Genomic DNA, 57,395 nt, shown 5'->3' with positions numbered 1-57,395 from the left:
CGCCCGTTTCACCGCCACCATGCTCTCGGCGGTCCGACGCCGGGGATGGGCCCAGTCGGTCGGAGAGCGCGAGCCCGGGGTCGCCTCGGTCTCGGCGCCGGTGCGCGGGCCGGGGGGCAAGGTCGTCGCCGCCATCTCGATCTCCGGGCCCATCGAGCGGATGGGCCGCCAGCCCGGCCGTGTCCACGGCCATGTGGTCATGGCGGCGGCGCGCCGCCTGTCCGAGGTGCTCAGCGACGCCAGCATCGGCTGAAGGCCTCCCGGCACTTCCCGACCCGGAGTCTCTCAGGCCTCGACCGCGGCTAGCGCGCGCTCCTCAGATCGATGGCGCGCCGGTAGGCTTCCACGTTCATCTGGACCACCGTGCCCCACTCGGGAAGCGGGTCGACCTCGTAGTTGTGTTCCTTGATGCGTTCGAGCAGCTCGTCGTCACCCAGAAGCGCCGCGAGTTCGCGAGCCAGGCCGGCGTCGTCGTCGGCTAGGAGACCGTCGACGCCATCGGTGACGAAGTCGCTGACCCCGCTGGAGCGCAGGGCGATCACCGCCAGTCCCGCGCTGCGGGCCTCGAGGGTGGAGATGCCGAAGGAGTCCGCGGGCGAGGTCTGCAGGTAAATGTCGGCGCAAGTGAAGGCCCGGGCGAGCTCACTGCGCTCAACGCGCCCCACGAGGGTGATGCGGTCGGCCAGGCCGGAGTCGGCGACTTCCTGGGCGAGCCTGTCGCGCAGCGGGCCGTCCCCGTAAATCTTGAGGACGGCGTCGCATCCCGGGGTGTCCCTGACCGCATGGGCGAAGGCGCGCACGACCTGCAGGGGGCGCTTGCGCTCGATCCATCGCAGGGAGGCGACCACCGTGACCGGCCGGCGGGGCCTGCGCCCTTCGGGTCCGGGGCGCTCCAGACGCCAGTCGTCGATGGTGATGCCATTGGGCAGGACGGTCACCGGCTCGCGGGCACCGGCGCGCCGCACCTCGGCGGCGAGCATGGAGGACACGGCCGTCAGGTCGGCGCCGCCGCGCTGCCACAGCCGCACCGGGCTGATGGGGCCCAGCGCCCCGGCCATCGGCGCCCAGGGCCCCAGCACGCAATGGAAGGTGAGGGACAACGGGAGTCCCGCCCTCTGGGCGGCGGCGATACCGGACCAGGCGAAGGGGGAGACGATGCCGACATGGGCGTGGACGACGTCGGGGCGCAGCCGGGACATGAGGTCGTCCAGCTCGCGCCGGGCTCGCGGGTGAACGGGCAACTCGCTAGGCAGGTGCACGGTGGTGCGGTAGACCGGGAAGCCGTCGCCCCGCTCGACGCTGCGGCCGCGCCGGTCGCCGACCGGCGTCGCAGTGACGACGGCGGGCTCGTGACCGGCCATCCTTAGGTTGCGGGCGAGGTCCCGCACCTGGGTCTCGATGCCGCCCAGTCGCGGCGCGTAGCAGTCGGAGACGATGAGGACGCGCATGCTCTCCAGTCTGCCACGCCTCTTCCTCGCAGGATCCCGCCGCAGCGGGGACGCGTCTGACGCTAGGAGACAACTTCGGCGCGGCGCAGCTCGGCGATGGCGTTCTCGAAGTCCTCCAGGGAGTCGAAGGAGGAGTAGACCGAGGCGAAGCGCAGGTAGGCGATCTGGTCGAGATTGCGCAGGGGGCCGAGGATCGCCAGACCGACGTCGTGGGAGTCCACGAGGGCCTGGCCGCCCGCGCGTATGGCCTCCTCGACCTTGTGGGCGAGGAGCGCGAGCTGGTCGTCGGAAACGGGCCGCCCCTGACAGGCGCGCCTGACCCCGACCATCACCTTGTCCCGACTGAAGGGCTCAACGACGCCGGAGCGTTTGCGGACCGACAGGCTGGCGGTCTCCAGGGTGGTAAAGCGGCGCCCGCACTGCTGGCACTCACGACGGCGACGGATCGAAGTGCCGTCCTCCGCGGTCCGGGAGTCGACGACGCGTGAGCCGTCATGACGGCAGAAGGGGCAGTGCACGCCTCCGTCCTCCGATCTCAATGGATTACCTGTCGGTCCATCGGAGACTAAACGTCGGGCGGACCGCCCCGCAAGCCCGCCTCGCAGTGAAATCCGTGCACAGGTCCTCAGGAGACTGGGACTTCAAGGCTCTGCCCGGCGCGGACGGTGGTGCTCTGAAGGTCGTTGAGCTCGACGATGCGCGCCACGGTCGCCGAGACGTCCGTGGTCCCGCTCGCCGCTGCAATCTCCCACAGGGACTGACCGGGACGGACCACGGTGGTCACGGTGGCGGCCGCCCCCACCGGCGGTTGAGCGGCCGCGGAGGTCGGGGAGGCTAGACCCGCAAGACCGCCGAGTGCGAATCCGCAGCAGGCGAGCGCGATCGCCGCGATAACGGCGAGGGAGCCGCGGCGAAGGAAACGCGGCTCCGTCTGGAAACGGATCGTCCGCCCCTGCCGATCCTGCCGGTTCCCAGACGGAGCGGCCGCGTCCTGCCGGACAGCCTGCCGGCCACGGTCGCGCTGAGCCCGGTCGCGTCGCCTGGCGGCCCGCACCGCCGGGTGCTCAGGAGCGAGTCTCTCCAGCTCCTGCCGGCGACCGCGCAGGGCCACCGGTGCGGAGGGACGCCGCATCGGCAGCTCCGTCGAGTCGGTGGCGGGCGCCGCCATGGGACGGCGGGTCGCGTCATCAGCCGCACCATGCGTCGGGGCCATGGGAACGAAGTCGTCGGTCACCAGCAGGAGCCGAGGTCGGGAGGAGGCCCGCGCAACGGCTCGCCCACCGAGATGTCCGGTGACGCCCCCACGAGTCCGAACCCGAGACGCCGGGCGGGGCGAGGGCGGGATGGCGATGGCGCTCATAACTACCTCCTGAACGCATGTTCGACGAACGCTTGTTCGATACACTAACGCCGGAAGGAGCGACACGTCCAGTACTTCTTCGAACGTGTGTTTGAAGCGTGGTCGTCTTGACGTTAGGCTTGTCGCATCCAAGACGATCACGGACCACCGACATCTATTCCGCGCCCTTGACGCCTGCGGGCCCGAGGGCCGTCCGGTAGAGAGGGCCAGAACCATGAGCACCACAGCAGACCGGGGCACCTCACCGGCGTCGGCCCTGCGCACCGGCGCAGACGTCTCCGAAGCAGTCACCGACACGAGCGCGGTCGCAGACACCGTCGCCGAGACCATCGACGGTCTCGACAGGCGCGCCCGGGCGGTCTATGAGGCGGTCCGTGAGGCCGTCGCCGCCCACGGCTACCCGCCCTCGCTGCGGGAGATCGGCGAGCAGGTGGGTCTGACCAGTCCCTCCTCCGTCAAGCACCAGTTGGACAAGCTCGAGCGCCTGGGGCTGATACGTCGGGATCCCAAGCGCCCGCGGGCGATGGAGGTCATCGCCGCCGTCCGCGGCGCCGGCGCCCACGCAGACGCGCCCGTCGGCTCAGCCCGGACCGCCCCGCTCGAATTCCCTCGCATCCCGCGTATCCCGGGTATCGAGGATGGGGACGCGGTCGCCGTGCCGCTGGTGGGACGGATCGCCGCTGGAACCCCGATCCTGGCGGAGCAGGACGTGAGCGACGTTATGGCTCTGCCCCGCCGTCTGACCGGTGAGGGCGAGCTCTTCATGCTGGAGGTGCACGGGGACTCGATGATCGAGGCCGCCATCTGCGACGGCGACTGGGTGGTGGTTCGTTCTCAGCCCGACGCGGCTAATGGCGAGATCGTGGCGGCTATGGTCGAGGACGTCGACGGCGCCTCGGCGACGGTCAAGGTGCTCTCCCGTCGCGACGGTCACCAGTGGCTACTCCCCCGCAACTCCAGCTACGCCCCGATCGATGGCGACCACGCCACGATCATGGGCAAGGTGGTCACGGTACTGCGTTCCCTATAGCCGCTCTCAGCTGATTGAGAGGACCGCTCAAGACGAGCCGGGCTCGCAGCCCTATGACTGAAGGCCCGCCCCGGTGACCGGGGCGGGCCTTCGGCGACTCGGATCAGCGGCTCAGTAGCCCAGACCGCGAGCGACCTCGCGCAGGTGGTCGGCGGAGGCGGTCAGGCGCTCCTTCTCGTTCCCGGTCAGGGGCAGCTCGAGACGGCGCCCGGCGCCCTCGCGGCCCACGATCGTGGGGACGGCCATGCACACGTCGGAGATGCCGTGCCAGTTGTCCAGCAGCGGGGAGATAGTGAGCACCCGCTGCTCGTCGTTGAGGACGGCGCCGATGATGCGCTGGACGGCCAGGCCGACCGCGTAGTTGGTCGCGCCCTTGCCCTCGATGATGCGGTAGGCGGAGCGAACGACGTCGTGGGCGATGCGCTCGCGCTTGGCCTCGTCGAACACGCCGCCGTCGAGGGTGGTGCCCCACTGGGTGATCGGCACGCCGCCGATCTCGGTGGAGGACCACAGGGGCACCTCGGAGTCGCCATGCTCGCCGGCGATGTAGCCGTGGATGTTCTGGACGGCCGTTCCAGTCTCCAGGGAGATGAGGTAACGCATCCGGGCCGTGTCCAGAACGGTGCCGGAGCCGAAGACCTGGTTCTCGGGCAGGCCGGTGATCTTCTTGGCGCAGTAGGTCACCACATCCACCGGGTTCGCCACGAGGACGAAGATGGCGTTGGGGGCCACCTCCACGAGCTTGGGGAGGATCTTCTCCATGATGCCGACGGTGGCGCCGGCGAGCTCGAGGCGGGACTGGCCGGGCTTCTGCTTGGCGCCTGCGGTGATGGCGATGACGTCCGCATCGCGGCAGATCTCGGGGTCGTCGGAGCCCGAGACGGAGCCGGCGGAAGTGAACTGGATTCCCTGGGCGATGTCGAGGGCCTCGGCCTCGACCTTCTCCTTGACGATGTCCTGCAGAACGACCTCGCGGGCAACGCCCTTGGTCACGCAGGCGTAGGCGAGGGTGGAGCCGACGGCCCCGGCGCCGATGACGGCGACCTTGGAGGGACGGCCGGAACGGTTGGTGGGGTAGGAGCCTTCAGCGGTAGTGGTGATGTGGTCTGACACGTTCTTCTCCTCAGTGGGATCTGCTGGGCAGGACCGCAGGAGCGCGAGCACCCGCTCGCGCCAAGCCTACGTGCAGATCCTACTGAGGGGCGCGTACCTAAGGGCCCACCCGGCGGGTTCACTCCCCTCCCGGCGCGTCGGGGCGGGCGGACAGGCGCCTCAGGGCGGCACGGACCACGTCGGGCTTCGTCGTCGGCCACAGGGCGGGCATGGAGCGGGTGAGGAAGCCCGCATAGCGGGCGGTGCGCAGGCGCGAGTCCAGGACGGCGACGACGCCGCGGTCCTGGCCGCGTCGGATGAGACGGCCCGCGCCCTGCGCCAGGAGCAGGGCGGCGTGGGTGGCGGCCACGCTCATGAAGCCATTGCCTCCGGCGGCCACAACGGCATCGCTGCGAGCCTGGGCGACCGGGTCGTCGGGACGGGGGAAGGGGATGCGGTCGATGACGACGAGCCGACAGGTGCGCCCGGGCACATCCACGCCCTGCCACAGCGAGAGGCTGCCCACCAGGCAGGCGGCCTCGTCGTCGGCGAAGGCCCGTACCAGGGTGGGCAGCTGATCCTCTCCCTGGGCGTAGACGGGCAGGTCGGTGGCTCCGCGCAACACCTCAGCGGCCTCCTGGGCGGCGCGCCGGGAGGAGAACAGACCCAGCATGCCGCCGCCGGAGGCCTCGACCAGGGCGAGCATCTCGTCCAGGGCGGCCTCGGAGATGCCGGCGCCGGGGCGGGGCAGGTGGGCGGCCACGTAGAGGATTCCCTGGCGGGGGTAGTCGAAGGGGGAGCCCACGTCGACGCCCTTCCAGGGCTGCTCGGCCAGGGGCAGTCCCAGGGCCCGGGCCATGGGGTCGAAGCTGTCCCCCAGGGCGAGGGTCGCCGACGTCATGACGCTTGAGCGCCCGCCCAGCAGGTGGCCGGCCACAGAGCCTGCGACCTCGATGGGGGCCAGGAGGAGGCGCGGGGGATCGGCGCCCAAGCGGGGCCGTTCGATCCAGGCGACGTCGCGCCCCTGGACCACCGAGTCCGAGGTCATGCGGTCCAGGGCGTCGACCAGATCGCCGACGGAGGTGCGGGCGATCGCCAGTCCCCCGGACGCCTCGCCGGTTCGGGCACGGACCCGGTCGCGCACATCGGAGGCGACCTGGCGGGAGGCGCCGTCCAGGACGAGGAGTGCGTCGTGCAGGGCGGCCGGAAGGGGCGCCTCCAGCCGACCGTCGGGCAGCTCGGCCAGGACAAGCTGGAGGGCCTGCCCGGCGGCCTCCAAGTCGCCGACCGTGACGGAGGCGTGCTTGCGGGCGGTGGCGGCGGTGCGCGCCACGGTGGTCGCCGACAGGGCGATGGTCCCCTGGGAGCGGACACGGTCGGCCAGCTCGTGGGCCTCATCGACGACGAGGACCTGGTGGTCGGGCAGGACTCCGGGGTTACCCGCGACAACCACGCCGAGCATGGCGTGGTTGGTGATCACGAGGTCGGCCCGGGAGGCCGCGGCGCGGGCCAGCTCTGGGAAGCACTCGGTCTTGAGGGGGCAGGCCTGTCCCAGGCACTCGGCCCGGGAGACCGAGACCTGGGCCCAGGCTCGCGGGGAGACGCCGGGGACGAGATCATCGCGGTCGCCGGTGTCGGTGTCGGCCGCCCATTCGCGCAGACGCACCACCTGCTCCCCCAGACTCGCCTCGGCTCCGTGGCCCGCAACCGGCTGGGCGACGGCGTCGCCGACGTCGAAGAGGGCAACATCGTCATCATCCTGCGGATAGCCGCCGGCCAGACGATGGCGGCACAGGTAGTTCTGCCAGCCCTTGAGCAGGGCGACCTCGGGGCGGGTGCCGGTGACCTGCTCGACGGCATCGGCAGCCAGGGGGGCGTCCTTGGAGAGGATCTGCCGTTGGAGCGCCAGGGTGGCGGTGGAGACCACGACCCGGTCGCCGGTCTCCACCGCGTGGACCATGGCGGGCACCAGGTACCCGAGAGACTTTCCCGTTCCGGTGCCGGCCTGCACCAGGAGGTGGGTGCCATCGGCCACGGAGCGGGCGACCTCCCGGGTCATGGTGATCTGGCCCTGGCGGGGGCTTCCGCCCATGGCGCGCACCGCAGCATCCAGGACGTCCAGGACCCTCTGGTCACTGGGGTTGTCGGTGTCGAGCCGGTCCGACTGGTCCGGCGAGGTTCGGGTCACGGCGGCTCTCAGCCGACTGCGGCGCCTGTGGCGACGCCCTCGATCTCGGCTGCCAGGGCGGCGCCGACGCGCGCCACGATGCGGGTCCCGGTCTCGACGTAGTCGACCGTGTCGATCTCTCCCTCGGCGTGCACACGGGAGACGAGGTCGCCGCGCGAGTAGGGCACGACGACGTCGATGCCCACCTGCGGGTGGGGCAGCATCTGCTCGATGCGGGCGTGCAGCTCCTCGATCCCCTCCCCCGTGCGGGCCGAGACCGTCACCGCATCGGGCAGACCGGTGCGCAGCGCCGCCAGGGTAACGGCGTCGGCGAGGTCGACCTTGTTGAGGACGATGAGCTCGGGCACGTCCAGGGCGCCGGGGATCTCGGACAGGACGGTGCGCACGGCCGCCACCTGACTGAGGGGGTCGGGGTGGGCGGCGTCGACCACATGGAGCACGAGGTCGGCGCCGGCCACCTCCTCCAGGGTGGAGCGGAAGGCCTCGATGAGCTCGTGGGGCAGGTTGCGCACGAAGCCGACGGTGTCGGTGAGGGTGTAGGTGCGACCTTCGGAGGTCTCGGCCCGCCGCACGGTGGGGTCGAGGGTGGCGAACAGGGCGTCCTCGACCATGAGACCGGCCCCGGTGAGCCGGTTCATGAGGGAGGACTTGCCGGCGTTGGTGTACCCGGTGATCGCAACCGACGGGATGGCGCCGCGGCGGCGTGAGCCGCGCTTGGTCTCACGGGAGGGCGCCATGGCCCGGATCTCGCGGCGCAGGCGAGCCATGCGCTGACGGATGCGACGCCGGTCGAGCTCGATCTTGGTCTCGCCGGGGCCGCGCGAACCGATGCCCTGGCCGGCGGCCACACGGCCTCCGGCCTGCCGGGACATGGACTCGCCCCATCCGCGCAGGCGCGGCAGGAGGTACTCGAGCTGGGCGAGCTCGACCTGGGCCTTGCCCTCACGGGACTTGGCGTGCTGGGCGAAGATGTCCAGAATGAGGGCAGTGCGGTCGACGACCTTGACGCCGACGACGTCCTCCAGTGCGCGGCGCTGGGAGGGGGCGAGCTCGCCGTCGACGATGACCGTGTCGGCTCCGGCGGCGGCCACGACGTCGGCCAGCTCGTGAGCCTTGCCGCTGCCCAGGTAGGTGGCGGGATCGGGGTGGTCGCGCCTCTGGATGAGGGCGTCGAGGACCTCGCTGCCGGCGGTCTCGGCCAGGGCGGCCAGCTCGCGCAGAGAGGTTCCGGCGTCCTGGGAGTCATGCGGCTGCGGGCCGCTGGCACCCGGTGCGCCGCCCGAGGGGGCGAGCGACCGGGGCAGCTCCAGGCCGACCAGGACCACCTTCTCCAGACGGACCTGGCGGTACTCGACCTCGCTGACGTCCTCCAGTTCGGTGGACAGCCCGGCCACGCGGCGGCGGGCGGCGCGGGCCTCGCGTTCGAGGGCACCGTCGTCGGCTCCCTGTCCATAACCGGTCTCCCGCTCGTGCTGGGCGGCGGTGGAGGCCAGGGCAGTTCCGGTGCGGGAGAGGACTCGGGCGACGACGTCATGGACGTCGGCGTCGTCGGGGGTGGCAGAAGTGTTGGAGTGGTGCTGGGTCACAAGAAGTCCTTCGTCGTATGCCTGCGTCCCCTCGGCGGGGCGCGATGGTTCTTCCGGGAGCGGCGGCTGCCGCCGGTTCAGCGCATACGAAGGATCCACATGGGGGCGATGCTACTGCCCACGGGCCTGTGAGGCCACCCGCGTGTTCAGGCGGCGCGCCGGGCCAGCAGCGGGGTGAGGAGGAGCCCTCCGGCGAGCAGGGCGAGCGTCGGCCACAGCCGGGCGGCCTCGACGCCGGATGCGGTGGGGGCGACGAAGGCCGTCGCGGCCGTCCCCAGGACGGCGCCACCGGCGGCTCCGGCGATCGTCACGGCGGTGGCGGCCCGGGCATGGGTGATGCCGTCGGGCTCGGCGGGATCGGTGACGATGCGGTTCATGGTGTCCAGGTGGGTCAGGCCCATGCCGATGCTCGCCACGCCGTAGCCCACGGGCAGCCCCCACCAGCCAGGTCGGCCGAGAACCGTGGTGGTCATGAGCGCGGCGCCGAGGACGAAGAAGGCCGCGGCCAGCGCGGTGCGGCGGCGGTAGGCCTCCGGCTCTCGCGCCGGGCGGGCCCCGCAGACGATCGCGACGACCGACCATCCGATGCCGCCTGCGGTGAGCGCCCAGCCGGTCTGGGTCGGGGTCATGTCCAGGACGTCGTGGGCGCTGGGAGCCACCAGGTAGTCCAGGGTCAGGAAGAAGGCGCACACCCACATCAGGGTGGCGATGCCCGCGCGCCGGCCGGTCGCCAGGCACAGGGTCCCTGCGGGCAGGACGCGCGAACAGGACCAGAGCACCAGTGCGGTCCCGCCGGCGACTCCGGGCCAGAACCAGGGGCTGGAGGAGCGCAGCGCCCCGATGATCGCCACGCCTGCGGCCATGGCCCCGGAGGGCAGCCATGGCACCGCCTCTTCGCCTTCTTCCCCCTCATCCAGGCTGAGGTCGCCGATCCGCCCGGCCATGACGGCGCGTGCCGCGATGAGCAGCGGCAGGTAGGCCACGAGGGCCCACCGCCAGCCCCAGGAGGTGCTGATGCCGGAGGCGTAGACGGGGCCGACCAGAGCCGCCACGACCCACATGCCCGAGCCCGCAGCCAGGCACAACCGCCTCCAGGCGTCGGGCAGACCTGCGACCATGACTCCCATGGTCACTGTTGCCAGCGCTCCGGCGGCCAGGCCCCGCAGGATCTCCCCGAGGACGTAGACCTCGATGGTCGGGGCGAGGGCTCCGACTACGGCGCCGACCACCAGCAGGACTGTCAGTGCGGTCATGAGGCGGGCCGGCCGCCAGCGGGTGAGCATGGCCCCGCCCAGTGGCATCGTCAGGAAGGCGGGGACCTGGGCGGCGGCCGTCACCAGTCCGTAGGCGTTGCGGGCGCCCATTTCGGTGGCCAGCAGCGGCAGGACCGTCTGGTTGAGGTAGACCTGCATGCCCGCCAGTAGTTCGACGATGAGCACCGCCAGCGCCAGATGTCCCGCCCGTGAGCCGAGGAGCGCTCCGAGCGACGGGCTGATCGGGGACTCGGGAGGGGCGCTCATGCCCGTCAGCGTACGCGGGTAGCCTGGTGGGCGTGAGCGAGCACTACTTCACCGCATCCCCCGCCGTCGAGGCCGAGGAGCGTACCCATCGCTTCGCGATCCGCGGCGTCGAGCACACGGTGGTCACGGCCTCGGGCGTCTTCAGCGCCGACCGCCTCGATAAGGGCACCCAGGTCCTCCTCGACCGTGTACCCGATCCTCCGCAGACCGGTACCCTACTCGACCTGGGCTGCGGCTGGGGCCCGATCGCGCTGGCCCTGGCCGACGCCGCCCCTGGGGCCACGGTCCTGGCGACCGACGTCAATGAGCGCTCACTGACCCTGACCGCCCGCAACGCCGAGGCCGCAGGCCTGGGCAATGTGCGCACCCGCCCGGCCGAGGAGCTGCTGGCCGAGCTGCGTCAGACCTCGACTCCGGTGGACCTCATCTGGTCAAACCCGCCGGTGCGCATCGGCAAGGGGGCTTTGCACGACCTCCTGCTGGCATGGTTGCCGCTGCTGTCCGACGACGGTGAGGCCTGGCTGGTGGTGCTCAAGAACCTGGGAGCCGACTCACTGGCGACGTGGCTGACCGACCAGGGTTGGGACGTGAGCCGACAGGCATCGTCCAAGGGCTTCCGCGTGCTGCGGGTGCGTCGCCGGCAGGACGGGTCCACAGGTGGCTGAACGATCCGCTCGCGACCTGGGCGGCTATCGGCGTCGTCGGGCCGCCAGGCGCAGGTCGTAGGCGGCGACCGCGGCGGCCACGGCGATGGCGGCCACAACGGCCAGCAGTCCCGCCTGGGCGGCTGCGTCCCACCCCGAGGTGTGCGAAACGCGGAAGGTCAGGCCCGTGATGGCGGCGATGCCGATGGAGGTGCCGATGCGTTCACCGGTCTGGAGGATGCCGCCGGCGGCGCCTGCGTACTCCAGGGGGACATCGGCCAGCGAGAGGGTCTGGTTAGGGGAGACCACGAGCCCCTGGCCCGCCCCGAGCACGAGGAGCGTGAGGGTGAGCCACCAGGGGCTCCAGCCCGCGCTTGCGCGCATATGGATGACGCCGATGCTCGCCAGCAGACCGGCCATCCCCAGAGCCATGCCGCCGAGCACCATGGCGCGGCCGACCCTGATGACGCGGCGGCCGGCGACGGCGGCCGCGACCGATCCCGCTAGGGCGGCGGGGACCCCGATGATTCCGCTGGCCAGGGCGGTGGAGCCCAGGCCGGCCTGGACGTACTGGGCCACAATGATCCACACGGAGGTGTAGCCCAGGAAGTACACGGCGATGGCCAGGCTCCCGAATGCGAAGGACGGGATGGCCAGAAGATCGAGGTCCACCATGGGGGCGCCGCCCCGGGCACGGTAGTGCTTCTCCCAGGCCACCCAGGTGCCGATGACGCCGATGCCCGCCGCCTCCAGGCACCAGACCCAGGCGCCGGCCGAGGCCTCCATGAAGGGGATCATGATCAGGAGCGTGCCCGCGGCCAGTAGGCCCATGCCGATGGGGTCGAGGTCGACCTTGCTCCGGCGGGATGCCCCGTTCTTCGCGTCGTGGTCGGCAAGGCGCGTATGGTCCCGTGGGCTCTGGCGAAGCCAGGCGGATGCGGGCAGGTAACGGCGCGCCGCCCAGACGCCGAGCAGGGTGAAGGGGACGTTGATGAGGAAGGAGGCGCGCCAGCCCCAGTCGCCGCCGAGCCAGCCGATGAGCCCGCCGCTGAGCACCGGCCCCACCGCCACCGAGACCCCGATGACAGCGCCGAAGGCTCCGAAGGCACGGCCTCTGGCCTCACCGGTGTAGTACTGCTGGATCATGCCGGCCACCTGCGGGTTGAGCAGTCCGGAGCCGATTCCCATGACCGCTCGGGCCAGGTTGAGGGTGACGACGTCGGGGGCGAGCCCCGAGGCCAGCGACCCGGCCCCGAACAGGATCATGCCGATGACGAAGATCCGGCCTCTGCCCATGACGTCGCCGGCGCGGCCGGCGGGGACGAGGACGACTCCGAAGACGAGGGCGTAGCCGGAGACGACGAGTTGGAGCCCGGCGGTGCCTGCATTCAGGTCCTGGGAGACTGCCGGGAGGATGACGTTGACCGAGGAGACAGCCAGCAGCGTGACGAAGGCGGGGATGAGCAGTGTCGGCAGGAGTCGCCGGTGGTCGGACTCAGTCGCATCGGGGTCCGGGGGTTGTGAGCTGGGCACCCCAAGAGGCTACCGCGTCCCCGGTCGTTCAGAGCCGCTCAGGCCGCCCAGGGCTCCTCAGAGCTGTGAGGCCGCCGCGTGCTCGACGTCGTGCTGGACCTGGCTGGGCGGTTCCCCAGGCACAGGCGTGGACCACGCGCCTGAGCGCACGTCGAGGACGATCCCAATGCCCAGGGCGATGAATGCCGGCAGGATCCAGCCGGTGGAGTCGCTCCACAGGCCGGTGCGCGCGAGCAGCCTGCTGGGGCCGTTCCAGCCGGCGGCGGTGATCGCGGAGACCGAGCCAAAGATCCCGGCTGTGATGACGCACCACCGGTAGGCGGCCCTGAGCCGTCCCGGGGCCAGGGCGTCCACCAGCGTCACCGCGACCAGGGCGATGGCGAAGGGGTAGAGGAGGTTCAGCAGTGGCCCCGCGATCTTGAGGATGGCGCTCAGTCCCAGGTTGGCCAGGGTGAAGGAGACGATGGCGCAGGCTGCGAGCTGCCGGTTGAAGGAGACCGCGGGCCAGGCCGTGTAGGCGTAGCCGGCCCAGGAGGCCAGCAGACCCACCGCGGTGGTCAGGCAGGCCAGAATGACGATGGCGGCGAAGATGACGACGCCGGAGGTCCCCAGGGTGGAGGAGGCGGCGTTGCGCAGCAGTTCGGTTCCGTCCTTGGTGTCGGGGGTGATCTCACCGCGGGTGTGGGTGCCCAGCACGGCCAGACCGACGTAGACCAGGCCCAGCAGCGCTGCGGCGATGCCTCCAGACAGGATGGTGCCGCGTACCAGTCTCTTGGGGGAGGTCAGCCCTCGTTCGCGCAGGGAGGTGATGACCACGATGCCGAAGACGCTGGCCGCCAGAACGTCCATGGTGAGGTAGCCCTGGGTCAGCCCGGTGGTCAGGGGCGCGCCCGCATAGGGCTCGATGGCCTCGCGCTCCACCCCGGGGGCCATCAGCACGGTGACCCCGCACAGCAGGGCCAGCAGGGCCAGCAGGGCGGGTGTCAGCCAACGGCCGACGCGGTCCGCCAGGCGGCTAGGGCTGCGGGCGATGCCGAAGGCGATGGCCATGAACACCGTCACGTGCACCAGCAACGCCGGGCGGGAGTCGGGCAGGCCCCACAGCTCGAGAACGGGACGGGTCGCCAACTCGTAGGCGACCGTGGTGACGCGGGCGATGGCGTAGAGCGGGCCGATGGCGAGATAGACGGCCAGCGGCATGACCAGGCCGAATCGGGGCCCCACCCTGCGGGCCAGGCCGAGGATGCCCTCACCGGAGGTGGAAACGGCTACCACGGTGATGAGGGGCATGAGCACCCCCGTGGCGATGAAGCCCGTCATCACCGGGATGAAGGATCCTCCCGAGGCGGCTCCCAGCAGGGGCGGGAAGATGAGGTTGCCGGCCCCGAAGAACAGGGCGAAGAGCATCAGGCCGGTCGGCACAATGGTGCCGACGGCGGTGCGGCTAGATGGCTGGGTCATGGTGCTGGTTGGTTTCTCTTCTCGGATGCGGCGTCAGTGCGACGTCCGGGAACTGTTCGGGCGGCGGGGCGTCAGGCTGTCAGGCGATGGCGACCCGTCCGGTGATGATGGCCGGCCCGGTCAGCAGCACGGTGCTGTCCTCTGCCAGGGGGTCGTCGCCCACGTGCACCCCGATCTCTCCGCCGGGCACGAGGAGCCGGTAGTCCTCGGGGGCGCCCGGGCCGGTCCAGGTGTGTAGGGCGACCGCGACGGCGCAGCAGCCGGTCGCGCAGGAGAGCGTCTCCCCCACCCCGCGCTCCAGGACGCGCATGCGCGCGATGCCGATCGGTGCGCCGGTAGCGGGGTCGGTCTCCTCCCCCAGCGGTACGACCAGCTCGAGGTTGGTGCCGGCCTGGGGAGAAGGGTCGTAGACGACCGGGGCGGCGGAGTCGGTCAGCCCTGCGAAGGCGGCCGCCTCGAGTTCATTCTCCTCCCCCAGCGCGACGACGGTGTGAGAGTTGGGCATTTCAATACTCAGGGCGGCGCGCTCGCCCTTCAGGCCGGGGACGACGACGGTGGTGTCCCAACCATCATCCTGCGCCTGACGGGGGCGCGGGAGGCGGGCCGGTCCCATGTCCACGGTCCACAGGTCTCCCAGGCGGGTGACGGTGTGCGCCCCGCCGCGCGTGCCGATGGTGACGGACTCGCCGTCGGCGATGGGATGCAGCCCCTCACTGCCCAGGACGAGGGCGAACAGGCGGATGGCGTTGCCGCACATCTCGGCTACGGAGCCGTCGGCGTTGTAGTAGTCCATGAACCACTCGGCCTCGGGCACAGCCGCGGCGAAGGCGCCTGCGCCGGGCAGGGCGGTGGTCCGTACGACGCGCACGAATCCGCCGGCGCCGATGCCGCCGTGGCGGTCGCAGACCGCTGCGATGTCGGCGCCGCTGACGGCAACCTCGCAGCCTGGGTCAACCAGCATGAGGAAGTCGTTGAGGGTCGCGTGGCCCTTGACGAGCTCACGACCACGAAGACCTGTCGAGTGCGGCATGGTTCCTAGCCTAGGCGACGCCGTGAGATGCGAGAACGTGCTCCCATGCCTGCCTGGTCACCCGGGAGCGCTCGGCGTCGGTGCAGCACCCGTCCTCGGCGAGATCGACGTCGATCCAGCGCACTCGCGGATCGCGGCGGAACCACTTGATCTGGCGGGAGGCGAGCTGGCGGGTGGCCAGGGCGGTGGCGGCGATGGCCTCGGGCACGCTCATGGTCCCGTCGATGACCGCGAGCGCCTGGGCGTAGCCGATGGCGCGCGGCGCCGTCTCACCCCGCCTGAGCCCCTGGTCGATGAGGGTCTCTACTTCCTCCACTAGGCCGCATTCGAACATGGCCCGGGCGCGGGCGTTGATGCGCGCGTCCAGGAGACGGCGCTCGCAGCGCAGGGCGATGTGGACGGTGGGGGCTACGTCCTCGTAGCGGGGCAGCGAGGCGGAGAAGGGACGCCCGGTGATCTCGATGACTTCCAGGGCCCGCACGATCCGGCGGGTGTTGGAGGCCTCGATGCGTTCGGCGGCCACCGGGTCGAGACCGGCGAGCTCGGCATAGAGGGCGGGGGCGCCCTCCTGCTCGGCACGTTCGCTCAGGCGGGTGCGCACGGCGGGGTCCGTGCCGGGGAAATCGAGGCCGTCGGTGAGGGCGCGCACGTACAGGCCTGAGCCGCCGACGATGATCGGCAGGCCGCCCCGCGACTCGGCGGCGTCGATGTCACTGCGGGCGCTGCGCTGGAACGCGGCCACGCTGGCTCGCTCCGTGACGGCGAGAACGTCGATCTGGTGGTGGGGGACGCGGTCCCGCTCGGCCGGGGAGGGCTTGGCGGTGCCGATGTCCATGCCCCGGTAGAGCAGGGAGGCGTCGGCGTTGATGATCTCGGCCCGGCAGGTCGGATCATCGGCCCGGGCCCGGTCGGCGAGGTCGAGGGCGAGGTCGGATTTGCCGGTGGCAGTGGGTCCTACCACGGCGACTCGCGGGAGCCGGGAGTTGTTCGAGTCCGTTGGGCCCACGGTGTTCAGATCTCCGGCAGGAGGGGGCCCACCAGGCTGAGCGCCTGGGTGCAGGCCGACAGCGCCGTGTCCAGATGGAGGCGCAGTTGGGCGTCGGTGACCCCGGCGGACAGGTCGGTGAGGTAGGTGGCCCGCACCAGCGGCCCAATGGGCGTGTCGACGACGCCGACGGTGGGGAAGAACTTATCCCGGTTCCAGTCGTTGACGCTGGCGGCGATCTCGTCGCGCTGGGAGGCGGGGGCGGCCTCCTCCCAGTCCCCGGAGACTAGGAGCCAGCCGTCGTGGCCCTCGGGGATCTCGATGACGAAGGGGAAGGAGTCCCAGGTGCCCAGGAGGCAGGGGTGCTCGCGGTCGTCGGCCAGCTGCACGTTGTACTCCATGGGGCCGGTGAGCATGGACTCGATCCTCGCCAAGGTCAGGGCCGCGGTCACCTCCTTGGTCCTGCCTGTGTCCATCGGGGTGAAGGAGCCCGAGTCGACCGACACGGAGTCCCGCAGGCGGCTGATGCCGTCCAGCTGCCCTGATGGGTGCTTGTCCGGCGCATCGACCGGCCCCGTCGAGGCCGACGACGCGGCGGCCGGGGGCCCGGAGGCGCCCGTCTCTCGTGGTGCCGTGTCAGGGGCGGCGCCTCCTGCTCCGTCGAAGGCGACCGGCGGCTCGTGCCGACCGTCCTGCCGGCTCCCCGGTTGGTCTGCCTGTCGGTTGCTTCTCTGGTCCAGCGCGCGCACGTCCCACTCCTTGCCCAGGAGCCGTGCGATGAAGTCGGTGAGGCGTTGCAGTCGTGGCATCAGGGCTCCAGGCTTCCGCGCAGCTCGTCTGGGAACTGCTCCTCGGCCTCGTGCATAAGCGCGACAATGAGCCGGCAGCCGCCGAAGACGAAGTCTTCGAGCTGTCGGTCCGTCATCCCGGCCTCCAGGGGGTAGGTGTACTCGCCGTGGAGGCGCACCACGCCGCCGTCGGCGACGGTGAGGTAGGCCTTGGGCCCGATGCGGCTGGTGTTCCAGTCCTCGACCAGGGCGCGCAGCTGGGTCAGGTGCTCGGTGTCGGCGATGCGGTGCCAGATCCCGCGCATCTGGACCGCCCGGGTGTCCTGGAAGATGGCATGGACAGTGACGTATCGCCACGGGATACCGATGTCGCCCTCGTCATCGATGAAGTAGCGCAGGCCCAGGCGCTTGACGCACTCGTGGATACGGTCGACGTCCACGGGCCTGGGGACCGTGGCGGCGGCAGCAGAGCTGGCGTCGGAGCTGGGCATGCTTCCCAGCCTAGCGGGGCGGGCGGTCCGCTCCCCACCGCATGTCGGTCCGCTCCACCGTCAGCGCAATAAGGACCGGTTGGATATGCTCCCGGCGCCCCTTTGGCTGCGCTCAGGACATCGACTGCGCCGCCGATGCCCGGGACTGCGCGACGATGGCGTCGACGGCGTCGTTGAAGGCGTTGGAGGTCTTGGAGGCTCCGGCCAGGGCCTGGACATGGGCGTCCTCGATGCTGTGGCCGACGACGGCCGCGTCGATGGAGCCGACGAAGTTCTGGATGTGCTCCTTGGAGGTTCCGGTCGAGGCGTGACCGGAAACCTTCACGTCCGTAATCACCCCGCCGGACAGGGTGAGACTGACGTCGAGGGAATCGTCTTCGATCAGGTCGTCGACCGGACCGTAGGCCTCGGAGGCGGAGAAGGTGCCGTCGGCGTAGGGACCGGCCGTCGGCGAGGCGATGGGGGCGGACGCGGAGGCCGGGCTGGTGGGCTTTCCGGCGGGACCGGCGGTCTGCGCGCGCCCAGCGTAGTCCCCCTGGGAGGGTGTCACCTCCCCTCCCCCGCAGCCGGTCAACGGACCCGCTGAGGCTAGAAGCACTCCGGCAACGGCCAGTGCCCGGGAGCCGGCTAGGCCGCCGCCGTCCGGATTCCTGGGTTGACTCCGCCGGCGGGTCGGCGAGGTCTGCTCTGGGTCGCGCGGACGGTTTGGGATCTCGGGGCTCACCGCTGCTCCTTCGGCTCGGGCTCGCCGAGGGGATCGGCCTCGTCCGCGCTCTTGATCTCGGCTCCGGTCGTGCCACCGCCGTCAGCGCCCGGCGGCTTGTCGTCGAAGTCGAGCATGGTGCTGGTACGTCGTCCTTCGTCGCCTTCGGAGAGCTTCTCCCCGACGAGGCGGCCGTGGTTGAGCAGGATCTGGCGCTGCCCGCAGGAGGCGACGTGGGAGTCGTGGGTGACGACGATGAGTGTCGTCCCCTGCTCGTGCAGGCGGGAGAAGATGTCCAGGACCAGCTGCTCGTTGGTCTCGTCCAGGTTCCCGGTGGGCTCGTCCGCCAGGACGATCTCGGGGTGGTTGATGAGTGCGCGGGCGATGCATACGCGCTGCTGCTCGCCCCCGGAGAGCTGAGAGGGCAGGTGGTCGGCGCGGTCGGCCAGTCCCACGTTCTCCAGTGCCTCGAGCGCTTCCTTCTCATCGGTCATCGAGTGGTAGTACTGGGCCACCATGACGTTCTCCACCGCGGTGAGGTGGCCGATGAGGTGGAACTGCTGGAAGACCAGGCCGATGACGTTCTTGCGGATGTCGGTGAGCTGGGCGGCGTTGAGGCTGCCCAGCTCCCGGCCGTCGAGCCTGACCGAGCCCTTCGTCGGGGTGTCCATGCAGCCGACGATGTTCATGAGCGTGGTCTTGCCCGAGCCCGAGGAACCGACCACGGAGAGCCACTGGCCGCGCGGCACCTCCAGGCTGAGGTCGTCCAGTGCGTGCAGGTCGCCGTAGATCTTGGACACGTGTGACAGCTCGAGCAGCATGTCATTCCTCCCTGAGGACGAGTGCGGGATCGATGCGCGAGGCCCGGCGCACCGGGGAGTAGGAGGCGGCGACGGCCACGGCCGAGGTCAGCACCACCGAGACGATCGCGAGCGGCCAGTTGAACACCAGGGTCGTTTCGAACACGCTGCGGCACACGGCGACGGCCAGACCGTACCCGACGGCGGTGCCTAGGATGCCGCCGATGGCTCCCAGGACGGCGACCTCGGAGTAGAACTCGGTGGCGATGGAGCGTCCCGAGGCCCCCAGGGCCTTGCGCAGGCCGATCTCGTTGCGCCTCTCGGAGACGATGACGGTCATGGTGGTGGACACCCCGACCAGTGTCAGTCCCAGAACCACGGCGGAGACCACCCAGAACAGGGTGTTGAGCATCGTGATGATCCGGGTGTCGCCGGAGGTGATCTTGGATACCGGCTGGGCCTGGAGCCGGCCGCCGCCGGCGGACTCCACGGCGGCGACGACGTCGTCCATGGTCGTCGACGAGGTGTCGACGGACATCTCGACGACGTCGTATCCCGCCGACGATGTTCCGGTGAGCCGGTCGACGTCGGCGGAGGTCGCGTAGACGATATCGTCCTCCTGGCCACCGGTGTCAACGATTCCGGCGACCTGCCACTGCGCGGTGCCCTGGGCGCTTTCGGTGACGGCGGGTTCACCGGCCGCGCCACCATCCGAGGAACCGCTGTGGCCACCGTGACCGCCATGTCCGGAATGGCCGTCATGTCCGGAATGGCCACCGTGACCGGAATGGCCGGTGCTCCCGGAGGCGGCATCGGTAGTGGCGCCGGAAGCAGAGCTCTGGTGGGAATTGTCCAAGGAGAGGTTGTCACTGGAGAGGTACTCGGCGGTGATGGTCGAGCCCACCTTGAGGGAGGCTGCCTCGGCAACGTCCTTGCCCACGAGGACCTGGCCGCCAGAGGGCCATGAGCCCTCCAGGGACCAGTGCCCGTTGAGGCGCCGCACGTCGTCGACGTCGATGCCCGCCAGCAAGTAGGGGGAGCGGTTGATGCGGACCGTCTCGTAGCGGTAGTCGGCCTGCCTGATGCGGTCTGTCTCGGTGCCGGTGGTCGATGCTGCGGCCCGAACGGCGGCCCGGGCCGACTGCTCGGTGATACGGGGAGTGGTCGCCTCGGCGGAGACGGGTACGACGATGAGATTCGCCCCGAACTGGCGCATCTGGGCGGTCATCTGGGCCGGTACTGCTAGGCAGACCGCGGCCAGGCAGAACAGCGTCGCGGCTCCCACGGCGGAGGAGAGCAGGGCGGCCAGGGCACGGCTACGGCGTCGGAGCGTGGCGCCGACCAGCATCGTGAGGAACATGCGGCGGTTCGACATGGGGCGGCCACCGCGGCGCGAGGATTCTCCGGGCACCTGCGTCACCTCCTGTGCAGGGCAATGGCAGGCTGGATCCGCAGGATCGAGCGCATGGACGAAGCGGTGGCGGCCAGCAGGACCACGGTTACCAGGACTGCAACCAGCACATAGACCATGGGGCGCATGGTGATGCCCGAGTGGAAGACGACTCGGCCAATGAGCTGGGCAAGCCCGGAACCCACCGCGGCCCCGATCGTCAGCCCGATCGCCCCGATGACTGCGCTCTCGGCCAGGATGAGCCGGTTGATGGAGGCCGACGAGGCCCCCACCGCCTTGAGCAGGGCGAACTCCCCGGTGCGCTCCACCAAGGAGGCGGTGGTCAGGGAGGCGACGGCCAACGCTGCGGCAACCAAGCTCAGAGCGGTCATGAGGATCATAAGCACCTGCGTCTTGGAAAGCACGTTGCCCTCCACCGCGGCGACCTGACGGACGGGTTTGGCAACGGCGCCGGTGACGACCTCCTCGATCTGGTAGGAGATGGACGAGGCGTAGGCCGTGCAGTACCAGGTCTCCCACTCCGCGGTGGACAGGGCGGCTGGATTGGCGGCGGCCTTGCGAGACAAGTCGTTCTCGGGGGTGGTCAAGGCCTTGACCTCGATCTCATCGACCTGGCCGTCGTGCCCGGTGACCTTCTGAATGCCGGCCAGGGGGGCGTAGAACGTCTGGTCGTCCTTGTCCCCGGCGGTGTAGATCCCGGTGACGGTGAGGCTCTCCTCGCCCTGGGGCCCGGTGACCGTGATGGTATCCCCCTGGGAGACGCCTATGCGCTGCGCGAGCTTGGTGCCGACGACGGCCTGGGAGGCGTCGTCGGCGGGCCAGGTGCCATCCATCTTCCACCACGAGCGCATGGTGGACACTCCCAGGGTGGTGGACTCCCCAGTGGAGAGCTTGACGTCCTTGTTGAACCAGGCTCCCGCAGCCAGGACCTCGGTCCCCTCGGAGTCCTCCTTGCCGACCCCCGAGCCCGTGACCTTGACGGAGCCCGACAGCCTGGGTGTGAGGTCCACGATGTTGTAGGCCCAGAAGATCGTCTTGATATTGGTGACCTCCTTCTCATCCAGGAAGGAGGCCGCCTCCTTGTCCTTGTTCGTCTCGTAGAGGTTGTCGACTACCGCACCCGCGCGGGGCTGGACCACGATGTTGGAGCCGTAGTTGGTCAGCTCGGCGTTGAGCTTGTCGCCCACGTCGAGGACGACGCCGAGCATGGCCACCGAGATAGACGCGCACAGGGCCACGGTCAGGGCGATCAGCGAGCGACGGCGCAGCTGGCGGACGAAGGAACGGCGAAGCAACCGGATGAAGAACATCTCAGGACTCCTTTCCCAGCGCGAGACAGACGGGTCGCGGGCTGAGGGGGCTCATCGTTTGAACACCTTCGCGGAGTCCTCCAACACAGCGGTGGCGATGGTTAGGTCCCCACCATCGACCTCGAAGTCCACCGGAATGGGGTTGCATCCTCCCTTGAATCCGATGGTGGCGGGGTTGATGGCGACGTCGCAGCGTTTGCAGATCACCTTGCCGTCCTTCTCGAAGTAGCCCGAAGGCCCGCAGTTCTCACAGGCGTCTAGCCCGACCCCGTAGGCCCCTCCGTTCTTGAGAATCGCGATGAAGCGGACCTCGATGCCCCCGGAGGCGGCGTAGGCGTAGCGGTGGAGGTGCCCGTCGGCCAAGCCGGACAGTGAGACGCGGGCGAGCCCAGCGGCCTGGTCGAGGTTGTAGGGCTCGGGATCGGAAAGCTGAGGAACCTCATTGACCTTAGCCAAGGCAACGGTGCGGGTCAGGACCAGAGCACCGAAGCCAAACGCGGAGGCCAATACCCATCGACGGCTGCGGCGGCGCTCGGCCCGACGCGAGCGCCGTACGGCCGGGTTGGGCTGCTCCGGCAGACGCCGCAAACTGGTGACGAACAGGCCTGTCAGGGGAATGAGGAAAACCGCGGCGGCCAGGAACAGGATCATGGTCTGCATGTTGTTGCTCGCCCAGACAACGAGCCGAAACGCCTCCAGGGACAGCGTGATGCGGTGCGCGGCGTGCAGCAGGCGCATGAGAGTCAGGGCGTCGGCTCCGGTCATGATGACGGTGAAGCCGAGCACGGCCAGGTTCGTGATGCGCCGCGGAAGTCCTTTACAGGCACGCACATAGATGAAGGCCAGTACCGCCACAGCGCACCATCCTCCCAGGAAGCCGAGCACGCGCAGGAGCATCTCAGAGGAGAAGGTGGCCTCCCCGGGGGCGATGAAGGCCGACAGTTGCAGAATGACGTCCGGGGTCGCTCGAAAGAAAGCCAGAGCCAGAACCAGGCATGCCACGGCGTTGGCGACCGGCGAGAATCGCCCCGTATAACCCCAGGCGGGTCTGGCGACCAGCATGATCAGCACCGCGATCAGCAGGACGTCGGTGATCACCAGGGCGCTCGCCGCGGGCAGATTGACGGCGGTGCGAGACGCGAGAATGGCGGTGGCCCGAAGCGCGGCGAAGATACCCGCACCGGCCAGTCCAACGACTGTTGCGGCGAATCTGGCGCGGCTGGCCCTGGGCCACCCGTTGACGATATCAGGGGCCAGGCTCACTGCCAGCGCGGCCAGGAGCAGGAAAGGCATAGCCATGCCACCGACGACGGATACAAACCGTTCCAACATGCCTGTGAGCACCTTCTTCCTTGAGTTGGCTCAGAGGCCGACGACGGCCGGCCGCCTCGCGCACGCCGGAGCGGTCGGGATTCACTTCCTCACCCGATCCTCCAGACGAGCACCGAGGAACACAGCCGGTCACGTCATCGGCCCCGCGTGTTCTTAGCCGTCACCACTCGTGCGGAGTGTATTGCCAGTCCCAGCTGAGCTCGATGGGGGTTGTCCAGAAGCGCCCTTCGACGCCGGTCTCCTTGTCGACGTGGAGCATCCAGCCGTTCTCGGCAGGGCTGTGGATCTTCAGCGTGAGCTGATAGGTGCCAGCGTCCGGCAGGGCGATATTGGCGCCGTAGTGGGGGCCGTCGGAGGCGTTCATCTGCATGAAGGTCCCACTGGTGGCTTCCTGCCCGGTGTCCTTGTTGGTGATGGAGTAGTCAATGGTCAGTCCCGGGACGAAATCGCCCTTGCCGTAGCCCAGGGTGTTGCCCTCCAGCCCGGTGACGTCGGCCTCCAGGTGGAAGGAAGCGTCAGCGGCCTTGAGCCCCATCCCCTGGGGCTCCATGTCGATAGGCTGGAAGTAGACGACGGAGACGTTGATCTGCTTCTCGGCCTCCTTGTCGCTACCGACAGGATATTCCTCGAAGCCCTTGCCCTTGGCGTCGTCGGCGGCCGAGGCGGAGCTGGAGGCGTTGGATTTGTCACCGGAGGAGCAGGCGGTCAGCCCCAGGGTGCCCGCTAGGACGATTGCTCCGATGGCGCTGACGATCTTGAGTGTACGCATGGGATTCCTTTGCTGTGTTGCGGCTGCTTGGCAGCGATGTGGTTGGGTGATGTGCGGTGGTGAGCCGTGACGCCGGCCCGGGTTGTTAGCACGGGCGTCGCAGCAGCCGCGGATCAGTGGGTCTGGGTGCGGGATTCGACTGCTAGCCGGAGGGGTCGTATCAGTGGGCACTGGAAACGTCGGCAACCTCCTCGGCCTCCTCGACCTGCTCGACCTGCTCGGCCTCCTCTGCTTCCTCTGCCTCCTCGGCCGCATCCTTCGAGGAACGGCCGGCCTCACCGGACCGCCGAGTCGACAGACCGCGCTCGTCATTCGCCCGATGCGTGCGCTCGGCCTGACGCCTCTTGATGGTGGAGACGATTCCGAGAACGACGACAACGATGGCGATGAGGGCCTGGAACACGAGAGTCTCGTGGTAGGGGTAGATGCCCAGGAAGTCGTAGGTGGGCCAACCCGTCACGTAGGTGCCTGAGACGATGTCACCCTCGATGAGGGCATGGAGGCCACCGCCGGCGAAGATGACCACCAGGATGGCCATGAGCGCGCTGGTGATCGCGAAGAAGGGGCGCAGCGGGATCTTGACGCTGGTGTAGCGGATGACCAGGAAAACGGCCACGAGGACAACCATCCCGGCGGCGAATCCCTGCCAGATGGAAGCTCCGCCGGAGCGATCCATGGTGAGCAGGGCCTGGTAGAACATGACCGTCTCGGCGCCTTCCCGGAAGACCGCTAGGAAAGACAAGGAGGCCAGTGCCCACACGCCCCCGGTGGACACGGAGGCCTCCGTCTTGTCCTTGATGTAGGCGTTCCAGGAGCTGACCGAGGATTTCGAGAGCATCCAGTTGGAGGTGAACAGGAGCATGACCATGGCTATGAGCGCCACGGCGCCCTCGAGGATCTCCTGGTGGGAGGAGGCAGAGTTGTAGAGCACGGCGAACAGGACCGCAACGATTCCGGAGGCGACCAGGCCCAGAATCAGACCCAGGTAGACCAGCCGGACCCGGTCCTTGAGCCCCGCCTTGATGAGGTAGGCGATGACGGCGGCGACCACGAGGATCGCCTCGAGCCCCTCACGAAGCAGGATGAGGAAGGCCTGTCCGAAGGAGCCGGTGAAGAAGGCTCGTACGGGGTTCACCTTGCCTCCGCTCGCATCGAGCGTGCCAGCGTCCTGAGTGATCATGTCCTTGAGGCGCTCGGACTGCGCCGTCGCATTCGAGTCCCCCGCAATCATGGCCTTGCGAACCACCTTGAACTGATTCTCGACCTCGGAGACGCGGTCTCCGGAGATGACGGCCATGACGGTCTTCTCAAAACCGAGCTTCTCGTAGTAGCCGTAGTAGGCCTTGTTGACCAGTTCCGCCCCGCCCTGTCCGTCGCCGGACCGCGTCTTCTCGACCGCCTGGTCGATGAGGCCGCTCATCTCGGAGGCGACCTGCGCCCAGCTGCGCTCCCCACGCCCCTCGTTGACGTTGGTCTTCTTGGCGTCGAGCTGGGCGCGTTCGGTGGCTGTGGTCGCCGCTTGCTGAGCGGCGTAGTCGCGGGGGCCAGCAAGATCGGCCATGCCGTCAAGCTGCGTGGCATCGGCGGCGATGTCAGCCGACAGCGCCGCGGCCTGGCTGGATAGGGCCTCTCCATTGCCCGCGGAGTACGCCGACTGCCTCAGGGAGTCGAACGTGGTCTTGTGGTCTGCGGCTCTCTGGACACCGATACGGTCGGTAGTGACGCGCGAGAGGTTGGAGGCCACGTAGGCCGTGTTGTAGGCGCGTTGTATACCTGCTGCGGCACCGGAGGTGTTTCCGCTGTTGTACTGGGCGACGGCTGCCTGAAGCTCGGTGTCGACAGTGGTCGCAGCAGCAGTCCACGTGTCGTAGTCGGTAGCGGACTCGGCGGCATCGGCCCGCAGCGCTGGGTAGGACAGGAGGGGGGTGATGAACAGGGCCATGGCCATCAGCGCGAATGCGGCACAGGCGGCGAACGAGCCGTCACGCCGGTGCGGGAGCGCTGCCTGTGAATGGCGCATACGGGTTGTCCTTTGCACAGCTGGGAACTGTCGGTCGAGCCTTCTTGCGAATCTGTCGATGACATTCATGAATATCGACATCCTCACACTGAAGCTTAGGCTTCCCTAACCTTCATCGTCAAAGGTCAGACGGCATTCATGACAAAACGTCAGTTCGTTTCCTGGGAAGACGCCGATATCCTCGCGTACATCGCCACGGGAACACGCAGTATGTTCACGTCGAGGTCAACCCTCTCGATCGGCGGAAAGGAGAGCAGCAGGCGATGACCTCATCTCACTGGATGGCCCCTTCCACGCTGGCCTCACTCGATGGCGGGTCTTTTTCTTTTCCCGCAACAGGCACCATCTGGACGGTTCGCACCCCGTCCCGGCTCCCACCGAGGACGGGAGCAGCTGTCATCGAGCATGCGGAGACCTTCGAAGCCGTATGGTCCAGGTTCCGCCCGTCGTCCCTGGTGCGTCGTATCGCAGACGGCGCACTGGGCGAGGGTCCGATCACGGTGGAGCTGCCCGCAGGCTCGTCCATCATGCTCGACCTCTACGACCGGCTGCACGCCGCGTCACACGGACGCATCGATCCTCTGTGCGGGGCCGACCTGGTGGAGCTGGGGTACGACCCTCAACTGAGCTTCACGGTCAGGAGCGGTGCGGCCGAGCGCATCGGCGCGTTCCACGGCCGGGGCACGTGGACGGACGTCGTGAGGCACGACGGCGACCGGCTCACCATGTCGCATCCGGCACTGTTGGATGTGGGCGCCGTCGGCAAGGGATTCCTGGCCGATGACATGGGCGAGATCCTCCTGGCCCACGGCATCGAGGAATTCGTCATCGACGGCTCGGGCGACCTGCTCATCCACAGTCGGAAGCCGGTTCGCGTGGGACTGGAGCAGCCGGGCAGGGAGGGCATCGTCGTCGGGACCGTGGAGGTAACCCGCGGCGCCGTATGCGGATCAAGCCCGCACCGGCGCTCCTGGGGCACGGGTCTGCACCATATTCTCGACGCGCTCACCGGGCTACCCGCCAAGAACATAACGGCCACCTGGGTGGTGGCCGAGTCCTGCGCAGCCGCCGACGGCTTGGCCACCGCCCTGTTCTGCGCGGATCCGGAGCAGTTGGCTCAAGCTTTCCGCTTCGAGTGCGTCATCCTCTCCAGCCATGGGCGGGCCTCGGTATCCCGGGGATTCTGCGACCTGCCCGGCCAGATCTTCACGGCGTGAGCGGACGGCCAGGGCCCTCAGGGCCGACGGCGGTGCCGCCAGACATCACCGCCGTCGGACCCGAGAGACAGGTTCTTAAAGCCGCTCACCAACTTTCTGAGAGAACTCCACGAGCCGGTTGGAGAAGCCCCACTCGTTGTCATACCAGCCGAAGACCTTGACCTGGCCGCCACTCACCTCGGTCAGGGGTGCGTCGAAGATCGAGGAGTGCGGGTTTCCGACAATGTCATGGGAGACGATCGGGGCCTGGGAGTACTGCAGGTATCCGGCAAGTGGCCCATGATCGGCAGCCTCGCGGAAGGCTGCGTTGACTTCCTCGACCGTTGCCGGACGGGAGGTGACCACGGTGAGGTCGGTGATCGAGCCGACCGGAACCGGCACTCGCAGGGCCGCGCCGGTCAGGCGCCCGTCGAGCTCGGGGATGACCAGACCGATAGCCTTGGCGGCGCCAGAGGAGGTCGGGATGATGGAGGCGGCGGCCGCACGCGCCCGACGCAGGTCCTTGTGGGGCGCATCGTGGAGCCGCTGGTCACCGGTGTAGGCGTGGACCGTCGTCATGAGCCCGCTCTCGATCCCGAAGGTGTCGTTGAGCACCTTGGCCAGCGGTGCCAGGGAGTTGGTGGTGCACGACCCGTTGGAGAACACGTCGGCGGCTGAGACGTCCAACCGGTCGTCATTCACGCCCAGAACGAAGGTGGGGACATCGCCCTTTGCGGGAGCGGAGACGATAACCTTCTTGGCGCCGCCCTTGAGGTGCTCGGCGGCCTTGTTCCGATCGACGAAGAACCCGGTCGACTCGATGACGACGTCAGCCCCGACCTCGCCCCAGGGGATCTTGGCCGGAGCCGGTTCGGAGAAGACCTTGATTGTCCGCCCGGCGACCTCGAGGTCCTTGCCGTCGGCGGTAACGCCGTCGAGATGTCCTGCCACTGAGTCCCACTCCAAGAGCGTGGCCAGCGTGCCCGCGTCGGTCAGGTCGTTGACGGCGACGACCTCGACGTCCGCCCCGCCGGCCAGCGCGGCACGCAGGTACGTGCGTCCGATACGCCCGAAGCCGTTGATACCGATACGAATAGTCATGATCCTTCTCCTTCGGTGAATGGTGGCGTCAGAGGACACCGACGCCGACTTGTCAGGATCAGGAGGAGGCGGGCCCGTCGCCACCGGGAGCCGCGCCAGCGGCCCCGGCCGCTACACGGAGCAGCTCGAGGGCGCCTTGACAGGCCGCGTCATACGGGGCTCTGTCCTGCTCGGCCATGGCCAGGACGTAACCGCCCTGAACAACGGCGACCATCGTGCGAGCCAGATGGTCCGGCTCAAGGTCTGCCGGTAGGCGCCCCTGCGACCTGGCCGCGCCAATGACGACAACCAGCATCTCGCGAAGCCGAGCGAAGGCCTCGGCGACCGGCTCACGGAGACCGTCGTCGGCCACCACCGCCTTGTCCTGGGCCATCCGACCGACTCGACAGCCTTTAAGCGGATCACGCGGAAGGGTGAGGTAGGCATTGAGGATCTCGAGCGGATCCTCAAGATCCTTGAGCGCGGCCTTCCAGGAATCCAGCTGGACCTGGCAGTTGTGATTCAGGGCCGCCAGCCCGAGATCCCGCTTGGTGGGGAAATAGTGATACATGCTCCCCTGACCAACGCCGGAGAGCTCGCGAACCGCTCGCGGGCTCGTGGCGCTGTAGCCACGCTCCCACATCAGCTCAGCCATCGCCTCAACCAGCTTGTCTCTCGAGTCCACGCCAGAACTGTACATACCTCACCATGACGTACCCCCGGGAGGCACGGCGGCCACCCGATTCCACTCCTTCCTGAACCTGATGCCATAACTGTACATACCTCTAGGTACAAACCACAAGGGCACTCCTTCCCCGAAGATCACCTCACGTGGGATTCAGTCAGACCGGCGCGCCCACGCGCAAGGTGGGCAGCCCCAGGCTCACCGGGGCGGTGTCGGGCTCGGGTGCGGCGCAGGCCTCGGCCCGACGGCGCTCCCAGGCATCTCCGGCGCGAGTGCGCCGTACCTGGAACAGGGCAGGTCCGTCGTCGAACCAGAGGCGGTCACCGGGCTTGAGCGCCTCATTGGCGGCCGCGGCTACCGGGTCCAGCTTTCGCCCGCAGCGGGCGGAGTCGGCGATGAGGTTGTGGGGGGCGCCGTGAGTAACGCGTACGCTCACCATGTCGCCGGGGCGAGGCGCTCCGGCGGTGTAGTCGTCCTCGGCCAGTCCCTCGGGCAGGGCCACGTGGACCAGCCGGTTGTCGGCGGCGCGCCCGGAGATGCGGGCGGTGGCCGAGTCGCGGCGCCCCTCACCCTCGGCGACGAGCACCTCGACGACTCGCTCCTCCTGGCGCTCATTCTCCTCTCGGGCGATGCGGCGTACCAGTGCGTCGAGCCGCCGGTAGCGGTCCTTGACGACCTCGAGCGGAACCTGGTCGTCGCGGTCGGCGGCGGGGGTGCCGGGGCGCGGGGAGTATTCGAAGGTGTAGGCCGAGGCGAAGCGGGCCCGCTCGACGACGTCGAGCGTGGCCTGGAAATCCTCCTCGGTCTCGCCGGGGAAGCCGACGATGATGTCGGTGGTGATGGCGGCCTCGGGCATGACGTCGCGGACCTTGTCCAGGATGCCCAGGAAGCGCTTGGTGCGGTAGGAGCGGCGCATGGCGCGCAGCACCCGGTCGGATCCCGATTGCAGGGGCATGTGGAGGCTGGGCATGACGGCCTCGGTGGTGGCCATCGCCTCGATGACGTCGTCGGTGAAGGCGGCCGGGTGGGGGCTGGTGAAGCGCACGCGCTCGATACCCTCGACCGAGCCGGCTGCCCGCAGCAGTTTGGCGAAGGCGCCGCGATCGCCGAAACCCACGCCGTAGGAGTTGACGTTCTGGCCCAGAAGGGTCACCTCGATGGCGCCCTGGGCGGCGACGGCCTCAACCTCGGCCAGGACCTCGCCGGGGCGGCGGTCGCGCTGCTTGCCGCGCAGGGAGGGCACGATGCAGAAGGTGCAGGTGTTGTTGCAGCCCACCGCGATGGAGACCCAGGCGGCGTAAGCCGACTCCCGGCGCGTGGGCAGGGTGGAGGGGAAGACCTTGAGGGATTCCTCGAGCTCGACGGCGGCCGCCGAGTTGTGACGGGCCCTCTCGAGCAGGGCGGGCAGGACGTCGAGGTTGTGGGTGCCGAAGACGACGTCGACCCAGGGGGCACGCTCCACGATCCCCTCCCCCATCTGCTGGGCCAGGCAACCGGCCACGGCGATCTGCATGCCGGGGCGCTCGCGCTTGACCGCGGCGAGCTGGCCCAGGTTGCCGAAGAGCCGGGTGGCGGCGTTCTCGCGCACGGAGCAGGTGTTGATGATGACGACGTCGGCGCCGCCGTCACCGGCATCGGTGGCGCGGGCGGCGGCTTCGGGCACGTCCTCGACGCGCAGGTAGCCGGCCCCCTCCAGCAGTCCCGCCATGTGCTCGGAGTCGTGGACGTTCATCTGGCAGCCGAGGGTGCGCACGTGGTAGGTGCGCGGCAGGGCGCCGCGGGCGTCGAGAGCGGGGGCGGTGGTGGCGAGCGTGGTCATCGCCGAGCAGTGTAGGGCGCGGCAGGGCCCCGCCCCAGTCCTGACGGACCGTCGTGACCAGACGCACGCCTGACGGGGCTCGCAGCGGAGAGGCATCCGGAGAGGACCCGCCTCAGGGCTTCTTGCGCGAGGCGATTCTGGCGTCGTTGCGGGCGGCCTGGGCGAAGGCGGCGCCCGGAGCCGCCACCGAGCCGAAGGAGGCCAGGTCGCGGCGGAAGATGACGGCGGCTGTTGTGGGTCACGGGGATCGTCTACCGGTCGCCCGCCACCACCGTCCACTGCTCCAGCGCCAGGGCCGCGGCGCCGCGCGCCCACTCGTCGAACTCGAAGGGGCGCAGCAGGACCGGCACTGGGGCGGCCGCCCAGTGCCGCAGGGCGTCCACCTCCTTCTCGAAGGTCTCGCGGTAGGTCTCCACCACGGCGATCCCCTCGCCGGAGACGACGACGAGCTCGGGATCGACGTAGGCGATGAGAGTCCCCACGACCCTCCCGGCCGCCAGCGCAGCACGGCGCAGGACGCCGTCGACGCCCGCCTGTCGACGAAGCTCTGGATCCAGAAGCCGCTCGAGGTCCAGCCCCTTCTCCTCACACCCCAGGTGCTCGGCGGCCGCCCGCACGATCCCGGTGGTCGAAGCCAGGGCGCGGGCGCACCCGGGGTGCCCGATCTCGCAGCTCGGTCCGGACGGATCCACCGGAAGGTGCCCGACGCTGCCGGCCGCCCCCCTTGCCCCAGAGATGGCCTGGCCGCCCATCACGATGCCGCACCCGATCCCGGCGCCGAGGGTGACCAGGGCGAAGGGATCCTTGCCGCGCCCCGCCCCGAACCAGGCCTCGGCGTAGGCGAAGGCGCGCACGTCGTTGGCCACGGCGCAGGGCAACCCGGTGGCCTCGGCGACCCTGGCGGCCAGGGGGACATCGCGCCAGCCCAGGAAGCTGGCCACGACCACGGTCCGCCTCCCGACGACGGCCGCCCCCAGGGAAATCCCGATCGCGTCCGGCCGGCGACCGCTGCGCTCGGCCAGGCCGGCCACGACGGAGGCGATCAGGGCGGTCACGGAGTCGGGGTCGGTCTCGGTCAGCGGCAGGGATTCCCCGACCAGGACCTCGCCCAGTGGATCGGTCAGGACGGCGTAGAGGCGGTCGGCGGTGAGCTTGACGCCCGCGACGGTGGCGGAGCCCGCAACGACGGCCAGGAGGCGGGTGGGCCGCCCCGGCCCACTGGCCTCCACCGGGGGCCGCTCCTCGATGAGGCCGGCCTCGATGAGCGGACGCACCGTGCGCGTCGTCGTGGCCGGAGACAGTCCCAAGCGCCCGCCGAGCTCGCCGCGGCTCATGGGACCCACTGAGATCAGGGAGAGCAGTGTCTGAGCGCCGAGGCTGCGTCCTCCACCGTCCATGTCCTGTTCCCGCTCCCGCCGTCGCCGACTGCTAGATGGACCATTGGGCCCATGACCTGGGACGACGCCGACCGCCGCCCGATTCGTACCGACACTGTAGGTCAAATCCCTTGCGGAAACTGGCGCCATCAATTATTTTCATCTCACAAGGAATCGTTCCTGGTTCCCGCCCCCTCCCCCGGAAGGACGATGATGACCCTCCATCTGCGCCGCGCCGACACCTCCGTGGTCCTCGACCTGCCCGACGACCGTTTCCCGGTGGTGCGCCACTGGGGCCCCGACCTCGGCGACGTCAGCGGCGAGGACCTGGCCGACGCGACCCCCGCCCAGGCCACCTCCCTGGGCACCAACACCGCCTGGATCACCAATGACCTGCCGATCCTGCCCCTGGCCCACCTGGGTTGGAGCGCGCGTCCCGCCGTGGCGCTCTCGCGCACCGACGGCACGGCCTTCTCCCCCCACCCCACCGCCTTCAGCCACGAGGAGAGTTCCGAGGACACCCCCGCCGGCACCGCCCACGTAGTCCGCTCCGCCGGTACCGACCCGGTCCATCGGCTCAGCCTGGGAACGGAGCTGCGTCTGGAGCCCTGTGGCCTGGTACGCCTGCGCGCCTGGGTCCGCGACGACCGCCCCGAGTCTGATGGCGAGCGGGGAGCCGACCTCGTCGTCGGCGAGCTCACCCCGGTGCTACCGCTGCCCGACAGCGCCGACGAGCTGCTCGACACCACCGGGCACCACGTTCAGGAGCGCAGGCTCGTGCGCACCCCCTTCACCCCGGGCACCCGCCTGCGCGAGTCCTGGGAGGGGCGCCCCGGGCACGACGCCGTCACTTGGCTGGCCGCCGGCCCCACCGGCTTCGGCTGGCGCAATGGGCGCGTCCACGGCGTTCACGTGGCCTGGTCCGGCAACGTCCGTCACCTGGCGATGAATCCCGCCTCGGGGCGCAAGCTCCTGGGAGCCGGAGAGCTGCTCCTGCCGGGCGAGGTCTCTCTGGCCCCCGGTCAGACCTACACCTCTCCGTGGACCGTCTTCTCCTGGGGCGAGGGCCTGGACACCCTGGCCCACCGCAGCCACGCCTGGCTGCGCTCGCGTCCCGCCCACCCCGACCGCCCCCGCCCGGTACTGCTCAACACCTGGGAGGCCGTCTACTTCGACCACGACCTGGACAAGCTCAAGGCCCTGGCCGACGCCGCGGCCCAGGTCGGCATCGAGCGCTACGTCCTGGACGACGGCTGGTTCGGCTCCCGCCGCGACGACACCTCGGGACTGGGCGACTGGCAGGTCTCCCCCGAGGCCTGGCCGGACGGTCTGGAGCCGCTCGTGGAGCACGTCCACTCCCTGGGAATGGAGTTCGGCCTGTGGTTCGAGCCGGAGATGATCAACGTCGACTCCGAGCTGGCCCGCGCCCACCCGGAGTGGATCCTCTCCGACGGCGCAGGCGGAGCGCCCGAGCACCGCCACCAGCGGGTCCTGGACCTGACCGCCCCAGGCGCCTGGGACTACCTGCTCGACGCCATCTCCGCCCTCGTGGAGCGCCTGGACATCGCCTACCTCAAGTGGGACCACAACTCCCCCCTGCTGGCCGCGGGGCATGAGGTCGCCGACCCCACCGCGGGACGCCAGGGGGCAGCCGCCGTCCACGACCAGACCCTGGCCGTCTACCGGCTCCTGGACGCGCTCCACGAGCGCTTCCCTTCCCTGGAGATCGAGTCCTGCGCCGGCGGCGGCGGCCGCATCGACCTGGGGATCATGGAGCGCACCCAGCGGGTGTGGGCATCGGACTGCATCGACGCCCACGACCGCCAGAACATCCAGCGCGGCACCACGCTGCTGCTTCCCCCGGAGCTGGTGGGCACCCACGTCGGCTCCGGGCGGGCCCACACCACCCTGCGCGACCTCGACCTCGACTTCCGGGCCGGGACCGCCCTATGGGGCCACATGGGCGTGGAGTGGGATCTCACCGAGGCCGATGAGCCAACCCGCGAGCGCTTGGCCTCCATCATCGCGCTGCACAAGGATCTGCGCGGCCTGCTGCACTCGGGCGTGACGGTTCACGCCGACCTGCCCGATGACGACATGCTGCGCATCGAGGGCGTCGTCGCCCCTGACGGCTCCGACGCCCTGTTCGAGATCGCCTCGCTGGGTCAGCTCCTGGTCTGGCCCACGGCGCCGCGACCGTTGCCCGGATTGGACCCCTCGCGCCGCTACCACGTGCGCCTGGCGGCGCCGACCTACCCCGAGCTGAGCCTCGCGGCGGGCTGGATGGCCGAGGGCGTCACCCTGCCCGGTTCCTACCTGACCACCACGGGCCTGGCACTTCCGGTGCTGCACCCCGACCACCTCGTCCTGCTGCGCGTGAGCGCCGTCAACTGACGGCTCGGTGATCCTCTGAGTCGCTGATCCGTTCACCCTTCTTCCACCCGTTCCTACCCCGCCCATCCGCCTTCGACCCGTTTCCCACATCACCGTCGATTTGGAGACCCGATGTCAACTTCGACCCTGCTCGCGCGACAATCGCGTCGGCAGCGCAAGCCACGCTCCGACCTCAAGCTCGGCCTCGCCTTCATCCTCCCGGCGACGATCGGCCTCGTCGCCTTCTACATCTGGCCCCTCATCCGGGGCATCTGGCTGTCCTTCACCGAGTACAACCTCCTCACCCCCGAGGAGTTCACGGGCCTGGACAACTACAAGCGCATGGTCCAGGACGACACCTTCTGGAACGCCGTCGTCGTCACCGTGGAGTACGTGATCATCAACATCGGTCTGCAGACGATCCTGGCGCTCCTCATCGCCGTCCTCATGCAACGCCTGACCCAGTCCACCTTCGTACGATCCATCGTGCTGACGCCCTACCTGGTCTCCAACGTGGTCGCCGCCATGCTGTGGCTGTGGATCCTGGACAACACGCTGGGCATCACCAACCAGCTCCTGGAGCCCCTGACGGGCTCCGCCGTGGACTTCTTCTCCTCGTCGATGGCCATCCCCACCATCGCCATCATCAACGTGTGGCGGCACGTGGGCTACACGGCCCTGCTCATCTTCGCGGGCCTGCAGTCGATCCCGAACACGGTCTACGAGGCGGGCAAGATGGACGGCGCCAGCGAGTGGCGGATGTTCTGGCGGATCACGGTCCCCCTGCTGCGCCCGATCCTGGCGCTTGTGCTCATCATGACGATGATCGGCTCCTTCCAGGTCTTCGACACCGTCTCGGTGGCCACCCAGGGCGGCCCCGTCAACGCCACCCGCGTGCTGCAGTACTACATCTACGACATGGCCTTCGGGCGCTTCCAGTTCGGATACGCCTCTGCCATGGCGGTGGGGCTGCTGCTCGTCCTGGCGGCGATCACGATCCTGCAGTACCGCATGACCCGTGCGGGCGAGACGGACCTGGACTGAAGGAGGACCACCCATGACAACGACAACCGCATCCGTGTCCTCCGCAAAGTCCCCCAAGGCAGCCGCTGCGGCATCTTCCGAAACCCCCGGCCGCCGGTTCACCGTTGGCAAGGCCCTGGCCTGGGCGGCGATGATCCTCATCATGCTGTTCACGCTCCTGCCCTTCTACTGGGTGCTGCGTACGGCGCTGTCCTCCAACGCGGGCATCACGGCCCACCCCACCAGCCTGCTGCCGGTGGACATCAACCTGCGCGGCTTCGCCCGCGTCTTCGGCATGCAGTCCACCGAGGAGGCGCTGGCCGACGGCGGCAGCGGCGCAGCCATCAACTTCTGGCTCTACCTGCGCAACTCGGTCATCATCTCCACGCTGGTCACCGTTGGACAGGTCTTCTTCTCGGCGATGGCCGCCTACTCCTTCTCCCGCCTGCGTTGGAAGGGACGCGACACGGTCTTCGCCGTGTTCCTGGGCGCCCTCATGGTCCCCTCGATCTTCACGCTCCTGCCCAACTTCGTGCTGGTCAAGCAACTCCACCTCATCGACACCTTCCTGGGGGTGGCGCTGCCGACCATGTTCATGACGCCCTTCGCGGTGTTCTTCCTCAAACAGTTCTTCATGAATATCCCGCGTGAGCTGGAGGAGGCCGCCCTGCTCGACGGCGCCTCGAAGGTGCGGGTGTTCTTCACCCTCATCCTGCCCATGGCCAAGGCCCCGATCTCAACGCTGGCGATCCTGACCTACATCACGGCTTGGAATGACTACTTCTGGCCCCTGCTGGTGTCCTACACGGACTCCTCGCGGGTACTCACGGTGGCCCTGGCAGTCTTCCGCTCCCAGGCGCCTCAAACCGGCCCCGACTGGGCCGGGCTCATGGCCGCCACCCTGGTGGCCGCACTCCCGATGCTCCTGCTGTTCATGGCCTTCGCCCGGCGCATCGTCAACTCCATCGGCTTTACCGGAATCAAGTGAGGCACCAGATGACGACTCAACCGATCAGCCCTGTTCACTCGTCGCTGTCGCGCCGCGGCCTCCTGTGCGGTCTCGTCTCCGGGGCGGCCGCTCTGACCCTGGCGGCCTGCTCCTCGGGCTCCAGGAAGTCGGGATCCGGCGCCGTGGAGTACTGGATGTGGGACGCCAGCCAGCTGCCCGCCTATGAAGCCTGCGCCAAGGCCTTCGAGGCCAAGACCGGTATCAAGGTCAATATCACCCAGATCGCCTGGAGCGACTACTGGACCAAGCTGACGGCCGGTTTCATCGCCGGGACCGGACCGGATGCCTTCACCGACCACATCTCCAAGTTCGCCCAGTTCGTGGATCTGGAAGTCCTGGTCCCGTTGGAGAAGCAGACCGCATGGGCGGGCGTCGACGAGTCGGCCTTCCAGGAGGGGCTCATCGACCTGTGGAAGGGGGAGGACGGCCACCAGTACGGCTGCCCCAAGGACTGGGACACCGTGGCGGTCTTCTACAACCGGGACATGCTCACCCAGGCGGGCCTGACCGAGGCCGATCTGGCCGAGTGGTCCTGGAACCCCACCGACGGCGGAACCTTTGAGAAGATCCTCGCCCGCCTCACCGTGGACAAGAACGGCGTGCGCGGTGACGAGCCCGGCTTCGACAAGAACCGTGTGGCCGTCTACGGCCTGGGTATCCAGGACGGCGGCTCGGGGGACGGCCAGACCCAGTGGAGCCCCTTCACCGGCTCGGCCGGCGACTGGTTCTACACGAACAAGGAGACGTGGGGGAATCACTACCGCTACGACGAGAAGGTCTTCCAGAACGCCATGGACTGGTATTTCGGCTTGGTGGACAAGGGCTACATGCCTCCTCGTGGAGCCTTCTCCTCCACGACCAGCACCGACGTCCAGCTCGGCAGCGGCAAGATCGCCATGTGCTTCAACGGTTCGTGGATGTTCAGCACCTACGCCAAGCTTGACGTCAAGGTCGGGATCGCGGCCAATCCGGTGGGCCCCAACGGCAAGTCCGTCTCCCTGTACAACGGGCTGGGCGACTCGATCTCCAAGCAGTCGGCCAATATCGACAACGCCTCCAAGTGGGTGGCTTTCCTGGGAACCGCCGAGGCTCAGGACATCGTGGCCTCCTACGGGATCGTCTTCCCGGCCATCTCCTCCTCCACCGAGAGGGCTGTGCAAGTCTTCGAGCAGATGGGGCTTCCCACCAAGCCCTTCACCCAGCACCTGGAGGACAGGTCCACGTTCTTCTTCCCGCTGACCTACTTCGGCGCGGACGTGGCGGCCATCATGAAGCCGGCAACCGACGATCTGTGGGCCAACCGGGTGCCCGCCTCGACACTGACGAAGTACAACGAGCAGGTCAATCTCCTGTTCGAGACCTCCAAGCACGAGAAGGACTGACAGCGGGGGTGCTCTCAGCTCCCGTGGGCCGGTGGCCGGCATGTTCCGGTCATCGGCCCACCCGCACCCCGGGCGAGCCCGTTGACCTGATCAATCATCGCGCCGACTCGGCCTGGTGCCAGAACGGCTCAAGCACTTGCGTCAGCGGCTCCGCCTCCTGCATCGGCAGGGAGTGGGTGGCGTCCTTCCAAATCTGCACCCGCGCACCCGGCAGCAGCTCCTCAGCGCGCTCGGCGGCATCCCTCCCTCCCGCCAAGGACTCCTTCCCGGCGATCGCGACGTAGACTGGCATAGTCAAGGATTCGGCCTCCTCCTTCGTCAGCGGTGAGGGGGTGGGCAGATTCGCGTCGAAGTGCTCCGACCCGGCCTTGATCATGAGGGCCAGTGGATCCGATCCGGCTGAGTCCTCACCTGCAATCCGCCCCAGCGCCTTGTTCCGCAGGCTCTCGGGAAGCCCCGGTAAGGCGGCAATCGTCACCCAGCCGAGCTTCGCCACAGGCGGGTAGGCGAAGGTGAAGACCGGTTCCAGCAGAGTCAGGGACCTGACCCGCTGGGGGTGGAGCCGTGCATAGGCCGTGGCGGTCGCGCCGCTGAAGGAGTGCCCGACGAGGTGGACTCCCCGGGGCGCGACGGCGGTGACCACCTGATCGATCCAGGCGGCCTGATCCCCCATCGAGGTCAGCGGAGCGGACTGGACGGACAGTCCCGCATCTCCGAGCGCATCGAAGGCGATCACCTGCCGCGAGTGAATCAGGGCGGAGACGTTCGCGGACCACATGGGCACTCCCGATGAGCGTCCGGGCAGCAGGACAATCGGGTAGGAGTCGCGATCGGCTGCTGCGTTGCCGGCGTCCCAGATGTAGACCCGCACGGTTCCAAAGTCGGTGGGAATGTCCTGCACCGAACTGGGCGCCGGCATGGACCCCATGGCCCGCTGGTAGTAGCCGACGTACTCCTCGCGTCCTTCAACCGTCCTGAAGTGCCCGACGTCAGCGGGCCCCATCACGGTTCTACCGATACTCACCACACCGACCAGCGCGAGCCCGATGACGAGCAGCCTCGTCACACGCCGGGCCGCAGACCTGAGGGAACACGGAGGACGACTCCGCCGGAGGGAACGCAGACGCCGGACTCGAGAGACTACTTTTCGCAATACGTTCATATTGTAAGGGTAATACGGTATGCGTGTACCGTAAAGGGATGCCCAAGATCGTCGACCACGAGCAGCGCCGAACCGAGATCATCTACGCCCTATGGCAGGTCATCTACGAGCAGGGCATCCATGCGGCCTCCTACCAGGCGGTGGCGCGGGCCGCTGGAATCTCTGTCGGAAGGATCCAGCACTACTTCGCCTCCAAGCAGGACCTGGTGCGCGCCGGCTGCCAGGCCATCGTGGACACCGCGGAGTCCGTCCACTTCGAGCGCACCGAGGCACTGGATCCGCTCGACGCCTTGACTGAGCTGCTCATTCAGCCACTCCCCCGCACCGAGGCGCTTCGGCTAGGCATCTCGGTCTGGTACGCCTACTTGGCCCGGGCCACTGCGGATCCGCAGATCAGGGAGATCTTCACCAAGGCATCCCGCGGAACACTGGATTACGCGGCCCGTCTGCTCGAACAGGCCGGGGCGCCGGCGCAGGAGGCGGGGCGTCTGATCGCCCTGAGCAATGGCCTGGCCCAGGCCGCCATGGTGGGAGCGGTGACTGTGGACGAGGCCGCGCGTGTTCTGCACCAGGAGGTCGACTCACTCAAATCCCTCTCGACGAGACGATAACGACCACCCACCACCTGTGGCCGCAGCACTCAGCGCAGCCCCTCGATCTCCCCTGTGGCGACATCGACGTCAATGTGCTCGGCCGCGGGACGGCTCGGCAGGCCCGGCATGGTCGACAGGCTGCCGCAGATCGCGCAGACGTACCCCGCCCCGGCGGCCAGGCGCACCTCACGCACCGGCAGACGCCACCCGGTGGGGACGCCCTTGAGGCCGGGCTCGGCGGACAGGGACAGCGGGGTCTTGGCGACGATGACTGGCAGGTCTCCGAAGCCATCGCGCTCATAGCCATCCAATAGCCTGCTCGCGGCAGGGGTGTAGTCCACACCGTCGGCTCCGTAAAGGGCAGCCACCTTGGCGATCTTGGTGCGCAGGTCGTCCTCCGGCCCGTAAACGGGCCGAATGGAGGCGGCATCGCCAACCTCCTGGCAGGCCTCGACGACGGCACTCGCCAGGTCGAGGCAGCCCTCACCTCCTCGAGTCACGGGGTAGCAGACGGCCACCCGGGCTCCGGCGTCGCGAGCGATGCGCGTCACCTCTTCGATCTCGCTGTCATGGTCGGTGGGGAAGACATTAATGGCCACGACCGGAGTGATGCCGAAGCCCCGCACGATCTGAAGGTGCTTGAGCAGGTTGGCTGCGCCGGCGCGTACGTCCTCGACCTTCTCCTGGAGCATGCCCTCGGGAAGACTCTTACCGTTGATGAGGTGGTAGCGGCCGGAGTGGGCTTTGAGTGCCCTGACGGTCACCACGACGACAGCTACACGCGGGTGCATGCCGGAGACGGCGCATTTGAGGTCCACGAAGCGCTCCAGGCCCATGTCCGCCCCGAAGCCGGCCTCAGTGAGGACGTACCCTCCGTTTCTCGTGCCTGCCATGGCGACACGGTCTGCGATGACCGAGGAGCAGCCGGTGGCGATGTTGCCGAAGGGGCCAGTGTGGACCAGGACGGGCGTGCCCTCGCCGGTGCGCAAGAGGTTGGGTTCAAGTGCGTCGCGCAGGACGGCGCACATGGCCCCTGCGGCCCCCAGGTCCTCGGCGCTGATCCACTCTCCGCTGCGGCTTCGGCCGATGACGATGCGCCCCAAGCGCTTGCGCAGATCGGCCAGGTCCGTGGCCAGCGACATGATGACCATGAGCTCGCTGGCCGGGGTGATGTCGAAGGAGGCCTGCCGGGTGACGCCGTCGATCTTGGAGCCCAGGCCGGTGACGATATGGCGCAGGGCCCGATCATTGACGTCCAGAACCCGGGGCCAGGTGATGGTGCGCTCGTCGATGTCGAGCTCATTGCCGTGGTGCAGGTGGTTGTCGATCATCGCCGACAGGAGGTTGTGGGCGGCGGTGATGGCGTGGAAGTCGCCGGTCAGGTGCAGGTTCATCCGCTCGGCCGGCAGGATGCGGGCACCCCCGGAGCCGCCGGCTCCGCCCTTGATGCCGAAGGTGGGCCCCATGGCCGACTGGCGCAGAGTGAGGACTGTCTGCTCGCCCAGACGAGTCAGCCCCTGGGCCAGTCCGATGGCCGTGGTGGTCTTGCCCTCCCCGAAAGGCGTCGGTGTGATCGCAGTGACGACGATGTAGCGGGCTTTGCCGGGACCATCCTGTGCGTCAGCCCCTTCACCACAAGGAATCAGGGCGCGCAGATCGATCTTGGCCACGTCGCGACCATAGGGAACAACGTGCTCGGCCGCGATTCCCGCCGAGGCCGCCAACGCATCAAGGTCGACCTGGCTCTGGGGGCCGTCAGTGGCCGCAATCGCCTGAGTCATGAGGCAAGCCTAGTGGGCCGGCGAGAAAGCCTCAGGACCTTGAGGTCCTGGCTACAGGACCGCTTCTCAGTCCGACTCCTCGGCGAAGGCTGCCTCAAGGGCACGCACAGTGGCTTCCCGGCTGTAGCCCTTGCGGCCCAGCAGGGCCGCGGTACGACGTCGGCGCACCTCCCAGGGCAGGTGACGCGTGGCGGACAGCTTCTTGCGGGCCAGTGCCAGAGCTGCAGAGTCCTCATCGTCGGAGTCGATCTGGCCCAGGGCCGTGGCGACGTCCTGTTCCCCCAGGCCCTTGCGCCGCAGCTCCTCGGCGATGGCGCGTCTGGCCGCACCCTTCTCCGCGAAACGGGTGCGCGTCAGGCGCGCCGCATAGGCGGCATCGTCGATCACGCCGGCCGCCTCCAGGCGATCGAGGACCTCGACGGCGATGCGAGGATCCACCTCCTTGCGCTCAAGCAGATCCGCCAGGGCCGCACGCGGGACCTCGCTGCGGTCGAGGCGGCGCAGGACGATGTCCCGGGCCGCCTCGACCGCCTGCGCGTGGGCATCTGGAGTGAGCCAGGCCATCAGAACCCGCCGGCGTCCTCACCGAAGATGGTGTCCGGCTCCTCCGCCGCGGCATCCTTGGCGGCTTTAGCAGCCTTGGAGGCCTTGGAGACTTTGTCGGAGCCTGTTGTGGTCCTCTTCCCGCGGCCGCGGGCGCTCTTGACCGCGCTCGTGGCCGCTGCGTCATTGCTGTCCACCGGGATGGCGGCCGCGGCCACGGCAGCCTCTGCAGCGGCGATCTCCTCGGCCTCTCGGGCCTTGCGGCCGGGCTCGCCAATGCCCAGAGCGGCGAGGATCTTCTCCTCGATCTCAGCGGCCAGCTGCGGATTGTCCTTGAGGAAGTTGCGCGCGTTCTCCTTGCCCTGACCGAGCTGATCCTCTCCATAGGTGAACCAGGCACCGGACTTGCGCACCACGCCGTTGTCCACGCCCAGGTCCAGCAGACTGCCCTCCCTGGAGATGCCCTGGCCGTAGAGGATGTCGAACTCGGCCTGCTTGAAGGGAGGCGCCATCTTGTTCTTGACGACCTTGACCCGGGTGCGGTTGCCCACGGGCTGGTCGCCATCCTTGAGCCCGCCGATGCGGCGCACGTCCAGGCGCACCGAGGCGTAGAACTTCAGAGCCTTACCGCCCGTGGTGGTCTCCGGGTTGCCGAAGAACACGCCGATCTTCTCGCGCAGCTGGTTGATGAAGATGGCCGTGGTACCGGTGGAGGACAGCGCCCCGGTGATCTTGCGCAGCGCCTGACTCATGAGCCGTGCCTGGAGGCCGACGTGGGAGTCCCCCATCTCCCCCTCGATCTCCGCCTTGGGGACCAGAGCGGCCACGGAGTCGATGACGATGATGTCCAGACCGCCCGAGCGCACGAGCATGTCGGTGATCTCCAGGGCCTGCTCACCGGTATCCGGCTGAGAGACCAGGAGGTTGTCGATGTCGACGCCTAGAGCCTTGGCGTAGACCGGATCGAGAGCGTGCTCGGCATCGATGAAGGCGGCGTTGCCCCCGGCCCGCTGCGCGCTGGCTACGGCGTGCAGGGCGACGGTCGTCTTTCCGGAGGACTCCGGTCCGTAGACTTCGATGATGCGGCCTCGCGGAAGCCCTCCGACCCCCAGGGCGACGTCAAGGGCGACAGATCCCGTGGGGATGACGGAGATCGGCGGACGGGTGTCGTCCCCCAGGCGCATGACGGAGCCCTTACCGAAGTTCTTGTCGATCTGGGCGAGAGCAGTGGCCAGGGCCTTGGAGCGGTCCTGGGTCTGGCTGGCAGCAGGCATTGTTCTACCTCGGTTCTCGGGGCGGCTCGCAGCCGCCGTGGGCATGGCTGGTCAACTTCGGCGAGGTCCCCTCTCCGGGGCTCACCAACGACGGTATGCCTGACCACTGACATCTATCTCCGCCCCTCACCTGTCCTGTGGACTCAAGGCGCGTCGCCGTCGTTCGTGGAGAACAGTACCCGAACACCTGTTCGATAGCGACACCATCGTCGCGCGTGTCGACCGACTCGCCCTCCACCCCTTGAACCCACCCCAACTGAACCCGTCTCAGTGTCGAGGGTCGGAACGGAAGATCCACCGCTCGGCATCAGAGCGCTCCGTCTCGTCGCACAGAACAGCCCAGACTCGTTCCGGCGCCACGCCGTCGTCGAGCGCCTGCACGCAGGTGACGCCCAGCGCGGGCAGGACCAGATCCTGGGCCAGCGACCGGCCATAGGCCGAGCCGAAGACCTCCTCGACGGCGCTCCAGAACTCCGAGTGCTTCACAGTTCCCCCGTCCTCGACAAACACCCCGGCGGCGAGCCCACTCGTCGTGGTCCCGCCGCCGGGAGCGGTCAACTCATCGGTTGCAGTCACGAGCGCCGCATGGGCGCCGCGGTAGGGGCGTCAGCGGACGATCACCGCAGGGCGATCCCCTGCTGACGCACAAGCTCATCAGGAACTGTGTCCGGAATCATGACGCCCTCGGTTAGGGCGATGCGGTCGGAGACCTCGCGCAGCACCATGGACAGGGGGGCGTCGAGGGCCTGGCAGATAGAGGCCAGCAGCTCGGAGGAGGCCTCCTTCTGACCTCGCTCGACCTCAGAGAGGTATCCCAAAGAGACGCGGGCCTGCGAAGAGACTTCGCGCAGCGTGCGACCCTGGTGCTGTCGGACGCCGCGCAGAACCTCTCCGATCTCGCGGCGCAGGACGACATTCTCATGCTTCGGAGTGTCCACGGACACACCGTACCCTGCCCCGGGTCCCTGGCGCATCGGCATCCGGTTGTTGATCGGGCGAGTGGTGCGGGGGTGAGTCGTGTTGTTCATCATCTAGCACAACCATTCACATCGTGGATTCATTCCCGTCACGCGGGACCAGTTCTTCCGGCTCCGGTGGCGTTGCGCCCAACTCTACCGGCATTCCTGAGAGAAACCTGAAATCCGTCTTAGTCTGCGGTCTGCAAGTATTGAGGAGCGACCAGATTCACGTCGTCGGCCTCCTTGCTCAGAAGCCCCACCGCCAACTCGATCACATTCAGCACGGTTCCGCACCGGATCTGCGAGCGGTCACCGCTCAGACGCAGCTCGCGGTGAACCTCGCCCCAGGGGGCGACGACGGCGATGTGGACCGTTCCCGCCGGATGACCGTCGGCCGGCCCCGGTCCCGCCACGCCCGTGGTCGCCAGCCCTAGATCGGCACCGAGGAGGCGACGCACACCCCGCGCCATTTGAAGGGCAACGTCACGATCCACCGGTCCAGTCCGCTCCAGGAGAGCGGCATCCACACCGAGCACCTGCGCCTTAATACGAGTGGCGTAGGCGACCACCGCCCCGAGGAGCACGCGCGACGCACCGGGAACCCCGACCAGGGTGGAGGAGACCTGCCCGCCCGTCAGCGACTCGGCGATCGCCAAGGTCACTGCGCGGCCCTCAGCGACTCGCAGGAGATCGGACGCCGAGCGCTCGCAGTGACCCTCGCCGAACCCTTGATCTCCGACCGATCCCGTCGCCGCAGGGCACTCACCGGCCTGCATGCCCGCCCCGTTGACTCAGCTGCACGGCTTGGCGCACATAGTCCAGGCCGGTCACCACAGTGACAATGAGGGCGGCGGCCACGACGACGTAAGCCGCCCTGAGCAGGAAATCGGCCGCGCCCGCGGATAGGAAGAGGGCGGACCATGGTGTGAGCAGCCCCACCAGCCCCACCATCTGGAGAGTCGTTTTGATCTTGCCGCCCCGCGACGCGGCCATAACGGCACGGCGCAGCATGAAGAAGCGCATGACCGTAATGCCGAGCTCGCGCACGACGATGAGGATCGTGACCCACCACCACAGCCTGCCATTGATGCTCAGCAGCGCGAAGGCTGACAAGGTCAGCGCCTTGTCCGCAATCGGGTCCGCGATCTTGCCGAAGGAGGTCACCAGCCCCCGAGAGCGGGCCAACTGACCATCGAGACGGTCGGTGAAGGCGGCCACGACGAAGACCACGACGGCCGCAAGTCCTGCCCGATCCCCCGGCAGCAGCGAGAGCCAGATGAAGACGGGGACGAGCAGCAGTCGCAACACCGTCAAGGCGTTGGCGATGTTGAGCAGCGGCGCCTGCTCTGGCTGTGCGGCGTCCGGGGCGGTCGAGGCGTTCATCGGGGCCAGCCTAGTAGTGCACGCCCTCACACCGCCGGAGAAACCTCGAAGCATGTGCACGGAACGTCATAGGCGCCTAACCGCCCCCGGCCACCACATCCTTCCGCGCGCAACACGCTATCGGGGATCTATCCCCATCGGGAGTTTTCCTTGGAATCTCAGCCTTTCTACCCGACTCCCGCCGAAAGGACGCGAGGTGCGCACAATCCCTTAAGGTTCGGTTCCTACGTTCCTATACATGTTTTCCTACATTCTTTCACCGCTTCATCTGTTTGATACCGACAATGACGCCGCTGGGCGCCCAGACGGGCAGCCGGACGATCGGCGGGGCACGAGCACCATGAGCGTTCCCCACCGGTCGCGGGGGCCGGGGAAGCTCATGACCACCGCTCTCGCCGCGGTCATCGCAGTCGCCGGTTGCGGCACGGGCACCGGCCACTCACAGGCGAGTGGGACCGGCCCCACCGGGACGGGCAGCACCCACGAGCAGCAGGGACGGAACGCGACCGCCCCCGGCGCATCAGCCTCCGCCGGAGCCGACGGCTCTCAAGACGTGCGCTTCACCGTGGGTTACGCCGGGGACGTCCTCATGCACATGCCGGTTCTGAGTTCCACTCCAGGGGCTTCTGGGGACATCACCGACAACGTCGCCGCCGAGACGCCTTGGGTCGAGGGCCTGGATCTGGCCCTGTGCGGGATGGAGGTTCCCGTCGCACCAGACGGGGTCTACTCGGGCTTCCCTACCTTCGGCACCTCCTCCGAGGTCGTCGGAGCCTTGGCGAGATCCGGGTGGGACGGCTGCGCGACCGCATCCAATCACTCCGCGGACCGGGGGGAGGCGGGAGTCGTCGCCACCTTGGACGCCCTGGATGCTCATGGGTTGGGGCACGCGGGCACCTACCGGAGCAGGGAGGACGCCTCCGCACCCTTCGCGCTCTATGAGCTCGAGCGCCAAGGGCGCACAGTGACCGTGGCCCAGATCTCCACGACCATGGGGCTCAACGGCCTCGATGATCCCACCGGATACTCGGTGTCGCTCAACGACGTCGGCGCCATTACGAAGGCAGCCAAGTCGGCCCGCGCGGCGGGCGCCGACCTTGTCGTTGTCCATTCCCAGCTCGGCCAGGAGTACGAGACCACCCCCGATGAGGAGCAGGTCTCCTACGCCCAGGCTCTCGCCAACAGTGGGCAGGTCGACATCTTCTTCGGCGCCCACCCCCATGTGCCCCAGCCCGCCGAGAAGCTCTCCGGGGGCGTCAAGGGCAAGGGAATGTGGGCGTCGTACTCCGCCGGCAACTACATCTCCAGCCAGAACGAGTCGTACTGCGGTCCGTTGTCCGACGTCGGTCAGCTGGTCTGGGCCGACGTCACCTCCCACGCCGACGGCTCAGTGAGCGTGGAGTCGCTGGACTGGCACCCGTTCACGGTGGATCAGGCGGGTGGCTACAAGGTCAGGGATCTGGCGGCACTGCACAACGGTGAGCGCCCCGCAGACCTGACTCTGAGCGAGCAGGAGATCGACAGGCGCTGGAGCATGCTCACCTCGGACGTCAAGGATGCCTCGACGATGGCCACGAAGCCTCCGGCACCCACCGGTCCGACTCCGACGATCCTGAGTCGCGAGGAGGTCATCAAACGAGCGGGGGCGCATCCGGCCCCCGCGGACAGGCCATCGGCCCCGTCTTCCGCCGGCTCCACGCCCCGATCGAACCGGGAACCGGATCGGACGTCGCCCACCTCGTCGGATCGGGCATCGTCGAAGTCGCTGAATCCCACGCCGTCGGCCGCGGAAACGGCACAGCCGAAAGCGGAATCAGACGAGCCCGAGGGGACGATGGAGGATGGAGAAGGCTGACAATGGCTGAAGACATGTAAAGACGCACGTCACCACGATGAGCCGCGACCGGTGAGCGACCAGGCGTCCTGGGAGTCCTCCTCGGCTGAGGAGTCCTCCCAGGACTCCGATTCCGGCAGGTTCGGGTCGGCCTCCAGCGGATCCGTGCGATAGCGGTTCGACGGAAGAGCCGCCGTGCGGGACTCACCCGCGGCGGGGGCCGGCGAATCCCCGGTGATGGGCCCGTCCTGGGATCCTTCAGGGCCGGCGGGAGCCTCAGCGCCTCCGGGAGCGCCGCCCTCCCCCTTGATCCAGGCCAGGGTCTCCTCGAGTTGTTCGGGCTGGACGAGGACGTCACGGGCCTTGGACCCCTCTGAGGGGCCGACAACCTCTCGGGACTCGAGCAGGTCCATGAGGCGCCCGGCCTTGGCGAAGCCGACGCGCAGCTTGCGCTGGAGCATGGAGGTCGAGCCGAACTGACTGGAGATGATGAGCTCGGCGGCCTGCAGGAGCAGATCCATGTCGTCGCCGATCTCCTCATCGATCTGCTTCTTGACCTCCGGGACGACGACGTCCTCGCGGTACTCGGGGGTCAGTTGGGCCTTGACGTGCTCGACGACGGAGCGGATCTCGGACTCGGTGACCCAGGAGCCCTGGATGCGCACCGGAGTGGAGGCCCCGGGGCCGAGGTAGAGGGCGTCGCCCTGGCCAGTGAGAGTCTCGGCCCCGTTCTGGTCGAGGATGACGCGGGAGTCGAGCTGCGAGGCGGTGGCGAAGGCCAGACGAGAGGGGACGTTGGACTTGATGAGGCCGGTGACCACCTGGGCGACGGGCCTCTGGGTGGCCAGGACCAGGTGGATCCCGGCGGCACGGGCAAGCTGGGTGATGCGCTGAATGGAGGCCTCGACGTCCTTGGGCGCCGTCATCATGAGATCGGCGAGCTCATCGACGACGACCAGAAGGTAGGGGTAGGGACTCAGCTCGCGCTGGGAACCGGGAAGGGGCTGGACCTCTCCGGCGCGCACCGCCTTGTTGAAGTCGTCGATGTGCTTGAAGCCGAAGGAGGCCAGGTCGTCATAGCGGGTGTCCATCTCTCGGACCACCCACTCCAGGGCCTCGGCCGCCTTCTTCGGTGAGGTGATGATCGGGGTGATGAGGTGGGGGATGCCCTCGTAGATGGTCAGCTCGACCCGCTTGGGGTCGACCAGCACCATGCGCACCTCCTCGGGAGTGGCGCGCATCATGATCGAGGTGATCATAGAGTTGACGAAGGAGGACTTGCCCGAACCGGTCTGACCGGCCACCAGCAGGTGCGGGGTCTTGGCGAGGTTAGTGACGACGTAGTCGCCCTCGACGTTCTTGCCCAGTCCCACGACCAGCGGGTGCGGCTGCTTGCGGGCGGCCTGGGAGCGCAGGACGTCGCCGAGTTTGACCATCTCGCGGTCGGTGTTGGGGATCTCGATGCCGATGGCGCTCTTGCCTGGGATCGGTGTGAGCAGGCGGATCTCGTCTGAGGCCACCGCGTAGGCGATGTTCTTCTCCAGCCCGGTGATGCGCGAGACGTTGACTCCTCGGCCGCGGTGGACCTCGTAGCGGGTGACCTGGGGGCCGCGCGTGTAGCCGGTGACGGTGGCGTCCACGTTGAACTCCGCGAAGACGTTCTGCAGCGCCTCGACGATGGCGTCATTGGCAGGGGTACGGGTGGCGTGCCCCGGCCCGGGACCGAGCAGTGCGTCCTCGGGAAGCGAGTAGGTGGAGCCGTCGGGCAGTGCCATGATGCTCATGTCACTCATGGCGAGCTGATCGGCAAGATCGGGCTCCTCGAGGAGCACCTCTGGGGTCTCCTCGGTGACGGCGTCGAAGTTGGATGCGGCCGGCGCAGCGGGATGCTTCGCCGCAGAGGGTCTGCGCTGCGCTCTCGCCGGCGATCCGGCCGCCCCGGGGCCGGCAGCGGAACCGGGCGCCCTGCCCTTGGACGGGGAGGCGACCGAAGGGGCCGACGCCGCGACGGCGTCATTCTCGCCACCCGTCTCCGGGACGACGAAGGTGCCGTCGTCGCTGTCTCCGCCCGGCTCGATGAGCTCAGTGATCGAGGTCTGCCGGGCCTCCCGCTCGGCGGAACGCTTGCGCCGACCGCTGCCGCGCTTGCGCGGGGTCGACTCCTCCACCTCGAGCGCGGAGCGGAAGGGCTCGTCACCGTCGTAGGAGTCCAGGAGCGCGGTCTGCTCCGAGTCATCACCGGCAGCTCTCGATCCTCCGAGACCTCCACGAACCCGTCCCAGCAGGCGCCGGGCCAGGGAGTCTGCGGAGCCTGCCGTATCGGACGGGGCGCCGGTTCCGTCGGCGCCCGAGGACCGACGCTGCGCCAGCAGGTCCCGGATCTCGGCGATGGTCTTTCCGGACAGGACCAGAGAGGAGAAGGCGGCCAGGAAAATGAACAGGATGAAGGCCCCCACCGAGGAGAACAGCGCCGCCAGCGGGTAACCCACCAGCCATCCCAGCAGTCCGCCAGCGCTCTCCAAACCGCCGATGTTGTCCCTGAGCACCGGGTTGCCACTGCCCACCTGGATCATTCCCGTCAGGGCAGTCAGCAGACCGAGGCAGCCCACCGAGACCCGGGCGTGAACCGCGCCCAGACTGTGGACCCGGAGCATGGCGACCCCCAGCGCCGCCAGGAGCAGGGGCACCAACAGGCCAAGAACGCCGACGGGACCGGCAGCGATGTGGTGCAGGAAGCTCCCCGCGGCCCCGGAGATGCCGAACCACTCGCGCAGCGCCAAGACCGCCGCAAGAGCCAGGATGAGGAATGCCCATCCGGTGCGGCGGTAACGTCCTCCGGAGGGCTGAGCAGGAGCGTTGACAGGAGCGGTCCCTCGAGGGGGTACCCCCCGATTACGCCCTCTGCCGGTTCCGGACGGAGACGTAGCGGTTCTCGTGGTGCGACGATTGGCCATGATGTCTTAGAAACTATCGGATTCTCAGCTTCGGCGGCCCTGCCACGCCGCCTGGGACGGCCGGAGACACATCACCTTCTCACCGCGAGCCTTATCCGGGCCGGCCGCTACTCCGCTGAGAGTCATCGTCGGAGGGCCACGACCCCTCAGGGGCATCCCGGAGGAACCCGTCGATCTCCTCGCGGCGCGGGGCCTGTGCCGGCCCTATGCAGGCCACAGCGTGGGCGGCGGCCGCGTTGGCCCGTCTGGCGGCCTCGACGACATCAAGTCCGTCAAGGAGGCCGGCGACCAGGACACCGGTGTGGGTGTCTCCCGCTCCCGTCGTGTCCACGACGTCGCGCATGAAACCGGGGACCTCGATCGGCTCGGAGCCGACCGGATGAAGAATGCACCCGTGAACGCCGGTACGTCGGACGATCAGCGCTCGCGGGCAGGCCCGGCGAATGGAGCTCGGGCCCCCCAGCCGTTCCTCGAGCCGGCTCATCTCCAGGTCGTTTCCGGTCAGCATCGTCGCCCGGGACAGCAGTGGCAGGAGCACCTGATCGGGGATGTCGGGCTGGACCGGGCCCAGGTCGATGACCAGTCCGACGCCGTCAGGGACCGACAGGAGCCAGTCGGCCAGAATGCCCCTGCTTGTGTAGTGGGCCAGATCGTAACCGGTGGCATAGACCCAGTCGCCCTCCCTTAGATCGAGGCTTTCGAGATCCTCGCGCTGGGGCTCGCCTTCGACGCCCGCGGTGGTGATGAAGGTTCGCCTGCCCGAGGGCTCGATGAGCGTGGTGCAGGTGCCGATGTCGCCGACGAGCTCCTCGACGAGGAGCTCGACCTGGTCCAGGCGCATCGACTCGCGCACCCGGGCCGAATTGGGGCCCGTCCCCAAAGTGGCTGCTAAAGCGGCGGGAACCCCCTGCCGGGCAGCGGCTGAGACCACCGTGTACCCGCCACCCACAACCGGGCCCGACGACGCCCCGGTGATCGCCCCTCCCGGAGTCGGCACCCGGCTGACGTGAAGGGGGATGTCAATAAGGATGGATCCGGTGGATATGAAGCACGCAGGCCGGAACAGAGTCATGCAGTGAGCATCCCCCTAAGCCTCGATGACGACCGGGACGATCATGGGCCGGCGCTTGAGGCGGCGCCCGATCCACCGCCCCAGGGTGCGGCGCATGACCTGCTGGAGGGAGTAGGCGTCCGCCTTCCCCGTCTCCAGCGCGGCGGACAACGCCTCGGTGACATCGGGGAGAATCTCCTCGAAGACCGAGTCGTCCTCAGCCACGCCCCGGGCCTGGATGTGCGGGCCAGCCAGGATGGTGCCGGTCATGGTCTCCACCACGGCGTAGACGGAGACGAAGCCCTCCTCCGCCAAGATGCGCCGGTCCTTGAGCTCGGCCTCGTCGATCTCCCCCACTGAGGAGCCGTCGACGTAGATATAGCCGCAAGGGACTTGGCCGGAGATGCGGGCGACTCCCCCGTCCAAGTCGACGGCAACCCCGTCCTCGCACAGCATGACCCGCTCGGGAGCGACCCCCGTCTTGACGGCAAGCCCACCGTTGGCCACCAGGTGGCGGATTTCGCCGTGGATGGGCATGACGTTGCGGGGCTGGACGATGTTGTAGACGTGGAGCAGCTCCTCGGAGGACGCGTGCCCGGAGACGTGGACCTTGGCATTGCCCTGATGGACCACGCGCGCCCCCAGCCGCATAAGCTGGTTGATGACCCGGAAAACGGAGTTCTCATTGCCCGGAATGAGCGAGGAGGCGAAGATGACGGTGTCTCCGGGCTCGATGGTGACACTGCGGTGCTCGGAGTGCGCCATCCGGGACAGTGCCGCCATCGGCTCGCCCTGCGAACCGGTCACCATGAGGACCCTCTCGTGCGGGGGCAGCGAGATGACATCGCGAGCATCGATGAGAACACCGCCGGGGACCTTGAGGTATCCGCGCTCAGCGGCGATTCCCATGTTGCGCACCATGGAGCGCCCCACGAGGGCCACCCGTCTGCCGTGGAGGGCGGCGGCGTCGAGAACCTGCTGGACCCGGTGGACGTGGCTGGCGAAGGAGGCCACGACAATCTGGCCGTCGGAGTCGGCGAAGACATTGTCCAGCACCTGGCCGATCTCGCCCTCGTGGCCGACCATGCCGGGGACCTCGGCGTTGGTGGAGTCCACGCAGAACAGGTCCACGCCCTCCTCGCCGAAGCGCGCGAAGGAGCGCAGGTCCGTGATGCGCCCGTCGATGGGCAGGGAGTCCATCTTGAAGTCGCCGGTGACGAGAACGTTGCCGGCATCGGTGCGGATCATGACGGCCATGGCGTCGGGGATGGAGTGGTTGACGGCCACGAACTCCAGGTCGAAGGGGCCGTAGGAGACCTCCTCGCGCTCGACGACCTGACGCAGAGCCGGGAGAATGCGGTGCTCCTTGAGCTTGGCCTCCACGAAGGCCAAGGTGAGCTCGCTGCCCACCAGGGGGATGTCCTCGCGCAGGCGCAGCAGGTAGGGCACGCCTCCGATGTGGTCCTCGTGGCCGTGAGTCAGTACGAGGGCGACGACGTCGTCGATGCGGTCCTCGATCGAGGAGAAGTCGGGGAGGATGAGATCGACACCGGGCTGATCCTCCTCCGGAAAGAGCACGCCGCAGTCGACGATGAGCAGCTTGCCGTCGAACTCGAAGACAGTCATGTTCCGACCGACCTCGCCCAGACCTCCCAGGGGAACGATGCGCATGGCACCGTCGGCGAGGGGACCGGGAGTCGTCAGCGCAGGAAAGTTCGTCACGCGGGCATCCTACCGAGGATGCCCCGATTATCGATTGATGCGGCCCGCTCCTTTCCAGAATCCGTCTCTGTCCGGCATCAGTCCGCCATAACGTCTAGGACCTTTTCGGACTCGTTCTACGATGTACCGGTGACGATCGAGAGCCGGCGAGATCCGGGACATGCGGCTGAGGACATCGCGCATCCCCCGTCAGACGAGCCCCGGACCTCATCCAGTACCGTGGGAGGCCGAAGGCGCCTCCTCGGGATGACGGCCCTGGTAACGACCGCAGGTCTTCTCGGTGCAGGTGCTGGAGCAGGAGCCACTCGATGGCGCGATACCCATCTGTCCCCCACCTCACGGACCGCCCCTCGCCCCTCGGGCCCCGGCAAGGCGCTCGACGCACGGGTGGTTTTCCAGACCGGAGGGGAGACGGGCAAGCTGGCCCTGACCTTCGACGACGGCCCCGATCCGCGCTGGACTCCGCTCGTGCTCGATATGCTGGCGAGACTGCAGGTGCGAGCCACCTTCTTCGTTCTCGGTTCCGCGGCACAGGCCCACCCCGAGCTGATCGCGCGGGAGATCGATGAGGGGCATGAGGTAGCCGTGCACAACTGGGTGCACACCGATGTCTATGGCGTGGACTTCCCGGAGCTGACTAGCTCGGTGCGCAGGACGAGCGAGGCGATCATGGCGGCGGGAGCCCCACCCCCGCGCCTGTGGCGACCCCCCTATGGCCGGGTGGACGCACCGGCCCTGATGGTCGCCTCCCAGCAGGAACTGGACGTGCTGCTGTGGAGCGTTCACTCCCCTTCCGTCTCCGCGGCCGCCGCCGTCAAGGATGTAGCCGGCGCCGGATCCGTGGTGCTGTGCCACGATGGCCGCGCGCAGCCTTCGCAGGCTCTGTTCTCCGCATTGGAGGGCGCCGTGCACTCCCTGCAGGAGCAAGGACTCACCGTCACCACGGGCAGCGACTTGCTCGCCTCCACCTCAGAACAACCGGTATGATCTTTTTTCGCAAGAAGAGCCAAGAAGGTCCGCATCACCCGGTGGCGGTGCGGACCTCGTGCCTGGTACCCCCAGCCGGATTCGAACCGGCGCCGCCGCCGTGAGAGGGCGGTGTCCTAGGCCACTAAACGATGGGGGCCACGTATGTAGTTGTGAACCGCTTGGACCGGTGGATCCTCGCCGATTCGTACCCCCAGCCGGATTCGAACCGGCGCCGCCGCCGTGAGAGGGCGGTGTCCTAGGCCACTAAACGATGGGGGCCACGTATGTAGTTGTGAACCGCTTGGACCGGTGGGCCCTCGCCGATTCGTACCCCCAGCCGGATTCGAACCGGCGCCGCCGCCGTGAGAGGGCGGTGTCCTAGGCCACTAAACGATGGGGGCAGTAGATCAACATATGACATGAGATCCGCTGGGGTACCAGGACTCGAACCTAGAATAACTGAACCAGAATCAGTCGTGTTGCCAATTACACCATACCCCAATTGGGCTTCACCTCGAACGTCTCGCGGTCGAGGCAGCGGGCAGTAATCTACACGCCCGCTCCAGCCCCACCAAATCATTGTGGCGTGACTACAGACACATGCCGGTTCGCATGGTATCGCCCTACTCCGTCATGCCCCGAAAACAGGCCGTCGATCAGCCTTGAACGGTCTATGGAGCACGAACCGCTACGTCCTCCTGTAGCCCCGCAACCGAGCGCGTCAACGAAGACATCCCTTAGACTCTCGTGAGTTCCTGTTCGCCCCATTACCCTCAGGGAGGCCGTATGCGCACCCATCGACCGCGTCGCAACCATGGTGGTCGCAGCACTCGCAGGACCCGTTGTCTTGCTCTAGGGCTGTGCCTGACCGCGGGTCTGGCGCTGAGCGCCTGCGGCCCGGCCCATAGTGGCAAGCTCACCGTCGAGCCCGTCAGTCCCTCCACGAACAACTCGGAGAGCCCCTCTGCCAAGCCGTCGCCCTCCAAGTCCTCCAAGCCGACACCATCGGCGTCGGCCACCCCGTCCGCAACGGCATGGACGATGCCCAGCGTCACGATCAGCAACGAGAGGACCGATATCTGGCAGCAGGACGATAGTCTCCTCTCCCTACCGATGGAGACCTCGTTCCTCATCAACCGGGCATACCTCTTCAATGACAAGACCTGCCAGGGGGTCCTCCGCTACAAGTCCTCCCGCGACATACACGAAAACGGAAAAAACACGAGCGACAGTAGCGCTTCATCCTCACTGGTGCAGGAACAGCCCTCGAATTACCCCGCCTACACAATCACATCAGGGCCGACCGTGGTGGACACCATTCCCGATGACAGCGGCACTTTCGCGGGTTACGAGGTCTCATACACCGGCACAGTCACCTTCACCAACTCGGGCGACAGCGAAATCACCGGATACCGATTCTCCAGACAGCTCGGGGAGCAGGGGGCCACTCTCGATATCTTGCTGATGTGCACTCCGGGCAATCTCCCCGACCTTCAAACATGGCACAACCTGCTGAGCGGCACGCGAGTCGCTGGTTTCGACGCAGGCGCCATGTGAAACGTGCAGGGCGTTCGGCGGATGTCCTCCTCGGGCGGCTCGCGGGAATCTCCACATAGCAATCAGGGCAATCAATGGGGCCGGGAACACGATGTTCCCGGCCCCACCAGTGACCTCAACCGGCAGTAGTCACCCGAGCTGGTCCCTCAGGGCTCGCAGCCTGGCGAGGGTCGAGTCGGCTCCCAGGATCTCCATGGACTCGAACAGAGGCGGGGAAACCTGCCGACCGGTGACCGCAACGCGCAAAGGACCATAGGCGAGCCGCGGTTTGATCCCCTCGCCATCGGGCATACCCCGGCCCTCGACGATGGCGTCCTTCAGGGCCTCCTCCAGATGATCCCTGCCCCATTGCTCAGCGGCGATCCCCTCCAGGGCGTGAATGCCTGCGTCCAGGACATCGCCCGCAGAGGCCTTGAGCTTGGTCCTGGCCCTGTCGTCGATGATGAGATCGTCGTCGGACACGAAGAGGAAACCGAGCATGTCGCGGCACTCCCGCAGCAACTGAATCCGGGTCTGGATGAGGGGCGCCGCCGCAGTCAGGATCTCCTGCTCGCGCGCTGAGAGCTCAGCGAAGGAGGCCGCCGAGACCAACGGCACCTGTGCGGCATCGCCGGTCGGGTCGGGGTAGACGTCGGCGAGGTAGGGCACCAGACGGTCGCGGAAGTCGGTCTCCTCCAATGCCCGCACCTGCTCGGCATTGATGGCCTCGCACTTCTTGGGGTCGAAGCGAGCCGGGTTGGGGTTGACGTCATGGACGTCGAAAGTCTCGATCATCTCCGCCGCCGAGAAGACATCACGGTCGGCGCTCAGCGACCAGCCCAACAGGGCCAGGTAGTTGAGCAGCCCCTCGGGGATCATGCCGCGGTAACGGTGGATGAGGAGATTGGACTGGGGGTCGCGCTTGGACAGCTTCCGGTTGCCCTCCCCCATGACGTAGGGCAGGTGCCCGAACTCGGGCATGACCCGGGCACGGCCGATCTCCATGAGTGCCCGGTAGAGCACCACCTGCCGTGGAGTGGAGGACAACAGGTCCTCGCCGCGCAGGACATGGGTGATACCCATGGCCGCGTCATCGACGGGGTTGACCAGGGTGTAAAGAGGATCCCCGCCCGCGCGCATGACGACGTAGTCCGGAACGCTGCCGGCCTTGAAGGTGATGGGACCGCGGACCATGTCGGTGAAGGTGATGTCCTCGTCCGGCATCCGCATCCGCAGGACGGGCAGGCGCCCCTCGGCCCGGAAGGCGTCCTTCTGGGCCTGGGTCAGGTTGCGGTCGAATCCGTCGTAGCCGAGCTTGGGGTCCTCGCCGCGCGCACGGTGACGGGCCTCGATCTCCTCGGGGGTGGAGTAGGACTCGTACAGGTAGCCGGCCTCCAGCAGCTCGGCCGCCACCTGCTTGTACAGGTCCATGCGCTGGGACTGGCGGTAGGGCTCGTGGGGGCCGCCCCTGCCCACGCCCTCGTCCCAGTCCAGGCCCAGCCACGTCAGGGAGTCGATGATGGCCTCGAAGGACTCCTCGGAGTCGCGGGCGGCGTCGGTGTCCTCGATGCGGAAGACGAAGGTGCCACCGGTGTGACGGGCGTAGGCCCAGTTGAACAGGCAGGTGCGCACCATACCTACGTGAGGAGTTCCCGTGGGCGAGGGGCAGAAGCGCACTCGCACGGACGACGAGCCCGGCGCCGGCACGGCGGTCTCGAGGCGGGGGGACGATGAGTGATCACTGAGTTCAGCCATGATGGAGGACAGCGTATCGCGACGGATCATTCTTCCCATGGCTGCACAGCGTGGTGGCGGTTACCGCGTGTTCCGCAAGACCGTTATCTCATCGTCATGGAGGCCTTCCGTGGATACGACGGGCGGTTCCCCACTCGACCGGATCGTCTGACTCCCCACTCGTTTTGGAGGCTCATCCATCTCCCAAGCCCGACGTTCCGCGTCACGGTCCATTTCTCGCCGCCACTGGGCGCTCGGGCTCCCCTCATGATGGGGCTCAGCGTTGCCCTGTCCGTCCCGGCGCTACCGCGCATCAGGAGGACGCGCGCATCACCCACGTCCCGGTCCAGTGCCTCCGGCGACCAAGGGGAAACCGACCTGCAAGCACACAACGAGCTGCAGAAGTTCTCTCAAAGCGCCACCAGTGTGAACTTGGTGGGGTCAGGTGGTGTTTGC

The 57,395-nt window shown here is 68.3% G+C and carries 48 protein-coding genes and 4 tRNA genes (1 of these 52 running past the window's edge); 12 read left to right on the top strand and 40 right to left on the bottom strand.

Annotation, left to right across the window (positions count from 1 at the left end; all coding sequences use genetic code 11):
* On the top strand, positions 1 to 253 hold the 3' end of the coding sequence (locus FK256_RS05025) for an IclR family transcriptional regulator (protein WP_009233634.1). It extends 485 nt beyond the left edge of the window; the window shows 253 of its 738 coding nt (coding positions 486-738); its start codon lies beyond the left edge, outside the window; the stop codon is at positions 251 to 253.
* 49 nt (positions 254 to 302) lie between these two features.
* Here FK256_RS05025 and FK256_RS05020 read toward each other — a convergent pair whose 3' ends face one another.
* The 3 genes from FK256_RS05020 to FK256_RS05010 all read right to left on the bottom strand — a co-directional run bounded on the left by FK256_RS05020 (position 303) and on the right by FK256_RS05010 (position 2,808).
* Complete coding sequence (locus FK256_RS05020) at positions 303 to 1,448, bottom strand: glycosyltransferase family 4 protein (protein WP_021606379.1); 1,146 nt, start codon at positions 1,446 to 1,448, stop codon at positions 303 to 305.
* A 62-nt stretch (positions 1,449 to 1,510) separates the two neighbouring features.
* Positions 1,511 to 1,966, bottom strand: a complete 456-nt coding sequence (gene nrdR / locus FK256_RS05015; RefSeq protein ID WP_009233636.1) for a transcriptional regulator NrdR — start codon at positions 1,964 to 1,966, stop codon at positions 1,511 to 1,513.
* 107 nt (positions 1,967 to 2,073) lie between these two features.
* Complete coding sequence (locus tag FK256_RS05010; RefSeq protein ID WP_141423943.1) at positions 2,074 to 2,808, bottom strand: LysM peptidoglycan-binding domain-containing protein; 735 nt, start codon at positions 2,806 to 2,808, stop codon at positions 2,074 to 2,076.
* A gap of 214 nt (positions 2,809 to 3,022) precedes the next feature.
* Here FK256_RS05010 and lexA point away from each other — a divergent pair, with 214 nt between their 5' ends.
* Positions 3,023 to 3,838 (top strand): transcriptional repressor LexA, encoded by an 816-nt coding sequence (lexA, locus tag FK256_RS05005; protein ID WP_021606376.1) that lies wholly within the window; start codon positions 3,023 to 3,025, stop codon positions 3,836 to 3,838.
* A gap of 111 nt (positions 3,839 to 3,949) precedes the next feature.
* On the opposite strand, the gene FK256_RS05000 is transcribed toward lexA, so the two are convergent.
* From FK256_RS05000 to FK256_RS04985, 4 genes are all read right to left on the bottom strand, one after another.
* On the bottom strand, positions 3,950 to 4,951 hold the full coding sequence (locus FK256_RS05000; RefSeq protein WP_009233640.1) for an L-lactate dehydrogenase: 1,002 nt from the start codon (positions 4,949 to 4,951) through the stop codon (positions 3,950 to 3,952).
* Positions 4,952 to 5,069: 118 nt separating this feature from the next.
* Positions 5,070 to 7,118: an ATP-dependent DNA helicase gene (locus FK256_RS04995; RefSeq protein ID WP_021606374.1), complete on the bottom strand. Its 2,049-nt coding sequence runs from the start codon at positions 7,116 to 7,118 to the stop codon at positions 5,070 to 5,072.
* 8 nt (positions 7,119 to 7,126) lie between these two features.
* On the bottom strand, positions 7,127 to 8,704 hold the full coding sequence (gene hflX / locus FK256_RS04990; RefSeq protein WP_021606373.1) for a GTPase HflX: 1,578 nt from the start codon (positions 8,702 to 8,704) through the stop codon (positions 7,127 to 7,129).
* Positions 8,705 to 8,850: 146 nt separating this feature from the next.
* Positions 8,851 to 10,224, bottom strand: coding sequence for an MFS transporter (locus FK256_RS04985; protein WP_141423942.1), 1,374 nt, complete (start codon positions 10,222 to 10,224; stop codon positions 8,851 to 8,853).
* 32 nt (positions 10,225 to 10,256) lie between these two features.
* Between FK256_RS04985 and FK256_RS04980 the strand changes: the two genes are divergently transcribed.
* Positions 10,257 to 10,889: a class I SAM-dependent methyltransferase gene (locus FK256_RS04980; RefSeq protein ID WP_039894604.1), complete on the top strand. Its 633-nt coding sequence runs from the start codon at positions 10,257 to 10,259 to the stop codon at positions 10,887 to 10,889.
* A 24-nt stretch (positions 10,890 to 10,913) separates the two neighbouring features.
* Here FK256_RS04980 and FK256_RS04975 read toward each other — a convergent pair whose 3' ends face one another.
* The 13 genes from FK256_RS04975 to FK256_RS04915 all read right to left on the bottom strand — a co-directional run bounded on the left by FK256_RS04975 (position 10,914) and on the right by FK256_RS04915 (position 25,501).
* Complete coding sequence (locus tag FK256_RS04975) at positions 10,914 to 12,401, bottom strand: MFS transporter (protein WP_141423941.1); 1,488 nt, start codon at positions 12,399 to 12,401, stop codon at positions 10,914 to 10,916.
* Between the two features lie 57 nt (positions 12,402 to 12,458).
* The gene (gene brnQ / locus FK256_RS04970; RefSeq protein ID WP_141423940.1) at positions 12,459 to 13,862 is read right to left on the bottom strand and encodes a branched-chain amino acid transport system II carrier protein; all 1,404 of its coding nucleotides are present in this window, start codon (positions 13,860 to 13,862) and stop codon (positions 12,459 to 12,461) included.
* Between the two features lie 79 nt (positions 13,863 to 13,941).
* Positions 13,942 to 14,892, bottom strand: coding sequence for a diaminopimelate epimerase (locus FK256_RS04965; protein ID WP_141423939.1), 951 nt, complete (start codon positions 14,890 to 14,892; stop codon positions 13,942 to 13,944).
* Between the two features lie 10 nt (positions 14,893 to 14,902).
* A complete protein-coding gene (gene miaA / locus FK256_RS04960) occupies positions 14,903 to 15,853 on the bottom strand; it encodes a tRNA (adenosine(37)-N6)-dimethylallyltransferase MiaA (RefSeq protein WP_244936157.1) in 951 nt (316 codons plus the stop codon).
* 50 nt (positions 15,854 to 15,903) lie between these two features.
* Complete coding sequence (locus FK256_RS04955) at positions 15,904 to 16,686, bottom strand: type III secretion system chaperone family protein (protein ID WP_141423937.1); 783 nt, start codon at positions 16,684 to 16,686, stop codon at positions 15,904 to 15,906.
* Positions 16,686 to 17,156 carry a YbjN domain-containing protein gene (locus FK256_RS04950; protein WP_009233650.1) on the bottom strand — a complete coding sequence of 157 codons (471 nt, stop codon included), beginning with the start codon at positions 17,154 to 17,156 and terminating at the stop codon, positions 16,686 to 16,688. Before FK256_RS04950 ends, FK256_RS04955 begins: the two co-directional genes overlap by 1 nt.
* 112 nt (positions 17,157 to 17,268) lie before the next feature.
* Entirely contained in the window at positions 17,269 to 17,706 is a 438-nt protein-coding gene (locus FK256_RS04945) for an FMN-binding protein (protein ID WP_244936155.1), read from the bottom strand.
* Between the two features lie 170 nt (positions 17,707 to 17,876).
* Positions 17,877 to 18,680, bottom strand: coding sequence for an ABC transporter ATP-binding protein (locus tag FK256_RS04940; RefSeq protein ID WP_009233652.1), 804 nt, complete (start codon positions 18,678 to 18,680; stop codon positions 17,877 to 17,879).
* 1 nt (position 18,681) lies between these two features.
* A complete protein-coding gene (locus FK256_RS04935) occupies positions 18,682 to 20,079 on the bottom strand; it encodes an ABC transporter permease (RefSeq protein WP_244936153.1) in 1,398 nt (465 codons plus the stop codon).
* The gene (locus tag FK256_RS04930; protein ID WP_021607922.1) at positions 20,076 to 21,380 is read right to left on the bottom strand and encodes an ABC transporter permease; all 1,305 of its coding nucleotides are present in this window, start codon (positions 21,378 to 21,380) and stop codon (positions 20,076 to 20,078) included. Before FK256_RS04930 ends, FK256_RS04935 begins: the two co-directional genes overlap by 4 nt.
* A gap of 51 nt (positions 21,381 to 21,431) precedes the next feature.
* Positions 21,432 to 22,679 (bottom strand): DUF2318 domain-containing protein, encoded by a 1,248-nt coding sequence (locus FK256_RS04925; protein WP_244936151.1) that lies wholly within the window; start codon positions 22,677 to 22,679, stop codon positions 21,432 to 21,434.
* Between the two features lie 193 nt (positions 22,680 to 22,872).
* Positions 22,873 to 23,481, bottom strand: a complete 609-nt coding sequence (locus FK256_RS04920) for an iron transporter (RefSeq protein ID WP_009233656.1) — start codon at positions 23,479 to 23,481, stop codon at positions 22,873 to 22,875.
* Between the two features lie 160 nt (positions 23,482 to 23,641).
* The gene (locus tag FK256_RS04915) at positions 23,642 to 25,501 is read right to left on the bottom strand and encodes an FTR1 family iron permease (RefSeq protein WP_141423934.1); all 1,860 of its coding nucleotides are present in this window, start codon (positions 25,499 to 25,501) and stop codon (positions 23,642 to 23,644) included.
* 263 nt (positions 25,502 to 25,764) lie between these two features.
* Here FK256_RS04915 and FK256_RS04910 point away from each other — a divergent pair, with 263 nt between their 5' ends.
* Complete coding sequence (locus tag FK256_RS04910; RefSeq protein ID WP_141423933.1) at positions 25,765 to 26,718, top strand: FAD:protein FMN transferase; 954 nt, start codon at positions 25,765 to 25,767, stop codon at positions 26,716 to 26,718.
* A gap of 75 nt (positions 26,719 to 26,793) precedes the next feature.
* On the opposite strand, the gene gap is transcribed toward FK256_RS04910, so the two are convergent.
* The 4 genes from gap to FK256_RS04890 form a co-directional block, all read right to left on the bottom strand.
* Positions 26,794 to 27,798, bottom strand: coding sequence for a type I glyceraldehyde-3-phosphate dehydrogenase (gap, locus tag FK256_RS04905; protein ID WP_141423932.1), 1,005 nt, complete (start codon positions 27,796 to 27,798; stop codon positions 26,794 to 26,796).
* A gap of 58 nt (positions 27,799 to 27,856) precedes the next feature.
* Positions 27,857 to 28,477 (bottom strand): TetR/AcrR family transcriptional regulator, encoded by a 621-nt coding sequence (locus FK256_RS04900; RefSeq protein WP_141423931.1) that lies wholly within the window; start codon positions 28,475 to 28,477, stop codon positions 27,857 to 27,859.
* A gap of 142 nt (positions 28,478 to 28,619) precedes the next feature.
* On the bottom strand, positions 28,620 to 30,281 hold the full coding sequence (gene miaB, locus FK256_RS04895; RefSeq protein WP_141423930.1) for a tRNA (N6-isopentenyl adenosine(37)-C2)-methylthiotransferase MiaB: 1,662 nt from the start codon (positions 30,279 to 30,281) through the stop codon (positions 28,620 to 28,622).
* Between the two features lie 251 nt (positions 30,282 to 30,532).
* Positions 30,533 to 31,678, bottom strand: a complete 1,146-nt coding sequence (locus FK256_RS04890; protein WP_141423929.1) for an ROK family transcriptional regulator — start codon at positions 31,676 to 31,678, stop codon at positions 30,533 to 30,535.
* A 192-nt stretch (positions 31,679 to 31,870) separates the two neighbouring features.
* On the opposite strand from FK256_RS04890, the gene FK256_RS04885 reads away from it, so the two are divergent.
* The 4 genes from FK256_RS04885 to FK256_RS04870 all read left to right on the top strand — a co-directional run bounded on the left by FK256_RS04885 (position 31,871) and on the right by FK256_RS04870 (position 37,444).
* The gene (locus tag FK256_RS04885; RefSeq protein ID WP_141424128.1) at positions 31,871 to 34,051 is read left to right on the top strand and encodes an alpha-galactosidase; all 2,181 of its coding nucleotides are present in this window, start codon (positions 31,871 to 31,873) and stop codon (positions 34,049 to 34,051) included.
* Positions 34,052 to 34,162: 111 nt separating this feature from the next.
* Positions 34,163 to 35,074, top strand: a complete 912-nt coding sequence (locus tag FK256_RS04880) for a carbohydrate ABC transporter permease (RefSeq protein ID WP_009233664.1) — start codon at positions 34,163 to 34,165, stop codon at positions 35,072 to 35,074.
* Positions 35,075 to 35,087: 13 nt separating this feature from the next.
* Entirely contained in the window at positions 35,088 to 36,041 is a 954-nt protein-coding gene (locus FK256_RS04875; protein ID WP_141423928.1) for a carbohydrate ABC transporter permease, read from the top strand.
* An 8-nt stretch (positions 36,042 to 36,049) separates the two neighbouring features.
* Entirely contained in the window at positions 36,050 to 37,444 is a 1,395-nt protein-coding gene (locus tag FK256_RS04870; protein ID WP_141423927.1) for an ABC transporter substrate-binding protein, read from the top strand.
* Positions 37,445 to 37,538: 94 nt separating this feature from the next.
* On the opposite strand, the gene FK256_RS04865 is transcribed toward FK256_RS04870, so the two are convergent.
* A complete protein-coding gene (locus FK256_RS04865; protein WP_141423926.1) occupies positions 37,539 to 38,510 on the bottom strand; it encodes an alpha/beta fold hydrolase in 972 nt (323 codons plus the stop codon).
* Positions 38,511 to 38,644: 134 nt separating this feature from the next.
* Between FK256_RS04865 and FK256_RS04860 the strand changes: the two genes are divergently transcribed.
* On the top strand, positions 38,645 to 39,217 hold the full coding sequence (locus FK256_RS04860; protein WP_141423925.1) for a TetR/AcrR family transcriptional regulator: 573 nt from the start codon (positions 38,645 to 38,647) through the stop codon (positions 39,215 to 39,217).
* 29 nt (positions 39,218 to 39,246) lie between these two features.
* Here FK256_RS04860 and FK256_RS04855 read toward each other — a convergent pair whose 3' ends face one another.
* The 7 genes from FK256_RS04855 to pgsA form a co-directional block, all read right to left on the bottom strand.
* Complete coding sequence (locus FK256_RS04855; protein WP_141423924.1) at positions 39,247 to 40,980, bottom strand: formate--tetrahydrofolate ligase; 1,734 nt, start codon at positions 40,978 to 40,980, stop codon at positions 39,247 to 39,249.
* Between the two features lie 66 nt (positions 40,981 to 41,046).
* Positions 41,047 to 41,544 (bottom strand): regulatory protein RecX, encoded by a 498-nt coding sequence (locus FK256_RS04850; RefSeq protein ID WP_009233670.1) that lies wholly within the window; start codon positions 41,542 to 41,544, stop codon positions 41,047 to 41,049.
* Positions 41,544 to 42,797, bottom strand: a complete 1,254-nt coding sequence (recA, locus tag FK256_RS04845; RefSeq protein ID WP_141423923.1) for a recombinase RecA — start codon at positions 42,795 to 42,797, stop codon at positions 41,544 to 41,546. The genes FK256_RS04850 and recA overlap by 1 nt, the downstream gene beginning before the upstream one ends.
* A gap of 267 nt (positions 42,798 to 43,064) precedes the next feature.
* The gene (locus tag FK256_RS04840; RefSeq protein ID WP_141424127.1) at positions 43,065 to 43,283 is read right to left on the bottom strand and encodes a DUF3046 domain-containing protein; all 219 of its coding nucleotides are present in this window, start codon (positions 43,281 to 43,283) and stop codon (positions 43,065 to 43,067) included.
* 131 nt (positions 43,284 to 43,414) lie between these two features.
* Complete coding sequence (locus FK256_RS04835; protein ID WP_009233673.1) at positions 43,415 to 43,825, bottom strand: helix-turn-helix domain-containing protein; 411 nt, start codon at positions 43,823 to 43,825, stop codon at positions 43,415 to 43,417.
* Positions 43,826 to 43,944: 119 nt separating this feature from the next.
* Positions 43,945 to 44,532, bottom strand: coding sequence for a CinA family protein (locus tag FK256_RS04830; protein ID WP_141423922.1), 588 nt, complete (start codon positions 44,530 to 44,532; stop codon positions 43,945 to 43,947).
* A complete protein-coding gene (gene pgsA / locus FK256_RS04825) occupies positions 44,519 to 45,139 on the bottom strand; it encodes a CDP-diacylglycerol--glycerol-3-phosphate 3-phosphatidyltransferase (RefSeq protein ID WP_141423921.1) in 621 nt (206 codons plus the stop codon). Before pgsA ends, FK256_RS04830 begins: the two co-directional genes overlap by 14 nt.
* A gap of 379 nt (positions 45,140 to 45,518) precedes the next feature.
* Here pgsA and FK256_RS04820 point away from each other — a divergent pair, with 379 nt between their 5' ends.
* Positions 45,519 to 46,994 carry a CapA family protein gene (locus FK256_RS04820; protein WP_141423920.1) on the top strand — a complete coding sequence of 492 codons (1,476 nt, stop codon included), beginning with the start codon at positions 45,519 to 45,521 and terminating at the stop codon, positions 46,992 to 46,994.
* A 29-nt stretch (positions 46,995 to 47,023) separates the two neighbouring features.
* On the opposite strand, the gene FK256_RS04815 is transcribed toward FK256_RS04820, so the two are convergent.
* From FK256_RS04815 to FK256_RS04805, 3 genes are all read right to left on the bottom strand, one after another.
* A complete protein-coding gene (locus FK256_RS04815) occupies positions 47,024 to 49,927 on the bottom strand; it encodes a DNA translocase FtsK (RefSeq protein ID WP_141423919.1) in 2,904 nt (967 codons plus the stop codon).
* 91 nt (positions 49,928 to 50,018) lie between these two features.
* Positions 50,019 to 50,999: a PfkB family carbohydrate kinase gene (locus tag FK256_RS04810; protein ID WP_021607904.1), complete on the bottom strand. Its 981-nt coding sequence runs from the start codon at positions 50,997 to 50,999 to the stop codon at positions 50,019 to 50,021.
* Between the two features lie 15 nt (positions 51,000 to 51,014).
* Entirely contained in the window at positions 51,015 to 52,649 is a 1,635-nt protein-coding gene (locus tag FK256_RS04805) for a ribonuclease J (RefSeq protein ID WP_141424126.1), read from the bottom strand.
* A gap of 297 nt (positions 52,650 to 52,946) precedes the next feature.
* Between FK256_RS04805 and FK256_RS04800 the strand changes: the two genes are divergently transcribed.
* The gene (locus FK256_RS04800) at positions 52,947 to 53,687 is read left to right on the top strand and encodes a polysaccharide deacetylase family protein (RefSeq protein WP_244936146.1); all 741 of its coding nucleotides are present in this window, start codon (positions 52,947 to 52,949) and stop codon (positions 53,685 to 53,687) included.
* Between the two features lie 63 nt (positions 53,688 to 53,750).
* Here FK256_RS04800 and FK256_RS04795 read toward each other — a convergent pair.
* From FK256_RS04795 to FK256_RS04780, 4 genes are all read right to left on the bottom strand, one after another.
* A tRNA-Glu gene (locus FK256_RS04795) sits at positions 53,751 to 53,826 on the bottom strand.
* Between the two features lie 49 nt (positions 53,827 to 53,875).
* Positions 53,876 to 53,948: transfer RNA gene (locus FK256_RS04790), tRNA-Glu, on the bottom strand.
* 49 nt (positions 53,949 to 53,997) lie between these two features.
* Positions 53,998 to 54,070: transfer RNA gene (locus tag FK256_RS04785), tRNA-Glu, on the bottom strand.
* A gap of 28 nt (positions 54,071 to 54,098) precedes the next feature.
* Positions 54,099 to 54,170 (bottom strand) — tRNA-Gln (locus FK256_RS04780).
* A gap of 285 nt (positions 54,171 to 54,455) precedes the next feature.
* Here FK256_RS04780 and FK256_RS04775 point away from each other — a divergent pair.
* Positions 54,456 to 55,226 (top strand): hypothetical protein, encoded by a 771-nt coding sequence (locus tag FK256_RS04775; protein ID WP_141423918.1) that lies wholly within the window; start codon positions 54,456 to 54,458, stop codon positions 55,224 to 55,226.
* A 129-nt stretch (positions 55,227 to 55,355) separates the two neighbouring features.
* Here the strand turns inward: FK256_RS04775 and gltX are convergent, their stop codons facing one another.
* Positions 55,356 to 56,960, bottom strand: a complete 1,605-nt coding sequence (gltX, locus tag FK256_RS04770) for a glutamate--tRNA ligase (RefSeq protein ID WP_141423917.1) — start codon at positions 56,958 to 56,960, stop codon at positions 55,356 to 55,358.
* Positions 56,961 to 57,395: the final 435 nt, after the last annotated feature.

Source organism: Actinomyces johnsonii (genome assembly GCF_006546835.1).
Lineage (GTDB): Bacteria > Actinomycetota > Actinomycetes > Actinomycetales > Actinomycetaceae > Actinomyces > Actinomyces johnsonii.
The sequence above is the reverse complement of the archived record's forward strand: the minus strand, read 5'-3'. Positions and strand labels throughout refer to the sequence as shown.

Excerpts from the sequence above, each read along its gene's own strand:
- pgsA (WP_141423921.1), bottom strand. The coding sequence starts at position 45,139 with ATGAACGCCTCGACCGCCCCGGACGCCGCACAGCCAGAGCAGGCGCCG.
- FK256_RS04805 (WP_141424126.1), bottom strand. The coding sequence starts at position 52,649 with ATGCGCATCGTTCCCCTGGGAGGTCTGGGCGAGGTCGGTCGGAACATG.
- FK256_RS04800 (WP_244936146.1), top strand. The coding sequence starts at position 52,947 with ATGACGGCCCTGGTAACGACCGCAGGTCTTCTCGGTGCAGGTGCTGGA.
- FK256_RS04855 (WP_141423924.1), bottom strand. The coding sequence starts at position 40,980 with ATGACTCAGGCGATTGCGGCCACTGACGGCCCCCAGAGCCAGGTCGAC.
- FK256_RS04910 (WP_141423933.1), top strand. The coding sequence starts at position 25,765 with ATGACCTCATCTCACTGGATGGCCCCTTCCACGCTGGCCTCACTCGAT.
- FK256_RS04830 (WP_141423922.1), bottom strand. The coding sequence starts at position 44,532 with ATGCAGGCCGGTGAGTGCCCTGCGGCGACGGGATCGGTCGGAGATCAA.
- FK256_RS04950 (WP_009233650.1), bottom strand. The coding sequence starts at position 17,156 with ATGCCCAGCTCCGACGCCAGCTCTGCTGCCGCCGCCACGGTCCCCAGG.
- FK256_RS04835 (WP_009233673.1), bottom strand. The coding sequence starts at position 43,825 with ATGAACAACACGACTCACCCCCGCACCACTCGCCCGATCAACAACCGG.
- FK256_RS05010 (WP_141423943.1), bottom strand. The coding sequence starts at position 2,808 with ATGAGCGCCATCGCCATCCCGCCCTCGCCCCGCCCGGCGTCTCGGGTT.
- FK256_RS04925 (WP_244936151.1), bottom strand. The coding sequence starts at position 22,679 with ATGGCTATGCCTTTCCTGCTCCTGGCCGCGCTGGCAGTGAGCCTGGCC.
- FK256_RS04875 (WP_141423928.1), top strand. The coding sequence starts at position 35,088 with ATGACAACGACAACCGCATCCGTGTCCTCCGCAAAGTCCCCCAAGGCA.
- FK256_RS04890 (WP_141423929.1), bottom strand. The coding sequence starts at position 31,678 with ATGGACGGTGGAGGACGCAGCCTCGGCGCTCAGACACTGCTCTCCCTG.
- FK256_RS04940 (WP_009233652.1), bottom strand. The coding sequence starts at position 18,680 with ATGCTGCTCGAGCTGTCACACGTGTCCAAGATCTACGGCGACCTGCAC.
- FK256_RS04810 (WP_021607904.1), bottom strand. The coding sequence starts at position 50,999 with ATGACTCTGTTCCGGCCTGCGTGCTTCATATCCACCGGATCCATCCTT.
- recA (WP_141423923.1), bottom strand. The coding sequence starts at position 42,797 with ATGCCTGCTGCCAGCCAGACCCAGGACCGCTCCAAGGCCCTGGCCACT.
- FK256_RS04860 (WP_141423925.1), top strand. The coding sequence starts at position 38,645 with ATGCCCAAGATCGTCGACCACGAGCAGCGCCGAACCGAGATCATCTAC.
- gltX (WP_141423917.1), bottom strand. The coding sequence starts at position 56,960 with ATGGCTGAACTCAGTGATCACTCATCGTCCCCCCGCCTCGAGACCGCC.
- brnQ (WP_141423940.1), bottom strand. The coding sequence starts at position 13,862 with ATGACCCAGCCATCTAGCCGCACCGCCGTCGGCACCATTGTGCCGACC.
- FK256_RS04915 (WP_141423934.1), bottom strand. The coding sequence starts at position 25,501 with ATGCGCCATTCACAGGCAGCGCTCCCGCACCGGCGTGACGGCTCGTTC.
- FK256_RS04880 (WP_009233664.1), top strand. The coding sequence starts at position 34,163 with ATGTCAACTTCGACCCTGCTCGCGCGACAATCGCGTCGGCAGCGCAAG.
- FK256_RS04850 (WP_009233670.1), bottom strand. The coding sequence starts at position 41,544 with ATGGCCTGGCTCACTCCAGATGCCCACGCGCAGGCGGTCGAGGCGGCC.
- FK256_RS04820 (WP_141423920.1), top strand. The coding sequence starts at position 45,519 with ATGACCACCGCTCTCGCCGCGGTCATCGCAGTCGCCGGTTGCGGCACG.
- FK256_RS05020 (WP_021606379.1), bottom strand. The coding sequence starts at position 1,448 with ATGCGCGTCCTCATCGTCTCCGACTGCTACGCGCCGCGACTGGGCGGC.
- FK256_RS04900 (WP_141423931.1), bottom strand. The coding sequence starts at position 28,477 with ATGTACAGTTCTGGCGTGGACTCGAGAGACAAGCTGGTTGAGGCGATG.
- gap (WP_141423932.1), bottom strand. The coding sequence starts at position 27,798 with ATGACTATTCGTATCGGTATCAACGGCTTCGGGCGTATCGGACGCACG.
- FK256_RS04870 (WP_141423927.1), top strand. The coding sequence starts at position 36,050 with ATGACGACTCAACCGATCAGCCCTGTTCACTCGTCGCTGTCGCGCCGC.
- FK256_RS04815 (WP_141423919.1), bottom strand. The coding sequence starts at position 49,927 with ATGGCCAATCGTCGCACCACGAGAACCGCTACGTCTCCGTCCGGAACC.
- lexA (WP_021606376.1), top strand. The coding sequence starts at position 3,023 with ATGAGCACCACAGCAGACCGGGGCACCTCACCGGCGTCGGCCCTGCGC.
- miaB (WP_141423930.1), bottom strand. The coding sequence starts at position 30,281 with ATGACCACGCTCGCCACCACCGCCCCCGCTCTCGACGCCCGCGGCGCC.
- FK256_RS04775 (WP_141423918.1), top strand. The coding sequence starts at position 54,456 with ATGCGCACCCATCGACCGCGTCGCAACCATGGTGGTCGCAGCACTCGC.
- FK256_RS04955 (WP_141423937.1), bottom strand. The coding sequence starts at position 16,686 with ATGCCACGACTGCAACGCCTCACCGACTTCATCGCACGGCTCCTGGGC.
- FK256_RS04965 (WP_141423939.1), bottom strand. The coding sequence starts at position 14,892 with ATGCCGCACTCGACAGGTCTTCGTGGTCGTGAGCTCGTCAAGGGCCAC.
- FK256_RS04885 (WP_141424128.1), top strand. The coding sequence starts at position 31,871 with ATGACCCTCCATCTGCGCCGCGCCGACACCTCCGTGGTCCTCGACCTG.
- FK256_RS04930 (WP_021607922.1), bottom strand. The coding sequence starts at position 21,380 with ATGTTCTTCATCCGGTTGCTTCGCCGTTCCTTCGTCCGCCAGCTGCGC.
- FK256_RS04985 (WP_141423942.1), bottom strand. The coding sequence starts at position 10,224 with ATGAGCGCCCCTCCCGAGTCCCCGATCAGCCCGTCGCTCGGAGCGCTC.
- FK256_RS04920 (WP_009233656.1), bottom strand. The coding sequence starts at position 23,481 with ATGCGTACACTCAAGATCGTCAGCGCCATCGGAGCAATCGTCCTAGCG.